55 protein-coding genes, 1 tRNA gene and 1 riboswitch (2 of these 57 running past the window's edge) are annotated in these 57,671 nt (G+C 42.6%); of the genes, 16 read left to right on the top strand and 40 right to left on the bottom strand.

Translation table 11 applies throughout. The annotated features are described in order from the left end of the window. Positions 1-677: the 3' portion of a molybdopterin molybdotransferase MoeA gene (moeA, locus tag K5L93_RS19175; RefSeq protein ID WP_220721269.1), read on the top strand. It extends 565 nt beyond the left edge of the window; only the last 677 of its 1,242 coding nucleotides appear in the window; its start codon lies off the left edge, out of view; its stop codon occupies positions 675-677. Here the strand turns inward: moeA and K5L93_RS19170 are convergent, their stop codons facing one another. The 15 genes from K5L93_RS19170 to moaA all read right to left on the bottom strand — a co-directional run bounded on the left by K5L93_RS19170 (position 678) and on the right by moaA (position 11,126). Then, on the bottom strand, positions 678-1,715 hold the full coding sequence (locus tag K5L93_RS19170; protein WP_220721268.1) for an ATP-binding cassette domain-containing protein: 1,038 nt from the start codon (positions 1,713-1,715) through the stop codon (positions 678-680). It abuts the gene before it with no gap. Then, complete coding sequence (gene modB, locus K5L93_RS19165; RefSeq protein WP_220721267.1) at positions 1,702-2,394, bottom strand: molybdate ABC transporter permease subunit; 693 nt, start codon at positions 2,392-2,394, stop codon at positions 1,702-1,704. The genes K5L93_RS19170 and modB overlap by 14 nt, the downstream gene beginning before the upstream one ends. Then, the gene (modA, locus tag K5L93_RS19160) at positions 2,391-3,116 is read right to left on the bottom strand and encodes a molybdate ABC transporter substrate-binding protein (protein ID WP_220721266.1); all 726 of its coding nucleotides are present in this window, start codon (positions 3,114-3,116) and stop codon (positions 2,391-2,393) included. The genes modB and modA overlap by 4 nt, the downstream gene beginning before the upstream one ends. Further along, on the bottom strand, positions 3,110-3,550 hold the full coding sequence (moaE, locus tag K5L93_RS19155) for a molybdopterin synthase catalytic subunit MoaE (RefSeq protein ID WP_220721265.1): 441 nt from the start codon (positions 3,548-3,550) through the stop codon (positions 3,110-3,112). The genes modA and moaE overlap by 7 nt, the downstream gene beginning before the upstream one ends. Next, complete coding sequence (gene moaD, locus K5L93_RS19150; RefSeq protein WP_246615097.1) at positions 3,551-3,799, bottom strand: molybdopterin converting factor subunit 1; 249 nt, start codon at positions 3,797-3,799, stop codon at positions 3,551-3,553. It lies immediately after the preceding gene. Between the two features lie 13 nt (positions 3,800-3,812). Then, positions 3,813-4,292, bottom strand: coding sequence for a cyclic pyranopterin monophosphate synthase MoaC (gene moaC, locus K5L93_RS19145; protein ID WP_220721560.1), 480 nt, complete (start codon positions 4,290-4,292; stop codon positions 3,813-3,815). Continuing rightward, the gene (moaB, locus tag K5L93_RS19140; protein WP_220721264.1) at positions 4,289-4,807 is read right to left on the bottom strand and encodes a molybdenum cofactor biosynthesis protein B; all 519 of its coding nucleotides are present in this window, start codon (positions 4,805-4,807) and stop codon (positions 4,289-4,291) included. The genes moaC and moaB overlap by 4 nt, the downstream gene beginning before the upstream one ends. Continuing rightward, positions 4,807-5,391 carry a molybdenum cofactor guanylyltransferase gene (mobA, locus tag K5L93_RS19135; RefSeq protein ID WP_220721263.1) on the bottom strand — a complete coding sequence of 195 codons (585 nt, stop codon included), beginning with the start codon at positions 5,389-5,391 and terminating at the stop codon, positions 4,807-4,809. Before mobA ends, moaB begins: the two co-directional genes overlap by 1 nt. Positions 5,392-5,468: 77 nt before the next feature. Then, positions 5,469-5,600: a TIGR02808 family protein gene (locus tag K5L93_RS19130; RefSeq protein ID WP_220721262.1), complete on the bottom strand. Its 132-nt coding sequence runs from the start codon at positions 5,598-5,600 to the stop codon at positions 5,469-5,471. A 14-nt stretch (positions 5,601-5,614) separates the two neighbouring features. Continuing rightward, complete coding sequence (locus tag K5L93_RS19125) at positions 5,615-6,190, bottom strand: NapC/NirT family cytochrome c (RefSeq protein ID WP_220721261.1); 576 nt, start codon at positions 6,188-6,190, stop codon at positions 5,615-5,617. A gap of 26 nt (positions 6,191-6,216) precedes the next feature. Further along, complete coding sequence (locus K5L93_RS19120) at positions 6,217-6,666, bottom strand: nitrate reductase cytochrome c-type subunit (RefSeq protein WP_040307189.1); 450 nt, start codon at positions 6,664-6,666, stop codon at positions 6,217-6,219. Between the two features lie 83 nt (positions 6,667-6,749). Beyond that, on the bottom strand, positions 6,750-9,239 hold the full coding sequence (napA, locus tag K5L93_RS19115) for a periplasmic nitrate reductase subunit alpha (protein WP_220721260.1): 2,490 nt from the start codon (positions 9,237-9,239) through the stop codon (positions 6,750-6,752). Next, complete coding sequence (locus K5L93_RS19110; RefSeq protein WP_220721259.1) at positions 9,236-9,496, bottom strand: chaperone NapD; 261 nt, start codon at positions 9,494-9,496, stop codon at positions 9,236-9,238. The genes napA and K5L93_RS19110 overlap by 4 nt, the downstream gene beginning before the upstream one ends. Next, positions 9,493-9,981: a ferredoxin-type protein NapF gene (gene napF, locus K5L93_RS19105; protein ID WP_220721258.1), complete on the bottom strand. Its 489-nt coding sequence runs from the start codon at positions 9,979-9,981 to the stop codon at positions 9,493-9,495. Before napF ends, K5L93_RS19110 begins: the two co-directional genes overlap by 4 nt. A gap of 170 nt (positions 9,982-10,151) precedes the next feature. Then, positions 10,152-11,126 carry a GTP 3',8-cyclase MoaA gene (gene moaA, locus K5L93_RS19100; protein WP_220721257.1) on the bottom strand — a complete coding sequence of 325 codons (975 nt, stop codon included), beginning with the start codon at positions 11,124-11,126 and terminating at the stop codon, positions 10,152-10,154. Beyond that, a riboswitch (molybdenum cofactor riboswitch) is annotated at positions 11,116-11,254 on the bottom strand. It overlaps the preceding gene by 11 nt. Positions 11,255-11,352: 98 nt before the next feature. Here moaA and K5L93_RS19095 point away from each other — a divergent pair. Together K5L93_RS19095 and narL are read left to right on the top strand one after the other, a co-directional pair. After that, the gene (locus tag K5L93_RS19095; protein ID WP_220721256.1) at positions 11,353-13,041 is read left to right on the top strand and encodes a type IV pili methyl-accepting chemotaxis transducer N-terminal domain-containing protein; all 1,689 of its coding nucleotides are present in this window, start codon (positions 11,353-11,355) and stop codon (positions 13,039-13,041) included. 14 nt (positions 13,042-13,055) lie between these two features. Next, entirely contained in the window at positions 13,056-13,691 is a 636-nt protein-coding gene (gene narL / locus K5L93_RS19090) for a two-component system response regulator NarL (protein WP_220721255.1), read from the top strand. A 263-nt stretch (positions 13,692-13,954) separates the two neighbouring features. Here narL and K5L93_RS19085 read toward each other — a convergent pair whose 3' ends face one another. Further along, positions 13,955-16,093: a YgiQ family radical SAM protein gene (locus K5L93_RS19085; protein ID WP_220721254.1), complete on the bottom strand. Its 2,139-nt coding sequence runs from the start codon at positions 16,091-16,093 to the stop codon at positions 13,955-13,957. Between the two features lie 171 nt (positions 16,094-16,264). Between K5L93_RS19085 and K5L93_RS19080 the strand changes: the two genes are divergently transcribed. After that, positions 16,265-17,818, top strand: a complete 1,554-nt coding sequence (locus K5L93_RS19080; protein ID WP_246615127.1) for a phospholipase D family protein — start codon at positions 16,265-16,267, stop codon at positions 17,816-17,818. 10 nt (positions 17,819-17,828) lie between these two features. Here the strand turns inward: K5L93_RS19080 and K5L93_RS19075 are convergent, their stop codons facing one another. Both K5L93_RS19075 and K5L93_RS19070 read right to left on the bottom strand, forming a co-directional pair. After that, complete coding sequence (locus K5L93_RS19075) at positions 17,829-18,311, bottom strand: FKBP-type peptidyl-prolyl cis-trans isomerase (protein ID WP_016401824.1); 483 nt, start codon at positions 18,309-18,311, stop codon at positions 17,829-17,831. Positions 18,312-18,651: 340 nt separating this feature from the next. Further along, positions 18,652-19,926, bottom strand: a complete 1,275-nt coding sequence (locus tag K5L93_RS19070) for an L-lactate MFS transporter (RefSeq protein WP_220721252.1) — start codon at positions 19,924-19,926, stop codon at positions 18,652-18,654. 526 nt (positions 19,927-20,452) lie between these two features. Here K5L93_RS19070 and K5L93_RS19065 point away from each other — a divergent pair. Continuing rightward, positions 20,453-21,073 (top strand): LysE family translocator, encoded by a 621-nt coding sequence (locus K5L93_RS19065; protein WP_220721559.1) that lies wholly within the window; start codon positions 20,453-20,455, stop codon positions 21,071-21,073. A gap of 285 nt (positions 21,074-21,358) precedes the next feature. On the opposite strand, the gene K5L93_RS19060 is transcribed toward K5L93_RS19065, so the two are convergent. The 4 genes from K5L93_RS19060 to K5L93_RS19045 form a co-directional block, all read right to left on the bottom strand. Further along, a complete protein-coding gene (locus K5L93_RS19060) occupies positions 21,359-22,366 on the bottom strand; it encodes an FUSC family protein (protein ID WP_220721251.1) in 1,008 nt (335 codons plus the stop codon). Next, a complete protein-coding gene (locus tag K5L93_RS19055) occupies positions 22,353-23,234 on the bottom strand; it encodes an HlyD family secretion protein (protein ID WP_220721250.1) in 882 nt (293 codons plus the stop codon). The genes K5L93_RS19060 and K5L93_RS19055 overlap by 14 nt, the downstream gene beginning before the upstream one ends. A gap of 17 nt (positions 23,235-23,251) precedes the next feature. After that, positions 23,252-23,470 (bottom strand): DUF1656 domain-containing protein, encoded by a 219-nt coding sequence (locus K5L93_RS19050; RefSeq protein ID WP_220721249.1) that lies wholly within the window; start codon positions 23,468-23,470, stop codon positions 23,252-23,254. 90 nt (positions 23,471-23,560) lie between these two features. Beyond that, positions 23,561-24,886: a serine hydrolase domain-containing protein gene (locus K5L93_RS19045; protein WP_220721248.1), complete on the bottom strand. Its 1,326-nt coding sequence runs from the start codon at positions 24,884-24,886 to the stop codon at positions 23,561-23,563. 96 nt (positions 24,887-24,982) lie between these two features. On the opposite strand from K5L93_RS19045, the gene K5L93_RS19040 reads away from it, so the two are divergent. Both K5L93_RS19040 and K5L93_RS19035 read left to right on the top strand, forming a co-directional pair. Continuing rightward, a complete protein-coding gene (locus K5L93_RS19040) occupies positions 24,983-25,894 on the top strand; it encodes a LysR family transcriptional regulator (protein ID WP_220721247.1) in 912 nt (303 codons plus the stop codon). Positions 25,895-26,154: 260 nt separating this feature from the next. After that, positions 26,155-27,255, top strand: a complete 1,101-nt coding sequence (locus K5L93_RS19035) for an ISAs1 family transposase (protein ID WP_220721412.1) — start codon at positions 26,155-26,157, stop codon at positions 27,253-27,255. Here K5L93_RS19035 and pdxY read toward each other — a convergent pair. The 3 genes from pdxY to K5L93_RS19020 form a co-directional block, all read right to left on the bottom strand. Then, entirely contained in the window at positions 27,158-28,063 is a 906-nt protein-coding gene (pdxY, locus tag K5L93_RS19030; protein ID WP_246615096.1) for a pyridoxal kinase PdxY, read from the bottom strand. The two genes, K5L93_RS19035 and pdxY, sit on opposite strands and share 98 nt — an antisense overlap. A gap of 722 nt (positions 28,064-28,785) precedes the next feature. Then, a tRNA-Ser gene (locus tag K5L93_RS19025) sits at positions 28,786-28,873 on the bottom strand. Positions 28,874-29,045: 172 nt separating this feature from the next. Next, positions 29,046-30,011 (bottom strand): glucokinase, encoded by a 966-nt coding sequence (locus K5L93_RS19020; RefSeq protein WP_220721246.1) that lies wholly within the window; start codon positions 30,009-30,011, stop codon positions 29,046-29,048. A 328-nt stretch (positions 30,012-30,339) separates the two neighbouring features. Between K5L93_RS19020 and K5L93_RS19015 the strand changes: the two genes are divergently transcribed. Continuing rightward, positions 30,340-31,188, top strand: a complete 849-nt coding sequence (locus K5L93_RS19015; RefSeq protein ID WP_016401844.1) for a MurR/RpiR family transcriptional regulator — start codon at positions 30,340-30,342, stop codon at positions 31,186-31,188. A 316-nt stretch (positions 31,189-31,504) separates the two neighbouring features. On the opposite strand, the gene K5L93_RS19010 is transcribed toward K5L93_RS19015, so the two are convergent. The 3 genes from K5L93_RS19010 to K5L93_RS19000 form a co-directional block, all read right to left on the bottom strand. Next, a complete protein-coding gene (locus K5L93_RS19010; protein ID WP_220721245.1) occupies positions 31,505-33,829 on the bottom strand; it encodes an acyl-CoA dehydrogenase in 2,325 nt (774 codons plus the stop codon). 40 nt (positions 33,830-33,869) lie between these two features. Continuing rightward, positions 33,870-34,496: a TetR family transcriptional repressor PsrA gene (gene psrA / locus K5L93_RS19005; RefSeq protein ID WP_220721244.1), complete on the bottom strand. Its 627-nt coding sequence runs from the start codon at positions 34,494-34,496 to the stop codon at positions 33,870-33,872. Positions 34,497-34,743: 247 nt separating this feature from the next. After that, the gene (locus K5L93_RS19000) at positions 34,744-35,346 is read right to left on the bottom strand and encodes a hypothetical protein (RefSeq protein ID WP_220721243.1); all 603 of its coding nucleotides are present in this window, start codon (positions 35,344-35,346) and stop codon (positions 34,744-34,746) included. Positions 35,347-35,829: 483 nt separating this feature from the next. On the opposite strand from K5L93_RS19000, the gene K5L93_RS18995 reads away from it, so the two are divergent. The 4 genes from K5L93_RS18995 to K5L93_RS18980 all read left to right on the top strand — a co-directional run bounded on the left by K5L93_RS18995 (position 35,830) and on the right by K5L93_RS18980 (position 38,208). Then, positions 35,830-36,084, top strand: coding sequence for a BufA1 family periplasmic bufferin-type metallophore (locus K5L93_RS18995; protein WP_016401848.1), 255 nt, complete (start codon positions 35,830-35,832; stop codon positions 36,082-36,084). A 70-nt stretch (positions 36,085-36,154) separates the two neighbouring features. Next, complete coding sequence (gene bufB / locus K5L93_RS18990; RefSeq protein WP_220721242.1) at positions 36,155-36,997, top strand: MNIO family bufferin maturase; 843 nt, start codon at positions 36,155-36,157, stop codon at positions 36,995-36,997. Beyond that, positions 36,990-37,769: an HvfC/BufC N-terminal domain-containing protein gene (locus K5L93_RS18985; RefSeq protein ID WP_220721241.1), complete on the top strand. Its 780-nt coding sequence runs from the start codon at positions 36,990-36,992 to the stop codon at positions 37,767-37,769. The genes bufB and K5L93_RS18985 overlap by 8 nt, the downstream gene beginning before the upstream one ends. Beyond that, positions 37,753-38,208: a DoxX family protein gene (locus tag K5L93_RS18980; RefSeq protein WP_246615095.1), complete on the top strand. Its 456-nt coding sequence runs from the start codon at positions 37,753-37,755 to the stop codon at positions 38,206-38,208. The genes K5L93_RS18985 and K5L93_RS18980 overlap by 17 nt, the downstream gene beginning before the upstream one ends. Before the next feature lie 34 nt (positions 38,209-38,242). Here the strand turns inward: K5L93_RS18980 and K5L93_RS18975 are convergent, their stop codons facing one another. Beyond that, complete coding sequence (locus K5L93_RS18975) at positions 38,243-39,769, bottom strand: fumarate hydratase (protein WP_220721240.1); 1,527 nt, start codon at positions 39,767-39,769, stop codon at positions 38,243-38,245. Between the two features lie 206 nt (positions 39,770-39,975). On the opposite strand from K5L93_RS18975, the gene pabB reads away from it, so the two are divergent. The 3 genes from pabB to K5L93_RS18960 all read left to right on the top strand — a co-directional run bounded on the left by pabB (position 39,976) and on the right by K5L93_RS18960 (position 43,364). Beyond that, positions 39,976-41,346 (top strand): aminodeoxychorismate synthase component I, encoded by a 1,371-nt coding sequence (gene pabB / locus K5L93_RS18970; protein WP_220721239.1) that lies wholly within the window; start codon positions 39,976-39,978, stop codon positions 41,344-41,346. Positions 41,347-41,366: 20 nt separating this feature from the next. Next, a complete protein-coding gene (locus tag K5L93_RS18965; RefSeq protein WP_220721238.1) occupies positions 41,367-41,939 on the top strand; it encodes a CoA pyrophosphatase in 573 nt (190 codons plus the stop codon). 66 nt (positions 41,940-42,005) lie between these two features. Then, entirely contained in the window at positions 42,006-43,364 is a 1,359-nt protein-coding gene (locus tag K5L93_RS18960) for an L-serine ammonia-lyase (RefSeq protein ID WP_220721237.1), read from the top strand. Positions 43,365-43,450: 86 nt separating this feature from the next. Here K5L93_RS18960 and K5L93_RS18955 read toward each other — a convergent pair whose 3' ends face one another. The 6 genes from K5L93_RS18955 to K5L93_RS18930 form a co-directional block, all read right to left on the bottom strand. Then, positions 43,451-43,756, bottom strand: coding sequence for a GGDEF domain-containing protein (locus tag K5L93_RS18955; RefSeq protein ID WP_246615094.1), 306 nt, complete (start codon positions 43,754-43,756; stop codon positions 43,451-43,453). Next, on the bottom strand, positions 43,753-44,634 hold the full coding sequence (locus K5L93_RS18950) for a sensor domain-containing diguanylate cyclase (RefSeq protein WP_220721236.1): 882 nt from the start codon (positions 44,632-44,634) through the stop codon (positions 43,753-43,755). Before K5L93_RS18950 ends, K5L93_RS18955 begins: the two co-directional genes overlap by 4 nt. Positions 44,635-44,654: 20 nt before the next feature. Further along, positions 44,655-45,158: a 7TM-DISM domain-containing protein gene (locus tag K5L93_RS18945; protein ID WP_373869986.1), complete on the bottom strand. Its 504-nt coding sequence runs from the start codon at positions 45,156-45,158 to the stop codon at positions 44,655-44,657. Positions 45,159-45,689: 531 nt separating this feature from the next. After that, positions 45,690-46,676 carry an HTH-type transcriptional regulator CysB gene (gene cysB / locus K5L93_RS18940; protein WP_016401866.1) on the bottom strand — a complete coding sequence of 329 codons (987 nt, stop codon included), beginning with the start codon at positions 46,674-46,676 and terminating at the stop codon, positions 45,690-45,692. Positions 46,677-46,814: 138 nt separating this feature from the next. After that, on the bottom strand, positions 46,815-49,313 hold the full coding sequence (locus K5L93_RS18935) for an ABC transporter permease (RefSeq protein WP_220721234.1): 2,499 nt from the start codon (positions 49,311-49,313) through the stop codon (positions 46,815-46,817). 10 nt (positions 49,314-49,323) lie between these two features. Further along, entirely contained in the window at positions 49,324-50,022 is a 699-nt protein-coding gene (locus tag K5L93_RS18930) for an ABC transporter ATP-binding protein (RefSeq protein ID WP_220721233.1), read from the bottom strand. Positions 50,023-50,039: 17 nt separating this feature from the next. Here K5L93_RS18930 and K5L93_RS18925 point away from each other — a divergent pair, with 17 nt between their 5' ends. Next, on the top strand, positions 50,040-50,684 hold the full coding sequence (locus tag K5L93_RS18925; protein ID WP_220721232.1) for an arylesterase: 645 nt from the start codon (positions 50,040-50,042) through the stop codon (positions 50,682-50,684). On the opposite strand, the gene K5L93_RS18920 is transcribed toward K5L93_RS18925, so the two are convergent. The 5 genes from K5L93_RS18920 to pepN form a co-directional block, all read right to left on the bottom strand. Next, a complete protein-coding gene (locus tag K5L93_RS18920; RefSeq protein ID WP_220721231.1) occupies positions 50,681-51,232 on the bottom strand; it encodes a cell division protein ZapC domain-containing protein in 552 nt (183 codons plus the stop codon). The genes K5L93_RS18925 and K5L93_RS18920 overlap by 4 nt on opposite strands. Positions 51,233-51,322: 90 nt before the next feature. Beyond that, complete coding sequence (gene pyrD, locus K5L93_RS18915) at positions 51,323-52,333, bottom strand: quinone-dependent dihydroorotate dehydrogenase (protein WP_220721230.1); 1,011 nt, start codon at positions 52,331-52,333, stop codon at positions 51,323-51,325. A 57-nt stretch (positions 52,334-52,390) separates the two neighbouring features. After that, complete coding sequence (locus K5L93_RS18910) at positions 52,391-57,223, bottom strand: NAD-glutamate dehydrogenase (protein WP_220721229.1); 4,833 nt, start codon at positions 57,221-57,223, stop codon at positions 52,391-52,393. A gap of 159 nt (positions 57,224-57,382) precedes the next feature. Then, the gene (locus tag K5L93_RS18905) at positions 57,383-57,601 is read right to left on the bottom strand and encodes a DUF2835 domain-containing protein (protein ID WP_016401874.1); all 219 of its coding nucleotides are present in this window, start codon (positions 57,599-57,601) and stop codon (positions 57,383-57,385) included. Between the two features lie 13 nt (positions 57,602-57,614). Continuing rightward, positions 57,615-57,671, bottom strand: partial view of an aminopeptidase N gene (gene pepN / locus K5L93_RS18900; RefSeq protein WP_220721228.1) — the final stretch only. Its footprint extends 2,568 nt past the window's final position; the window shows 57 of its 2,625 coding nt (coding positions 2,569-2,625); its start codon lies off the right edge, out of view; its stop codon occupies positions 57,615-57,617.

Raw genomic sequence — 57,671 nt, 5'->3', positions numbered from 1 at the left:
CTAGCGGTGACGAACTAATTCAACCTGGCAACCCACTAAAGCATGGTCAAATATACGATAGCAATCGTTTTGCCATTCGTGCCCTACTCGCAAAGTTACCTGTTGAAATAATAGATTTAGGCGTTATTGCCGATGATAAGCAGCTGGTTACTGAAGCCTTTATAAAAGCAGACCAAGTTGCTGACATAGTCATTTGCAGCGGCGGTGTATCGGTAGGCGAAGCCGATTACACTAAAATGGTTTTAGATGAAATTGGCGACATAAATTTTTGGAAACTAGCAATTAAGCCCGGTAAACCTTTTGCTTACGGCAATCTGCCAAATTCATACTTTATAGGCCTGCCTGGCAACCCGGTTTCAGCTTATGTAACGTTCTACAAACTGGCAATGCTAGTAATAGCAAAAGCGTGTGGGTGGGACTACAAAGAGCCACTCGCAATACCGGCGAAGTCTTTACAAGACTTCAAAAAATCACCGGGTAGAACAGACTATCAGCGTGGTTTTGCAAGTATCAGTGCCAATGGCCAACTAGAAGTAAAATCGACCGGTGCTCAAGGTAGTGCCATTTTCACCAGCTTAACTGAAGCTAACTGTTTCGTAGTACTTGAACAAGATAGAGGGCGTGTAAGCGCCGGTGAAATGGTGACTATAGAAATGTTTGCCGAGCCAATTCTTTAGTTAGAATTGATTATGTAACTTAACTGCTTTGTGCATTAAAAATATCTGCTCTCCCATTTTTAATGCCAAAGCCTGTTGCGCTTGCGGAGAGATAGGCACTTTAAAAGCCACACCTTCTAAACTCACTTCTACATAATAGGTACCTTCCAAAGAATTAACCGATAATACTTCGGCTTGCCACTGATTTTGAGCGCTGCAACCTTCTACAAATTGTTTCGACAACACTATGTTACTTGGTGAAATACTCACTAAATGAACACCTTCGTCCAGTACCTCTGGGCTCTCGGCTAAGATGTATTGCTGGCCCAACTTAAACCAACGCCATCCCTCATCTGCCAAACGCTCACAACGCTCTACACTTAACACTATGGCTTGTTTAGCCTTACCGTTGTATTGATTAATCAACTCAAGACTATTTCCAAGCGTAAGCGTTTGGCTGTCTTCCATTAACAGCACCTTACCGCTAAAAAACACTAAATCTTCTGGATTATGAGAAATAAGCAGGCTAGAGATGCGATGTTGCTTTAGCCACTTCTTTAATATTTTCAGTAAATTGGTAGCAGCTTTTCGATCTAAAGCTGAGAACGCTTCATCTAACAGTAATACTTTGGGTTTAGTTGCTAGCGCCCTTACCAGCGCGACTCGCTGGGCTTGTCCACCAGAAAGCTGTAGGGCATTTTTATTAAGAAGGTCTTTAACACCAAAGCTCTCAACTAAATATGCTAAATCACTGGCACTCACCCTTTGAGACAGTCTGATGTTTTTTGCCACCGTTAAGTGAGGAAATAGAAAACTTCCTTGGGTGACAAAGGCTAAGGGGCGTTGATATGAGGCTAAACAGCTATTGCTATCAAACCATACTTGCTCTAGGTATTTAATCTCTCCAATTTGAGGGTGCTCTAATCCAGCGAGTAAGCGCATTAAGCTGGTTTTACCAATTCCGGACGGCCCAAACACACCGGTAAGCAAAGGTAAAGAGAGGGCTTTTACACTTAACTCAAAATCTTCTCTTTGATAATGTAGATTAAAACTTAACACCCACACTCCCTACCCGCTTCTTAGCTCCGGTCACACCATAAGTGAGCAATAAAGCGAAAAATGAAATACCCAATAACACTAAGGCTAAACGGTGGGCAGCGGCAAAATTAAGACTCTCTACGTGATCGAATAACGCAATCGCAATCACTTGGGTTTCTCCAGGGATATTGCCCCCGATCATTAATACCACCCCAAACTCTCCTAAGGTGTGCGCAAACCCCAATACCATCGCAACAATAAAGCCACTTTTTGCCAGTGGTAACTCCACAGACAACAACTGTTTCCACCTAGGCATTCTGAGCACTTTTGCAGCATCTAATACACCAGGTTCAATTTGCTTAAAAGCACTTTGGATGGGTTGAACGACAAAAGGTAAGGAATACAAACATGAGGCAAATACCAGCCCCGAAAAGCTAAAGGCCAGTTGGCTACCGGTTATAGCCTGCCACCATTGCCCCAAAAAACTATTAGGCGCAAAACCAATCAGCAAATAGAAGCCTAAAACGGTGGGTGGAAGCACTATAGGTAAAGCAACAACCGCTTCTACAATATGTTTAAGTTTTGACTGACTGCGCGCTAACCACCAAGCTAAAGGAGTGCCTAGTAGCAATAAGATTAAGCAACTAATCGTTGCAAGTTTTACAGAAAGGATAATGGCTTGGTATTCAGCATCGCTCATATTTTGGGTAACAAATATCCATTTTCAGTGATAATAGTTTGTGCGTTCTCGCTTAACAAGTAGTTATAAAATTCAATAGCTTGAGATTCATCACTAAGCAACGCAACATGCTGAGCAACACCCTTATGTAAATCTTGCGGAACCAACCAATAAGACCCATTAAAATCAGTTTGAATTGAGCGAGCTACAAAGCCTGCAGCGACATTACCCGTAGAGATAAACTGAAATACTTGAGATACATTATTCGCTAACACTATTTTGGCATCATTGTTTTTCTGTTTAGCTAACTGCTCGGCTGCCAAACCGTATGGTGCTAGTTTTGGGTTAGCGTAGGCGTACATCTGTTCCCAGTTATCCCATAAACTGCTATCTGTTACCTTATCGCCATTTTTGTCTAAAAAGTTTGGAGCCCAAAATACCAGCTGGCCATACGCATAGGCCATTTGCTGGCGTGCTTTTCCTTCTTCTACCAGCTGTTTTGGCCGAATGTCATCAGCCGAGAAGAATAAATCGAAGGGGGCACCATGACTTATTTGGTTATACAAAATCCCGGTAGAAGCGCTAGATATTCTGTAGTTGAATTCAGTATGTTGGGATTTAAAGTCTTCCGCCAATAGTTCTAAGGTTTGTTTAAAATTGGCAGCCACGGCAATGGTAACGGGCTTGGCGAGAGCAATTGAGCTAACAAAAACAGCAACTATACAAGCTAAACGGGCTACCATTTATCTTTCGCTTTAAGATCTGACTCACGAGCATCAAGCCATACATCACCGCCTAAAGTGCGCTCTTTTTTCCAAAAGGTAGCCTTAGTTTTAAGGTAATCCATTATGAAATGGCAGGCTTCAAAGGATGCTTCCCTATGAGCACTATTTACCCCAACAAAAACGATTTGATCACTGACATCTAAATCCCCAACCCTATGAACAATACTTGCGTCTTGGATTGGCCAGCGCGTTTTTGCTTCAACGACAATTTTCTCCAGCTGCACCTCGGTCATACCCGGGTAATGCTCCAGTTGAAGCCCCTTAACCTGTTGATCTAAGTTCATATCTCTAACTAGACCAACAAAAAATACGATAGCGCCAGCACTGGTTCGTTCTCTTAAACGTTGGTATTCCTCTCCAACATCAAAATCTTCTAGCTGTACTTTAATCATCTAACCACCTGTAACAGGCGGGAAAAATGCAACTTCGTCACCGTTGTTTAGGGTTACAACTTGGCTTAGATGGTTTTGGTTAACGGCCATCAAAATCGCCTCATCATTTAAGGCCAACCATTGCTCGCCTCTAGCAAGCAGCGTCTCCTTCAAGGCATTAGTATCACTACCATCTACTAGCTCGACACTTATCGAGCTTTCACCTAACTGCTCTTTTAAACGAGCGAAAAATAGTACTTTAATTATCATCTAAACATCCTGATTATTCGGCACTAAACGAACCCGATTTTCCGCCATGCTTTTCTAGTAGCTTTACATCTTTAATAATGATGTCTTTTTGAATCGCTTTACACATATCATAAATGGTTAGCGCAGCTACGCTAGCCGCCGTTAGCGCTTCCATCTCTACGCCGGTTTGGCCTTTTAGTTTAGCGGTGCTTACTACCGTAATAATGCCTGTTTTTTCATCTAAGCTTAAATCAACAGTGACCTTACTTAACATCAAGGGATGGCATAGAGGAATCAACTCGGATGTTTTTTTAGCCGCTTGAATTCCAGCTATACGAGCACATGCAAACACATCGCCCTTATGCTGTTCTCCATTCAACAAGCTATCTACGGTTTGCTGATTGACTTGTACCAAAGCCTGCGCTTTAGCAATACGACTTGTCTCGGTCTTTTCTGAGACGTCCACCATAATTGCTTCACCAGAAGCATTAATATGAGTAAATTCACTCATTATTTTTGACCTATATGAGGCACAAAATTACAGGGTTTGTGGGTGCTATTTAATTGCTCCAACAAGATTTTCTGCCATGCAGTTTTACAAGCGTTGGTTGACCCAGGAACACAAAAGATCACTGTTTTATTGGCGAACCCACCTAATGCGCGACTTTGTACCGTAGACGTTCCAATCTCGGTATAAGAAATGTGGCGGAACAATTCTCCAAAACCTTCAATGTCTTTATCAAATAATACCCTTACTGCTTCTGGAGTATTATCTCGTGCGGTAAAACCGGTGCCTCCGGTAGAAATAACACAGTCTATTGACGGGTCAGCAATCCAGTTACTTAATATGGCTCTAATTTGATAAACATCGTCAATAACAATTTGTTTATCAGCCAGTTTGTGGCCGGCTTCTGTAAGTGCTTCGGCCAAATAACGCCCTGAAGTATCAGTATCTTCATTGCGTGTGTCGGAAACGGTTAATACCGCGATGTTTAAGAAGGTTTGCGTATCGTTGGCCAGATGGCTCATTATGATTCTCCAACTTTATCTTGTATATGTTGCCACTGCTCAGGAGTATTGGTATTTACCATTGCAGATGCTAATTCTTTTGGTATTTCAATTTCAGTGGCTTGAATAAGGTTTAAAAAAGCTTTTATTGACCTTTGCTTTGCCACTGGCAAAGACAAAACATCAGTTAAACAGGACAAGTTCTTGGCATTAGCTTCAACAATTATAGGGAAAACACTATTTGAGAAATAGTAATTGCCAGGTTCAGTTTGGTGTTGATTTATAATCACATCAAGAACTTGCTTGTTGAGTAAGGGCATATCAACAGGGATGAACAGGCAAAACCGTTGGTTAAGGGTTTGAAGGCATGAAAGTATGCCGGACAATGGTCCTTTCGATTCACTAGTATCTTCAATATGACGAAATTCTGGGTAATTGCCACTCACATAACATTCGTTATTTAATGTCTCTTCAAGCAAGCTAAGCCTAGATTTAAGTAAACTGCTCCCCTGCCACTGAAGCGCAGCTTTATCGCTTCCCATTCTCTGAGACTTGCCGCCAGCGAGAACAACTCCTGTTAACTTTACGGGGGAATTTGATTGCATTTGATTAAAAGCTTGAACGACTTAGTAGGCTAATAATGCCTACTAAGCGTTTAGATGAAAAGATTTATCGTGCTAACTTATTGGTCTTTATCCCATTTGGACAAAACCGCTAAAGAAACCACTGCTACACCAATGAAACCCATTACAAAAATGGTTGGCATAGCTGCATAACCTAAAATATGCCAAAAAACCGATTCCAAAGTACTCATGTGTTTTCCTTATTTTACTGCCAACCTTCAACACCACTCATGTCCGGTAAACGGTGAGCAATGCCTTTGTGACAATCAACACAGGTTTTCTCCCCATTAGCTAACGCTTCTGAGTGTTGGGCAACACTACGAGGACGCTGCTCGGAAAAATCCATAAATTCAAACTCGTGACAATTTCTACATTCTTGAGAATCATTTTGACTCATACGATGCCATTCGCGCTCTGCTAAGTGCTTACGTCGCGCCTCAAACTTCTCTTGGGTACTAATGGTTCCCATGGCAAAGGCAACCAACTCTTTACTTGCCTGAACCTTACGTACAATCTTGTCAGTCCAATTATGTGGAACGTGGCAATCTGAACAAATAGCACGCACACCTGAACGGTTTGAATAGTGAATAGTTTCTTGTATCTCAGCTACGATCGGCGCGTGACAACCAGAACAGAACGCTTCGGTATTAGTTGCTTCCATACCAGTGTTAAACGCACCCCAGAATAAAATACCGCCTGTAAAACCAAGCGCTAGCACAACACCCACAGCCGCCTTGCTGGGAGTACTGAGTTTGCGCCAAAATGCCTTCAATAACTTCATAATTTAGCCTCTGGTTAAACTAATGCTTAGCGTAAAGACTCTACGCGTTCGTATTCGTTTTCAATCAACGGGGCCGCTTCATTTTGAGGCACGTGGCATTGCAAACAGAAGTAACGGCGAGGAGACACATCCGCCAATACTTGCCCGTCGCGCGCTTCATAGTGAGTTACACTAATTTTAGTTGCACCACTTTCTCGGGCATTTTTCCAGCTATGACAAGATAAACACTTATTAGCGTTAAGGCTCATCTCGTAATGACGGATCTGGTGTGGGATCAACGGTGGTTGAAACACATAATCGGCATCATAGGGTTTGTCTTGTTCAACCACTGACTTTAAGCCAGCTGCTGAGTTTTGGGTATTTAGCTCGGTGTCGCCCCGCAGTGAAGCTACACCACCATTACTTACGTAGTCATTTGCGACTACGACTCCGCAAAGCAGTAAACTGCTTAATAGACCAGATAATAAAACTCGCATTTTCATAATACTCTCTCCGCCACCTTGGCAAATATTTTTAGCGAAGCATTGAAAGCGAGGGGCTTTCAATGCTTTTAATAGCGTTAAACCTTAGCTAACTTAACAGCACACTTTTTAAAGTCGGTTTCTTTAGAAAGCGGGTCTGTTGCATCTAGGGTCAATTTGTTGGTGAGCTGCTTGGCATCAAACCAAGGCATGTACACTAAACCCTTAGGTGGACGGTTACGGCCACGAGTTTCAATTCGTGATTTAACTTCACCGCGGCGTGATTGAATCATCACTTCATCACCACGTTTAAAACCACGTTGTTTTGCATCTTCTGGGTGGATAAACAATACCGCATCAGGGAAAGCGCGATATAACTCTGGTACGCGACGCGTCATGGAACCTGAGTGCCAATGTTCTAATACGCGACCAGTGCTTAACCACAGATCGTATTCTTCATCTGGAGACTCAGCCGCAGGCTCGTAAGGCGTAGCAATAATTAGTGCCTTGCCATCGGGTTTACCGTAAAAGTTAACCTCTTCACCTGCTTTTACATAAGGGTCAGAGCCTTCGCGGAAACGCCAACGTGTTTCTTCACCATTAACCACAGGCCAGCGTAATCCACGTACTTCATGGTAAGTATCAAAAGGCGCTAGATCGTGGCCGTGATCACGACCAAACTGCGCATATTCTTCAAACAAACCTTTTTGAACGTAGAAACCAAAATCTTTTGCTTCGTCATTAAGCTCTGCGTCTACTTGTTCAACAGGGAATTTATCAACTACGCCGTTGCGGAACAAAATGTCATATAAGGTTTTATCTTTATATTCAGGTTTTTTAGCTAGCAACTCTGCTGGCCATACTTCTTCAACCTTAAAGCGCTTAGAAAATTCCACCAATTGCCATAAGTCTGATCTCGCTTCGCCCGGTGCAGACACTTGCTGATGCCAGAACTGAGTGCGGCGTTCCGCATTACCGTACGCACCCTCTTTTTCTACCCACATTGCTGTTGGCAAAATTAGATCGGCTGCTTGGGCAGTAACTGTTGGGTAAGGGTCAGATACAACGATAAAGTTTTCAGGATTGCGGTAACCAGGCAAACCCTCTTCATTGATATTTGGCGCGGCTTGCATGTTGTTATTACACATAACCCAGTAAGCGTTCAGCTTGCCGTCTTTAAGCATACGGTTCTGCAACACCGCGTGGTAACCAGGCTTAGGCGGAATGGTTCCTTCTGGTAGCTTCCAAATATCTTCAGCAATTTTACGGTGTTTAGGATTGGCTACAACCATATCTGCTGGCAAGCGATGTGAGAAAGTTCCCACTTCACGGGCTGTACCACACGCTGATGGCTGACCCGTTAGCGAGAATGGGCTGTTGCCAGGCTCTGAGATTTTGCCGGTTAACAAGTGAATGTTGTACACCGAGTTATTTGCCCATACCCCACGAGTATGTTGGTTAAAGCCCATAGTCCAGTACGAAGTGACTTTAACATTTGGGTCGGCATAATCTTTCGCTAGCGCTTCCAATTTATCAGCAGGTACGCCAGAAAGCTTCGCCACCGCTTCTACATTGTAGTCTTTCAAAAATTCGCGATATTCGTCGAAACTCATATCGGTCATTTTGCCTGAATCAGGGTTAGCCGCTGCTTTTTGTAATGGATGCTCTGGACGCAGTCCGTAGCCAATATCTGTTTCACCGCGCTTAAAGTGAGTATGTTTGTTTACAAAGTCCCAATTAACTTTGTCATTCTCGATTATGTAATGCGCAATGTAGTTAAGAATTGCCAAATCGGTTTGTGGCGTAAACACCATGCCGTTATCGGCTAATTCAAAACTGCGATGTTCAAAGGTAGACAGTACGTGAACTTTAACGTGTGGTGCAGACAAGCGGCGATCGGTTAAGCGAGACCACAAAATTGGGTGCATTTCTGCCATGTTTGAGCCCCAAAGCACAAACGAATCAGCAGCTTCAAGGTCATCGTAACAGCCCATAGGCTCATCAATACCGAAGGTGCGCATAAAACCACCAACAGCCGAAGCCATACAGTGACGCGCATTAGGGTCGATGTTGTTGGTTAAAAAGCCGGCTTTATGTAGTTTAGCAGCAGCGTAACCTTCCCAAACGGTCCATTGGCCAGAGCCAAACATGCCCACTGAGGTTGGGCCCTTGTCGGCAAGTGCTTTTTTCCACTTCTCAGCCATAATGTCGAAGGCTTGATCCCAAGAAACCGGAGCAAACTCGCCATTTTTATCAAACTTGCCATCTTTCATACGCAATAAAGGCGTGGTTAAACGATCTTTACCGTACATAATTTTTGAAAGGAAGTAGCCTTTAATACAGTTAAGGCCTTTGTTTACTGGAGACTCGGGGTCACCTTGAGTGGCAACAACTTTGCCGTTCTGAGAGCCAACTAAAACACTACAGCCAGTACCACAAAAACGACAAGGAGCTTTATCCCATTTCACTTTTGTTTCTTCTGACGAAGTAATTAAGTTGGTGGCACTTGCGGGTAAACTAATACCAGCAACGGTGGCTGCGGCACTTACCGCATTCGCTTTAACAAACTGTCGGCGAGTCCATTTCATGATACTTCCTCATTAGCTGATTCAAATTGGTGAAATACTAGATTGCTGCTTAGTACTGCTTCCAACTTTCCGATGTCTTCTAGGGTGCTTACTATGTTATTGCGCGTCTGGCTTTCTATAGAAACAACGATTTTCCCCTCAGGGTTAAAACCGTGTACTTCTAGTCCTTCCAGATCGCTAATTTGATCAATGACTTCTTTAATACGGTCTGGTTGGCACAACACCACCGCACTACTAATATGGTACTCTTCGTTCATCCAACTTCCTTTATTTCAATGGCTTTGCTTGGACATACTGAAATACAAGCGCCGCAACTGTTGCAGTGCTCAGAATTAATGTGTACCTCTGCTTTTCCCGCTAGTAATGGCTTAATGCTAATGGCCCTTTGCTCGCAGGTGTCGCTACACGTTCGGCAATAAACACCGTTTTGTGCCAGACACTTAGAAGCATTAACGTCAACAGAATTAGACCAAGCAGGTTGCTGCTTCGGGTGAAACAAAGACTCGGGGCAAGACGTTGCACAGTCGTAACAAAATGTGCACTCACCTTTGGTGAAATCAACTGCTGGAAAACCGCCATTACCTTTAACAATAATCTGTTCAGGGCATGCTTTGACGCATTCTCCACATTGAGTACAGCCAGCTTCAATAGACTGTTGTAACCAAGGTAGAGAGTGATGTTGTTTACTGCGAAGCGCTTTGTTAGTACTAAACATACGACGTTTAGACAGGTCTACAGACATCAATTTTCCTTACGAAATCAGTCTTTAACATTACTGGTAAAACCACCCTAAATTTCTTGGGGTTAAGCGTAAATTTTATTAACAATCAAAAACATACCCCTTAAGAGGTGTTTTCTCAAATGATTGATTTAGATCAAGTATAGTGCGTGATTTCTATCACGCACTAAAACTTATCCGCCTATTGATGCGAGATGTGGAGTAGCGCCGGTATTACCGTCGTGGAGGAAATGACTAACTTTTTTGGTTTGTAACGCGTCTTCAATTCGCTTGCTTAATACGTCTATTTGAGCAGGGTTTTGCAGCAAATCGCGCAGCTCTACCCCCTCTTCACCAAACAAGCATAAATGTAGTTTGCCTTGTGAAGAAACGCGTAAGCGATTACAGCTAGCACAAAAATCTTTGGAATACGGCATGATAAGGCCAATTTTGCCGGCGTAATCAGGGTGCTGAAAGACTTGAGCAGGCCCAGCGTTATGAGCTCGAATTTGCTGCTCCCAACCTTCGTTGAGTAGCAGTTGTTTAAACCCCGAGCCAGCAACGTGATGTTTGTGGAAATAATCGGGCTGATCACCCATTTGCATTAACTCAATGAAACGGACTTCAACCGAGCGGTCTTTAATCCACTCTAGATATTTACGAAAATTTTGCTGGGCCACCTGCTTTATCAGCACAGCATTGAGTTTTACTGCAGTAAAGTCTTGCTCTAGTGCCGCATCAATTCCGGCCATCACTTTAGTGAAAGTTTTGGTACCGGTGATTAACTCAAACTGACGTGGATCTAAACTATCAACACTTACATTTACATGAGTAAGCCCTGCATCACGCCAGCGCTTAGCGTTATTAGCCAGCTTAAAACCGTTGGTGGTCATCGCAAGTTGCTGAATGCCTTTGGTATTTGCACACACTTCCATAATTTCGACTAAATCTTTTCTTAGGCTCGGCTCCCCACCGGTAAGTCGGATTTTATTCGTGCCTAATTTGGCAAAACATTTAGCAAGCTGGGCTATCTCAGACAAGTTGAGATTACTATGGGGCGTTTCGCAATGATAACCATCAGGTAAGCAATAGTTACATTTGAAGTTACATTCGTCGGTAAGCGACAAACGCAAATAGAAAAATTTTCGGGAAAATGAATCCGATAACATAAATCAACCTTTCCAAATGCGGGAGGCAAAGCCATTTCTGCACTCTACCCTGCTTAGTCGATGCTAAGGGTCTAAACGCCGTATCATTGTGACTTAGGTCGATTTAGACTTCGGTGATAGTTTAATGCTATGCAATAAATCTTAATTTGTTAAGTGCTTTCTTAAACGGTTACACTGACTTTGTGATATTTGTTGGATAAGCTTGTTGAATTGAAAGGACTTATTTTTGAAACGTTTTTTTGGTAAACGCTCCATAGGCACAGCGGTAATTCGCTTGTTAAGTGTGATGATGTTCCTTTTTGCCCTAGTGGCAATTGGCTCATTAACCACCTTAGTAAACAGCCTCAATGATGCAGAAGCAATCAATATAGCCGGCTCTTTGCGTATGCAAAGTTACCGAATGGCGCATGCTTTAAATGTATACGACAAAGAAGTAGAACGAAAAATTCAACAGTTTGAAACATCGTTAAACAGTAATGCGCTAACTAAAGCCGCCTTGCAAGATGATGCGATCAACCAGCGCTACCAACAAGTTAAACAACGCTGGACGCAGCTTAAACCCTTTGTTATCGAAAAGAACATTGATGCATTTGACCGTGAGATCGTTGGATTTGTCGATCTAATCGACCAATTTGTGGCAGAAACCCAATACAACTCTGAATCCAAAGTCTTCTCCCTCACCCTGCTTCAATTAATTGCCTTTGCCATCATCACATTTATCGCTGTTTATACGCTTTGGTATATTCAACGAAATATTTCCAAACCTATTTATCAATTGGTAGAAGCTGCCAAACAAGTGCAACAGGGTGATTTTAAGATATCTGTACCAACTAGCTATGCCAGTATTGAAATGGAAACCTTGGCCAAGGGAATTATGTCTATGTCGCAAGACTTAGAGCATTCTTACCAAACCCTTGAAAACCAAGTTAAAGCAAAAACCAAAGAACTACGCCGTGCCAACCGTGATTTAAATTTCTTATATAACCTAGAGCAAACTCTGTTTAACAGTACCCTAAATGAGGAGCATCTAGAACAGTCGCTAAAACTACTTTGTGAAACCTTAGGAATAGAGGCCGCTAAACTATACATCGACAAATTAGACATAGAAGTAGAGTTAGAGCACCAAAAGATGCAATTTGAAGAACCAATATCTTTGCAACTTAACCAAGAGCAATACGGCTCTTTACAGTTGCCAGCTGTTCCTAAAGATAGAGCAGCGATTGTTACCAGTTACTGCCGTACCGTGACAAAAGTTCTCCGTTTTGAACAAAGTTTGTTGCAAAAACAAAAGCTGTTATTAATGGAAGAACGCGCCACTATAGCCCGCGAGTTACACGACTCTCTAGCACAGTCTTTATCTTATTTAAAAATTCAAACTAGCCTGCTTCAGCGGCAACTTAAACAAAGCCCTTGCGATTGCCAACAAAGCTTTGAAATTAGTGAAGAAATACAATCAGTATTAAGCGCCGCCTACATCCAGTTACGAGAATTGCTATCCACCTTCAGATTAACCATTAAAAACGCCCTACTGGTTGAATCACTACAAGTGTTGGTAGACGAATTAAATACCCAGCACTCTCAAGTCATAGAGCTTGAGACCAATATATCTAACGATATGGTGGAAGCTGATAAACAAATTCATATAATACAAATTGTTCGAGAAGCGATCATAAACGCTTTAAAACATGCTGACTGTGATAAAATTTGGGTTAAGTGTGTTGGCGACTCTGAGCGAATTTCTGTTGAAGTAGCAGACAATGGCTTACAGGGCGGTAAACTAAAACAAGTTAACGACCATTACGGACTACAAATAATGCAAGAACGCGCTCAGCGGCTAGATGGAGATATTCGCTTTGAGCAATCGTTATCCGGTGGTGTTTCGGTAAAACTAACCTTTCCTAGAAAGAGTAATTAAGGATCCTGCAAGCTATGAGCGACCCAATCAACATTCTTGTTGTAGACGACCACCCGTTAATGCGCAAAGGCATTGTTCAGTTTTTAAGCATTGAACCTGAGTTTAACGTTGTTGCTGAAGCTGGCAGTGGTGCGCAAGCTGTAGAGCTTTGCAGTGAATTAGAACCCGATGTAGTGCTATTGGATTTAAACATGAAGGGGCTGTCTGGACTAGATACTCTAAAGCTGCTCCGTGAAAATAAAGTTAGCTCTACCATCATCATCCTCACCGTGTCAGATTCAAAGCAAGACGTTATTAATCTGATTAATGCAGGGGCTGATGGCTATCTGCTTAAAGATATGGAACCAGAACAACTACACGAGCAACTTAAACAAGCGGCCGCAGGCAAACAAGTTTTGAGTGAAGAGCTAGCCCCTTTTCTTAACTGTTTACACGAAACCGACGAGTTTGCTGAAAAACTGGAAACGCTCACTAAACGTGAATTACAAACTCTGAACGAAATAGCCAAAGGAGCCAGTAACCGAGAAGTAGCCTCTACGCTTAGAATTACCGAAGGTACAGTAAAGGTTCACGTGAAGAGCTTATTGCGAAAACTTAACGCCAAATCACGGGTAGAACTAACCGTGATGTATCTTGAGCATATCGCTTAATTACTATGACTAATGCTCTGCTTATAAGCGAAGCTGTTTGCCTGGTTGTGGCACTAGGCTTCGCATTAAGAGCAATGTACTTACATGCTAAGCGCCATCAAGACTGGTTAAATCCTTTAAGAATTTTTTTTAAACCCGTCAATAACCTAAACACCGACGAGTACACTCTGATTAGGCGATCAGTCTACGCGCTAGTGTTTTGCGTAGCCTTCGATGTATTCAGACACATGATATAAAAAAGCGGCTTTACGCCGCTTTTTTGATTAACGCTTTTGCTTAAATTGCTTGTTAGTGAAACGAGTGGCTGCGAAATTACTGTTTTTTGCCCCTTTATAAGCTCGGTTCCCTGCTCCACGACTTCCCCGCTTACTGTCTGCCGGCACCAAATGGTGTAAGCCACTACCAATTAACTTGGTTAGTCCCATATTGGTTAAACCTTCTCGAATAATTGGCCAATTCTTCTCATCATGGTAACGAAGCAAGGCCTTATGTAAGCGGCGTTGACGGCCTTTCTTGGCTACCGATACACGTTCACTAGTATGGCTAACCTTATGCAGCGGATTTCGCTCGGTGTGATACATAGTCGTTGCGTTAGCTAAAGGCGATGGATAGAAGTTCTGCACTTGGTCTAGTCGGAACTTGTTCTTCTTCAGCCACAATGCCAGTGTCACCATGTCTTCATCTTTAGTACCTGGATGCGCCGAGATAAAATAAGGGATCAAATACTGCTTTTTACCAGCCTCTTTCGAGTATTTATCAAACAGCTCTTTAAACTTATGGTAAGTGCCCATACCCGGCTTCATCATCTTAGATAATGGGCCTTCCTCAGTATGCTCTGGCGCAATTTTTAGATAGCCACCAACGTGGTGTAACGCCAGTTCCTTAACGTAACGAGGGTCTTCAATAGCAAGGTCGTAACGCACACCAGAAGCAATAAGAATCTTTTTGATCCCCTCCACCTTACGTGCTCTGCGATACAGGTCAATGGTTGGAGTATGGTCAGTATCCATGTGATGACAGATAGTCGGATAAACACAAGACAGGCGGCGACAAGTTTCTTCGGCCTTTGGGCTCTTACAATTTAGTCGATACATGTTGGCCGTTGGGCCACCTAAATCAGAAATAACGCCTGTAAATCCAGGCACTTGATCTCTGATCTGCTCGATCTCGTTGATGATGGAATCTTCTGAGCGGCTTTGAATAATTCGCCCTTCGTGCTCGGTAATTGAACAGAAAGTACAACCACCATAACAACCACGCATGATGTTTATTGAAAACTTAATCATGTCGTAGGCAGGTATTTTAGCCTTACCATAACTAGGGTGCGGCACACGCTGATAAGGCAAACCAAACACGCCATCCATATCTTCAGTGCTTAAGGGCAAGGCAGGAGGGTTAAGCCAAACAATTCTATCACCATGGCGCTGAGCTAATGCTCGGGCACAGCCGGGGTTAGTTTCTAAGTGAAAAATCCGAGAAGCATGAGCGTAAAGCACTTGGTTAACTTTTACTTGCTCATAAGCGGGCAAATTAATATATACATTTTCCCAAGGGCGTTTCTTTTCTAATTGCACAACAATCGGTTTAGCTTGCTCGGCTTCTTTCGGGTCAACTGTCTCAGCTTCTTTACTCGAACAGCTTTCTTCTATTTCGGCATAAGGGCTAGGAATAGGGTCAATTTTTCCAGGCTTATCTAGATGGCTTGAATCTAAGCCGCTCCAGCCTGGTAATGCTTCTTTACGAATAATCGCCGTTCCACGAACATCATTGAGCTCGCTAATTGCCTCACCTTGGCTAAGGCGATGTGCTACTTCTACCAAAGGACGCTCAGCATTCCCGTAGATAAGCAGCTCAGCTTTTGCATCAAACAGTACCGAGCGACGCACTTTATCAGACCAGTAATCATAGTGGGCAATGCGGCGTAAGCTTGCTTCTATTCCGCCAAGTACCACTGGTACATCCTTGTAGGCTTCTTTACAGCGTTGCGAGTACACAATCACCGCTCGATCGGGCCGTTTCCCCCCTTCATTATTTGGCGTATAAGCATCGTCATGGCGTAGCTTTCTGTCTGCCGTGTAACGGTTGATCATCGAATCCATGTTGCCAGCAGTTACCCCAAAAAATAAATTAGGCTTGCCAAGCTTCATAAAGGCGTCTTTGCTGGTCCACTCTGGCTGAGCAATAATCCCAACTCTAAAGCCCTTGGCTTCCAACATACGGCCAATAACTGCCATACCAAAGCTAGGATGATCAACGTAAGCGTCACCGGTCACCAAAATAATGTCACAGCTATCCCAACCTAAGGTTTTCATTTCCTTACGTGACATAGGCAAGAAAGGCGCAGCAGCACGCTGGCGATTCACGCAAGTTTCTGGTTTAAATAAAGTTGGTGCAGTTTGCATATAAATTGGTCTCGTACAATCAAGCGCGACATTATATACGTTATTTAAGTTGCTAGGAAACGGATTAACAGCGAGTTAACAATTACATGCTCTAGCTCTGTAAACTCGCTAGCTAAATGACCACAAATAACCTAAAATTTCTTTTATAATTTAGCGAGTTACTCATTGAAGATGCATACGGAATTGCAGCGGCCTAGCGCTCACCTACTTTTAATATTTTTTGTCAGCCAACTGCTTTTTGCCTGTGCCCAGCGCCCATCTGACGCTCTAATTCAACAATATAAGCAGCCAAGTTACACCATTAAGCCCAGTGTCGAGTCCGAAAACCAATTCAAAGTAAACCAAATTACCCAGCATCAACCAGGTAAAAATGGTATTGCAGTTCTGTCTGATGGGATAAGTGCTTTTGCCGCTAGAATCGCGTTAATTGAAGAAGCGCAACTAAGCATTGATGCTCAGTATTACATGATTAAAGAAGACATGACCGGGGCTATTTTTCTCGGCAACTTAATAGGGGCTGCAGATCGCGGTGTGCGTGTTCGCCTATTAATTGACGACATCAATACTTCCAATTATGACGACGTTCTAAAAGCCATGGCCTTACATGACAATATCGAGGTAAGGGTCTTCAACCCATTTTACGACCGCACCTTTAGATCAACCCATATGATAGGCGATTTTAATCGCTTAAACAGTCGCATGCACAACAAGTCACTAACTATTGATGGTTTAATTACTGTAGTGGGTGGTCGTAATATCGGAGATGAGTATTTTAGCGCTAAAGATGATCTAGAGTTCTCTGACTTGGATGCAGTCGCTTTAGGACCAATAGTAGAGGAAGTTAATCAAGCCTTTGATCTTTATTGGAATAACCTTCGAAGTTACCCCATTGAATCCTTAAATACCAAGCAAATAGACATACAAGCTCAATATCGTCGCTTGGAACAACAAATTTTTAAAAACAGTGTTAAGTCCTATGTTATCGCACACCAGCGTTACGCTAAATTAGTAAAAGATAAAACAATTCGTGACTATTTATATTGGTGCGACGGCAGCTTACTGGTTGACCACCCCAATAAAGACAGCGACTTTGCTAGTGACGTATCTACAAATTTAGCCAGTGTACTTGAGCAGTCAGAGCAAAGCATTTTACTTAGCTCACCATATTTTGTGCCCGGAGAAGAGGGAACGCAGGGCTTATTAGATTTAGCCCATAAAGGTATCGACGTGAGTGTTATAACTAACTCACTTGCAGCAACTGATGTGGCAGCCGTTCACTCTGGCTACAAAAAGTATCGCAAACGCTTGGTAGAAGGGAACGTATTTCTTTACGAAGTAAAACCAGATGCAAAACAAAAACAACGCTTAGCGTTTTTTGGTAAAGGTGCATCTAGGGCAAGTTTACATAGCAAAGTCTTTGTAATTGATGAAGAAAAACTCTTTATTGGTTCTTTTAATTGGGATCCACGCTCTATCAATCTAAATACCGAGATGGGCTTACTGCTCACTTGCCCTAACCTAGCCAAACTGGTTTTTAGCAGCGTACACGCCAACTTACCTTATAAAAGCTATTTACTTACGCTAAATGAAAACCAACAATTAGAATGGATAGAAACATTTAGGGAGCGAGCTGAAATACGCTACGATAGTGAGCCTAAAGCCAGCGCATGGCGAAAGTTTCAAGCTTGGATAGTTGGTCTTCTGCCTGTAGAAGACCAACTCTAATAGGCTTAGCTTAGTGGTGGTGACCACAGCCACCAGCAGCGTGAACATGGCCGTGAGCTAACTCTTCTTCAGTTGCTTTACGAACTTCGGTCACTTCAATTGAGAAAGCCAAATCAATTCCGGCTAATGGGTGGTTGCCATCAACAATCACTTCGTCTTCTTCCATGCCGATAATAATTACTGATTGCTCTCCTTCGTCGGTGGTTGCGCGAAACTGCATGCCTACTTCCACCTCAACATCACCAAACATACTCTTTGGCACAGCTTGAACAAGGTTATCGTTACGCTCGCCATAAGCATCTTCGGCAGCAATATCTGCATCAAACTTGTCGCCAACCTGCTTGCCAACTAGCGCTTGCTCTAAGCCAGGTACTAACTGACCGTGACCAACAATAATTGCCAAAGGCTCTTTGCCTTCGGAAGTATCAAGTTGTTCGCCATTAGCGGTTACAGTGTATTCAAAAACGGCAACGTCGTCTTTTGCAATGATCATTCAAGATTCCTTGGTTAAAAATAATGCAGAACTCTGCTAACAGGCCAATTCTAAAGCTTCAGAAACAAAATTACTATCTAGGATTCATTTAACAAAATAGTGCTAGCTGGCAATTTGTGGCTCTTTGAAACCTTGTAAATGTGTTCAATTTACTAAGAAACAAGCTATGAGAAATCCCCACTAAAGAGATGAATGTAGACGGCTTACCAAATACAGCCATGAAGTTATAGACTCAAGATCACCCAATCAGAATACGCTCTTTTGTCTAATGGCGACCACACTCTTTAGTGACTAAAAAAGGGGCTCACAGCCCCCTTTTTATAGTTACCGCAACATTTGCTTATGCGTGAGCCGTGTGCGCTGCCACATCCATTTCAGCACGAGCGCGCGTCATGTAAGACTTCATCATCAAAGACGCGATTAAGGCGATAACAAATACACCAGCAAAAATGTAGAGCGTCATCTCGTAGCTGCCAGTTGTTGTTTTAACGTAAGCTGCGATCTGTGGACCAGCCAAACCCGCCAGCGCCCAAGCGGTAAGCACGTAGCCGTGAATCGCACTCAGCTCCTTAGTACCGAATAGATCTCCAATAAAGGCAGGCAGGGTTGCAAAGCCACCACCGTAGCAGGTTAAAATGGTATATAGAACAACCTGGAACAAAATGATGCTGGTAATGTTTGGCAGCAAACAAAAAGCAACAATTTGAATTAAGAAGAAAATCATGTAGGTATTTGGGCGACCAAGTACATCGGATAATGAAGCCCAAGCAATTCGGCCCAGTCCGTTAAACAACGACATTAGACCAACCACACCAGCAGCTTCCGCCGGGCTTAATCCAATGCTCTCTTGAGCCAGAGGAGAGGCTGCGTAAATAACCGCAATGCCGCAGGAAATGTTAATAAACATCATCACCCACAAGCCATAAAAGGGACCAGTTTTAACCGCTTCGTTAGCAGTTAGTTGGGTTAAATCCTCTACAACTTTCTTTTCACCTGACTCAACCGCAGCCTTCATTGCATCTGGCATCCAACCCTGTGGTGGCCGCTCTAAATAAGACGCAGAAGCAAACATTATAACTAGATATACAACTCCGGTGATCCACCAAGTGTAAGCAATACCATTGCCCTCAACAGTAAAGGTTTCAATAATAAAGTTAAACACCGGGCCTGCTACCATAGCGCCAAAGCCAAAGCCCATAATCGCTAAGCCAGTGGCAAGACCACGACGATCTGGGAACCACTTAACGAGGGTAGATACGGGAGTAATATATCCAATCCCTAAACCTATACCACCTAGCACACCATAGCCGAGCCAGATCAAATAAAGGTTTTGAATATAGGCGCCAAAACCCGCAATTAATAAGCCACCGCCGAAAAATGTAGCTGCGAGCATACCGGCTTTGCGCGGACCATTCTTCTCAACGAAGTGACCCATAATCGCTGCAGATAAGCCGAGAAAGAAAATCGCAAAACTGAAGGTCCAAGCAATTTCATTGTTGGTCGCTGACTCCAACAGCTGACCTAGGGGTTTCTTAAATACGCTGAATGCGTATACCGAACCGATAGAGGCATGTAGCCCAACGGCAGATGCTGCGATAAGCCAACGGTTTTTCATTACCTACTCCTTGTAAGAACATTAAATCCATTTATTGTCCTTATACTGTAGAACGCTAGATCTGAAGCATTTTTGACCTAAATCAGTTCAATTTACAGTCAAGTGCTTATTCAAGTCAGCTTAGTGACACAGTTCAAAAAACAGCCCTCTACAAATGATAATACTACCAGTAAGATAAACCAAACCTCACATTAAGAATAAAAACCTTTGTTTATCCAAAACCACGAAATTAACACGCTCCTCACTTAGTGATTAATCATGCGCGTAAATGGCGTAGTTTTCTCTCCTTAATCTTGGCTACTATTTGTTCTTCTTAACTCTAACTAGGCTGCCACTGGAGAGAGAAAGCAAAATTGCAACTATTTTTATGGTCTAACCAAAGCAAACTGCATTTAACTGGCATTTATCAGCACCGCCAAATTTTGTAGCCATACAACTAACCAAAGACAACGAATAGTTCTGGTAACTTTTATCTAAAAATAAAAAGAGTACACTGTAGCCTTTGAAAAATGCTGTTGGTTACTCCATGGATCTGTCTACCCTACTCATCTTTATCCCTACCTTCTTCTTCGTTTCTATTACACCTGGCATGTGTATGACGCTAGCGATGACCTTAGGCATGACCATCGGGCTACGCCGCACCTTTTGGATGATGCTCGGTGAAATGATAGGAGTAGGCATAGTTGCAGTGCTTGCAGTACTTGGTGTGGCTGCAATTATGCTGCGTTACCCAGAGGTGTTTACCTTGTTAAAATGGCTTGGCGGCAGCTACCTTGGTTACTTAGGGATCCAAATGTGGCGCTCTCGCGGAAAGATGGCCATACCCGAAAAAATTGAACAGCAAGCACAAGTTAGCCCTTGGCAATTAGCCACACAGGGGCTGGTAACAGCAATAGCAAATCCTAAAGGTTGGGCCTTTATGATTTCACTGTTACCGCCTTTCATCCAAGCAGACAAAGCCCTTCCCCTACAATTAAGCGTGTTGGTGGGCATAATTCTAATTTCTGAGTTTGTCTGTATGACACTTTACGCAACCGGTGGCAAAACCTTAAGGTTATTCTTGAACAAAAGCGGCAACGTACGCTTATTAAACCGGATTTCGGGAACACTAATGATCGGAGTCGGTATTTGGCTAATCTGTACCTAATTAGCCCACTAATGCTCAGGAGTTCTAGCTAATGCATCTATGCAATAGCCGAAATGCTTACGGGCGATGAAAGCTTGGCTAGCGACCGAAATAAAAAGACAGATGAGCAGTGATTGTAAAGTCTATCTCTCGCTCCTTTGTAATGGGCGCCCCTTGATTCAAACCTGATTTCAGATTAACACCAACAAGACCGTACCCACCGCTATTATTTAGCATCGAATGGTTAAGTTTCGCTCCGTATTTAATAGCACAAAGACAGCTATTCATGCAGATAAGACAAGCTAATCACTCTATCTTAACCTCTCCACTGACGACAAAAAAAGTATCAACAAAATAAACGACAAAGCGAATAATAATTAAAACAACACTCAAGAACAGCAACATCTGCAAAGAGGAATGAATATCAAACACCGGCCTTAAGTGTTGAGCGTTCATCGTTAGCAATACCAAAAATTGGCCGCCAAGTATTCGCATTGGCAGTTGATTGTCTTTTGGGAACAGTCGCCAAACGGCAAATGTATTCACAAAATAAAATGTCCCAAGCTGCCACCCATTATCTAAAAGCGGTAACACAAACACATACTGAGTAAGAACAATGCAAGCCCAAATATAGACTAACCCCAGTACTTTATTGAGGTAGTGATGAGGGAACTCGATAATGCTTAGACCCAAAGTCGCAGCAATAAGGGGAAACATGAATCCACCAGGCATAGGTAGATAGATCCATATCATCCAACTTACCAACGTAACCACAATAAACTTAAGTACGCGCAGACCGGCCTCAGCTTGGCTAAGAATTACTTGCCGAGGTACAACATTAGGGTCTTTTTTCTCAGGCCAAAAAAGACTAAATACCAGTGAATAACAAATCACACCCAACAGTGTTTCTTGCACCCTAAGCACAGCTAGATGAAAACTAAAGGTCTCGCTTAACCCACTAGCCAACGCAATGATTAGTGCCACAATGAAAGCCATTCTGTAGGCATAAGCATGACGAGATCGAGCAGACATATACGCAGCAAAACCACCAAGTATAAGCTCACTCAATAAAAAAAGTTCTCGTTGTTGTCCGAATAGGGCTAATAAAACAAAACCTAGCACTACCCCACTTGCAGTTCCTATAATTCGCTGCCTTGCTTTATGTAAAGCATGACTATAGTTTTCGGTAGTTGCCATTACTATCACAGCAATAGCAGCCCAATAAGGTTTCTCCCAGCCAAAACTTAGTGCAAGTAAAATAGCTAAACTTAAACTAGCGGATACTTTAATAGCTTTAATGCTAGCCGTGGTCATTTTCGGATGCTTGCTTATTAATAATGACTGAAGCAGTCGTCCCAACTCTTAATTGAACATTAGCGGGTAGTTTGGTCACAGTAATTTTAACTGGGAGTCGCTGTGCTAAGCGTATCCATTCAAAATTAGGGTTTACACTAGGCAACATGTGTGTGCTTGTGCTGCCATCAGCCTGTGCTATGCCATAACCAATACTGCTTACCTGCCCTGTTAGCGGCGTATCGGGGTAACTCATGAGAGTGATTTTTGCCAAATTACCCTGCTGCATCGCTTCAATATCTGTTTCTTTAAAAAAACCTTCAATCCAAAAACTAGACTCGTCGATTAAGGCTACCACTGGTTGGTTTGCAACAACATGTGCACCTTCTGCCAAATTAAAATTAGTAATGTAACCATCTTTACTGGCATAAACTTTAGTAAAACTTAAATTTAGCTCGGCCCCTTCTAGCGCTGCTGAGGCAGATTTAACATTCGCTTGAGCGGATAAAACATCATTTTGCAGATTGTTTAGGGTTAATACAGGTACGGAGCCTGGAGTACGTTTTTCCAAGGCACTCATTCGGTATTGTTCATTTTTCGCTCGAGCTAACGCAGCCTCTGACTGCGCCAACTTAGCTCGCGCTTGTTGACTGGCGGCCTGATAAACACTGTCGTCAATTTCAAACAACAGATCTCCACTTTTTACTCGTTGGTTATCCGATATATAAATTGCAACCACCGGTCCAGTAACACGAGGAGTGATTTCTACAATATTGGCCCTTACCAATGCATCACGAGTCCAAGGATTAGCTAAATAATGTTTATATTTTAATCCAGCCAAGGTAATAGCAATAGCAACTAGTAATACCGTTAATATTTTGGTTTTCATTTAAAATCTCTAGTTTATTACCCTGGAAAAACGTAACGACTTAAGCCTATTGCATAAATTACCAGCAGCGACAATTCAACCAGCACGGGCGCATATAAATGTTTTAATACGCCCATACGGCCGATTAATACCATGGTTAAGTTTGCAGCCATATAAGCTACACCAAACGCGATAAGTAACGGCGGGAAGTAAATCTCTCCCACGACAATTTCTTTAGGTAAAAACTCTTGAAACATTGATAAACCTTGCAGTTAATAGATAAGCACAAAGCTTAAAAGCTTGTAACCAAAAGAGTTAATCGTAAATGAAGGATCACATCCTCAGTACTAATAGAACTGTTGCGCAACCTCACGCAAATATCCCATCATGCAGGAAGGACCATTTAGAGATTCATAGGCCTGAGACGAAAAATATACCGCGACATAATCACGCTTACTGTCGATATACATACCTTGACCGAAATTACCCTGAATACTGCATGCCCCATCGCTATATACCTTGTCGAATTTAAATGCGTGTGCAGCACTGTTGCGTGTTGTATCGGATAATTTGTTGTTCATCTCACGTATTGTCTTAGTATTTAACACAGGGGTATCCGTAATTGTTTGCCAACTTGGACAAAACAACATTCCCAACCGCGCAGCGTCTTCTATAGTAGACAAAATAAAATCGTGACTTAGAGCTGTTCCGTCTGGCGCCAACGTCACCATCATCGGTGCTTTCGTTTTAAGCTCTCCCCATACTCTTTGTTCAAAAATTTGTGCCCAAGGAAGCTGCTCTATTTGTTCTGCTAGGTAAGCTAAAACAGCACGGGTTATTGGGCTTACCCCTACTTCACTATCCGCAGTATTACCTGGCGCTCTTTTAATTTGCTTTACAATATCTAACCAGTTTTCTTGGTAGCCGTTAGCACGACCAAATTGAGCGGCCAAAAAACGAGAAATGTTAGACTTTGGATCAAACAGCGCTTGTTGAGTAGAAGTTATATCTAATCCACTTGTGCCATTAATAGCCTGACGAATACTCACTCTATCCCACTCTGTAGAACGAAGCTCTGGCAGATACACGCTTACTGATCGGTCAACATCAATTTTTCCTTCGTCAATCAACTGGGCAAACACTAAGCTTATCGCCAAACTCGAAAGTCCCAGCCACACATGGTTTTGCTCAGCGCTCATGCCAGGATAACGCTCGAAGACAACCTTCCCATCTTGAACAATGATTACCCCTTGCACTCGGCTTTCATCCATAGAAACATATTCATCTAAACTACGAGTTTGATTATCACCAGCCAATACTTCTCCAATAGAGGGATTAATCGCTCTCTCAAGCTGGTGATTTGACTCAGCAGGATTGATTGGCGAAGAAGGTAAAAATTGATTTAAATATGAGTTATAAATTAGCGCGTCATTTCCCCCAATAAGAAATTGTTTTGGGCTAAACTTTTTATGCGCGTGACGGATCTGCGTTAGAGAAAAACCCTTCAAAGCCTCAGATACCGGTAACAAAGCTTCTGCTTCTTGGTTAAATATTTGTGCATACTTCTCTTCGATGTTTTGAACATCTTCTTGTTTAGCTATACGGATCGACGTAGCAACCGCGCCAATATTTGCCATTAGCGCGCCGCGGGCAAAGTTATATTTACAGGTCATAAGCTAACTCTCATAGTAGTAATACTGTTTATATTGCTGCTTAGAATAGTGTTATCCTTTGAACAGTGATAATCGGAATTGAAGGATCAAATCCACATGCATTTTAGTTTGGAACAACTTGCAGCGTTTGTAGCCGTATACGAACACGGTTCATTTAGTGAAGCAGCAATTAAACTAAACAAACATAGAACCACCATTGGACAAGTGATAACCAATCTAGAAGACCAGCTGGCCGTAGATTTGTTTGAACGGATCGGCAGAAGCGCAAAACCAACCAGTGAAGGTCAACTGTTATATAGCTATGCTAAGGTAACAATTGAGCAAGCAAAATCTTTTAATAAAATGGCACTTAGCCTATCTTACGGACACCTCGAGTGCCTCAATATTGCCTATACCAATCTAATTCCTAGTGAGGTTTTAGTTAGCATTCGCCAACTCTTGTTAGAGAAATATCCATTCATGAAAGTTAACTTCCTCATTAAAACCAAAGAAGAAGTTAGAGCGGGGATCGAAGATGATTCCATTCAATTGGGCTTTGTAAATATAGATCAACGCAACGCCATCACGAGTTTCGATACAACTTTTCTTTGCTACCTAACTTTTGGCCTGTACTCGGCCAAAAACAGCCCTTTGGCAGAATTACCTAGCAATCAGGTTTTTAGTGCTTTAAAAACAAGTAAGCAGTTGATATTAAAAGCTTATCTAGATGATGACATTTCAAAGAAAGTTTTGTTATCTTCCAATTACGAAGTTATTGAAGATTTCTCACTATTACTTAGCTTAGTTCAGCAAGGTGTAGGCTGGTCAATTCTGCCTAAGGTGACAATACAAGACCTCGGCGAGTTATTGCAATTACAAAAACTAGAGTTAAACGAAGTTAGAGATGATTTCCAGTTCCCCATTGCACTCTGGGCTCCGCGCTCTAAAGCGATAATGGAGATAAAGAAAGACATCGAATCACTAGTTGTTGCTTATATTAACGAACGAAGAATTCAATCGCAGAAATAAGCGAGAAAATAGTAAAAGCGAAGCATGTATATTGATGCTTCGCCTTATACTGTTCGAATTAACCTTATTAAGGATCTAGATATTCAAATCTACTATTGTAGCTAGCTCATGCGACTTTATAAGCAGGAAAGCTGTGGTGTGGTTCGCTTAGTTGGTCTTGTGCAAATACAGTTTGCAGCTCCCACTCACCGCCAGGGCGGGATCGCACTTTGTTAACTAATATGATCTAATTGTGCCAAACCCTCAGCAGCACAGTCATTTTGAACCTTATTGAACACTTATCTGTTGTAGAAGATACTCGATCGGACATCAACCAGAAACACAACCTTATTGATGTTATGTTCCTTGTGATCAGCGCTATCGCATCGGGATGCGAAGGTTGGCAAGACATTGAATTTTTTGGAGAAGAAAAACTCGACTGGTTAAGAAAATATCGACCATTCGAGCATGGCATCCCTCGAAGACACACGATAGCTCGCATCTTGCGTTCCGTTGTTGCGGAATCTTTGCTTGAAGCTTTGGCTCTTTGGATTAACGAACAACGAACTACTCAGAACAAACCCATTATCGCTTTTGACGGAAAGGTTCTACGGGGCTCCTATCGTAACGACAGGAAAACAGCATTGCAGTTGGTCACGGCTTACGACACCGAGCGTGGCCTCGTTCTAAGCCAAAAGCCGACTGAGACTAAAAATGGTGAAATAAGCATTGTTCGTCAAATGCTTGATGTCATTAATGTAAAGGGTAGTGTTGTCACGGTTGATGCACTGCATTGCCAGCGTGAAACACTAGAAAAAATCAAAGAAAAACAAGCGCATGTTGTTGTCCAGGTTAAGAATAATCAGCCCAAGCTTAGAGCGGCTGTTGTGGAGCAGTTCCAAGCGATTTTTGATGCAGGTAAAGAGAAAATAGTCACCGAGGTCAAAGAGAAAAAACATGGTCGCAGCGAAGAGCGATACGTATTTCAGATAAAGGCCAAATTGCCCGACGAATTGGCGAAGAAATGGCCGACGATAAGAAGCATCATAGCAGTGGAACGCCATCGTGTGATCAATGGTAAAGGTACTGTAGATACCTCTTACTACATTAGTTCTTTGTCGCCAAACCACAAACTACTGGGCCATTATATTCGCCAGCATTGGCGGATTGAGAACAGCCAACATTATGTTTTAGATGTTGTTTTTAAAGAAGATAGCTCTCGTATTACTTTAGATGGTGCCGTTGAAAACATTGCGTTATCTAGACGTTTTGTGATGAATATGCTCAAGCAATGCGAATGTGGTGCGCCGAGCCAAAAAGTGAAGCTGAAGAAAGCGGGTTGGAACGATGATTATAGGGCAAGAGTCTTCTTTGGGTTATAAATCCATCAAAGTATGCTCCCGCCCTGCACTCACCGCACTGCTGAGTGGCCTCTATCACTCCAAAGCTAGCGTTATTTGCATGCTCTAAAGCCATTATCGGCGGCCAACCTTTCAATAAGCCCCCAGTAAATAGAGCTGAAATAAGATCTCCTACGCCCACCGGTGCTTTATCGAATTCTAAATTAGGGCGCTTAACCAAATAGCATCCACTTGAGTCAGCCATCATCATGCAAAATTGCTGCTTAGATAAACTGTGTAGATGTTTAACTAATACTACTTTAGGTCCTTTTTCTAAAGCCACTTTGCATGCTCCAACGGCGTCATCTAAGTTAGCGATTTCCATCCCTACAAAACGGCTCAATTCAAATTGATTAGGCACTATCACATCTGCTTTAGGCATAACGTGTTCAACCAAATATTCGCTAATACCTTCTGCCAAAATACAGCCTTTATCAGGGTCACCCATAACAGGGTCGCAAACGTATATCGCCTTTGGATTAACCTGTTTAACCATGTCTACGGCGGCAATTAATGACTTTGCCTGTTCGGCATCGCCCAAATAACCAGATACTACAGCTTGGCATTGCTGTAACTGCCCTATTGCATCAATCCCCTTGACCAAATCAGAGATGGCATCTGCCGGAAAGGATTGGCCAGTCCAACCTTGAGCATATTGTGTATGATTAGAAAACTGTACTGTATGAACTGGCCAAACTTCAAAGCCCATGCGTTGAAGCGGAAACACTGCAGAGCTGTTTCCAGCATGGCCATAAACAACATGTGATTGAACTGAAATAATACCTTTCATGAATCGAATACTCTGACTAATTAGAAATTTGAGCGCAGCTTTGCGCTCTGTTAGTGAGGCTTATCGCATTATGAATTAAGCGCACGCTTTTCAAGATCTGACAGCTTACGCAGTAATTCAATACCCACCGATAATGATTTAGGGTTACCAATAACAACAACCTCCCATTACCATTGCCTTGCTATGCTGTATGGTAATTAGGCGCACTTAATGACGTTAATCAGTATTGAAGGACCAAACCCTACATCTCACTCAAATGTCTTAACCATGCAAAAATTAATACCACTTAGCCAAGGCTTAGCCCATTAAGGACTTAGCAAGTAATTAGAAACTTAAAGCAGAAGGATTCGCGAGTCTTATAGAGATATTTGTTAGAAAAGACGTTTTCAAACTTAAAGATGGAGCTATTCGCCCCCAAAAGTAATACTTTCAGTTCACTACGTTTTGCGAAAATAACAGGTATTACTTTTGCACCAAAAAATCACTTTAATTCAAAAGCTTATATTCATCAATATAGCGTTAAATAACACGTCAAAGTAATACGCTTTTCACGTACAAAAGTAATACTAGCATCAATTGATGTAGACAAGTATTACTTCCGGTATTACTTAAAGCAGTGGATTTCAGTGGACGTTACTGGACAGTAATGGACGCTAAGACATTGAATTTATTGAAAACAAGAAAAGAAAAAAGACGCCCTTGGACGTCTTTAAACTTGAAGATGGCGGTGACGGAGAGATTCGAACTCTCGAAGGGTTGCCCCTTACACACTTTCCAGGCGTGCTCCTTCAGCCACTCGGACACGTCACCTTATTTGATTTATTGCGCTTAGCAATAATGAGGCGCTAGATTACGGATCACTTATGTTTGGGTCAATAACTTTTTAGCCAAATACTGGCAACTGACGAGTTCTTAAACAATTTTTGCTGACTCAAACAAAAAAAGAAGCCGAAGCTTCTTTTTCATTAAACAGCTGTTAGACCTAGATACGGTAGCCGTTACTTTGACGTAAGTAAGCAGCTGCTCCCTGCAAGCCAGGTTGTTCTTCGGTAATGATATAAACAGGCACTTTTGCCACAAAATCTACAAAACGCCCTTTATCTTCAAAACGCTTGCGGAACTCACTGTTATTAAAGAAATCCATAAAGCGTGTAATGATACCACCAGCAATGTATACGCCGCCAAAGGTAGACATGTTAAGCGCTAAGTTACCGCCAAACGAGCCTAAAGCACGACAGAACACTTCCATTGCTTCTACACACACTGGGCAGCTGCCATCTAAACCGCGAGTAGTGACGTCAGAAGGCTGGAAATCTTCTGCGGTTTTACCGTGCATGTCCATTAGACCTTGATAAATGTTTACTAGACCGGGGCCAGAAAGTAGACGCTCTGCCGAAACATGGCCCAGACGTTTTTGCAAAAAGGCTAAAACGTGTGCTTCTTTTTCATCATTTGCGGCAAACTCTACGTGGCCACCCTCACCCGGAATACATACATATTCGCTGTCGTGGTGAATTAAGTGAGCTACTCCTAAACCAGTACCAGGACCATATACTGCGATCGGCGCGCCTGTTTTAGCTTCGCCACCACCCACTTGGATTTTTTGCTCATCAGTCAATGTTGGGATCGACATAGCAATGCCAGTGTAATCATTAATTACGTGGAAACCTTCAAAGCCTAATTGTTCTTGTACTTCTTTCTTCGAGAAGGCCCAGCTGTGATTAGTCATCGCGATCCAATCTTTGTCGGTAGGACAAGCAATGGCAACACAAGCTTGAGTTACTGTTTCTTGCTGCTCTTTAAGGTACAGGGAAATCACATCAGCGATGCTTGGGTAGTCAGCACATAAATACTTTTTTAAACGCCCTATTTCACCTGTTTTAAGTTCAACAAGAGCTAAACGAATATTTGTACCACCTACGTCGGCAATTAAACCAAAACCGGCCATTTTGTTTTCCTTCATACCAAGTTCAAAAAATAGAAAAATATTATTACCTATCCTAACAAACTGTCATTAAGATGGCTGTAGTATATTTATGTCGTCAAATTTTACCGCTTTTGTTCTAGAATTTCGTTAGTAAATTACTAATTGCATACTCATTTTCAAAGATATTAGACCTAGCTCAAACTATAAAACCCGCCTCTAGTCTATGATTGCTCATAATTAAGCTTGTTTTACTAAAGTGTCTGTGTAATTGTATGACATATAACTTTGTTGAAAAATTATTACATTTGACAACGTCGACATAACAAATGCGCTAAAAATAACGGATATTATGAATACGCTTGAAAAAATCACTAAAAATTTAGAAAACTTCAGCAAATCAGAACGTAAGGTTGCTGAGGTAATTATCGCCTCCCCTCAAACGGCGATTCATTCAAGTATTGCTGCATTAGCAAAACTGGCTGACGTAAGTGAACCGACAGTAAACCGCTTTTGCCGGCGCTTAGACACTAAAGGCTTCCCCGACTTTAAATTGCACTTAGCTCAAAGCTTAGCGAACGGCACACCTTACGTTAACCGCCATGTTGACGAAGAAGATGGCCCAGAAGCTTATACCTCTAAGATTTTCGAATCGTCTATGGCGAGCCTCGAAGCAGCAAAAAACAGTTTAGACCCTAATGCGGTAAATCGCGCTGTAGATTTATTGACCCAAGCCAAGAAAATCTCTTTCTTTGGCCTGGGTGCTTCTGCATCGGTTGCTCAAGACGCATTAAATAAGTTCTTCCGTTTTAATGTGCCTGTTAGCTACTTTGATGATGTAGTAATGATGCGCATGAGCTGCATTGTGGCTACCGAAGAAGATGTGATTATTTTGATTTCGCATACTGGCCGCACTAAAGCGATGATTGATATCGCGGTACTGGCTCAACAGAACGACTCAACGGTTATTGGCATTACCAGTAAGGACTCTCCATTGGCCAAAGAATGTAACCTTGTATTGTCTATGGATGTACCAGAAGACACTGACGTTTACATGCCTATGGCATCGCGCATTGCGCAAATGGCATTGATAGACGTATTAGCTACCGGCTTTACCCTACGCCGAGGCGAGAAATTCCGTGAAAATTTGCGTAAAGTAAAACAAAGTCTTAAAGACTCGCGCACTGATAAATCGTTGTAGACTGTCTAGTTAGAGCCAGCGAAAGCTGGCTCTTTTGTGCCTGTTTATCAGCGTTTTAACTTAACGCTCTCCAGCACCATTAGCTTTAAACAGCTCCGCACTAAGTATTCCATTTCCCGCGCGATATGCTAACTGCAGCATCGCTTATTAGTTGTGTTCAAACCCCTAAACCTAGCGTGTAAAAAACACAAGATAACTCTGATAACCACCTAAGTCTTACATCTAGGCTATTGGGCTTCTTTGAAGATTAACTGTTAGATATCAGGCAATAAAAAAGGATGCTCAAAGCATCCTTTTTCTACAAACTGCTGTAACGCTAAGCTACGTTCACTTCAGATTCTATTGGAGCATTTTTTGCTTCTAATACCCCAGGTTCAAAGTGGTCAACTTGAATAGCTTGGTAACGCAACTTATCTGCTTCTAGCAAGTTACTTGCTTCTTCTTTAGAAAGAATGTCTTGCGCTAGAGCTTTTTCAACAATCTCAGCTAGGGCAACTTTACGCGGTAACTGGCCAGCTTTTTGAGCCTTAGCAATCTTGCGCTCTAAAGGGCGAACCTTATACATAGCTAAGAATGCTTGCTCAATAATCGCTACTGCGTCACCTTCACCGCCAGTGGTTACACACAAGTGACTTAAGCGTTCGCGTGCTGCTCCTGGCGTCATCATGGTTTCACAAATTTGATGACTTATTTGATCATCGGCCAACTTAAAGCGATTGCCATAAGGGAAGACAACAGTTTTAAGCACACGAGCCACAATACGGTTTGAGAAGTTTTGGAAGAAACCTTCAAAAGCAACGCCAATCTCATGCAAGTTACGCTCAACTGCCCACTTAACAAAAGGTAGATCTTCTGCTGGACGGCCTTGATCTTCATAATGCTTTAAGGTGGCAGAAGCTAGATAAAGATTACTTAACACATCGCCTAAACGGGCAGAGATACGCTCTTTACGTTTAAGATCGCCACCTAAAATTAGCATAGACATATCAGCACATAGCGCTAATCCGCGGCTCATTCTGGTTAACTGGCGATAATAAACCGCAGTGTCGCCCGATACTGGGCTTGAGTTAAACGCAGCACCTGTTAAACCTTGGAATAAACTACCCGCAAAGTTACCAACGCCAAAACCAATGTGTTTTAGAAGCAAACTATCAAACTCTGCCAAACCTGCTTCTTCATCAGGATTTGCCGCAGCCTGTAGCTCCTTAAGTACATAAGGATGACAACGGGTTGCACCCTGACCAAAGATCATAAGGTTACGAGTTAGAATATTTGCGCCTTCAACGGTAATTGCCACTGGTACACCGTTATAAGCGTGGCCAAGATAGTTCATGGCGCCTAGCTGAATCGCGCGGCCAGAGTGAATATCCATGGCGTCGTTTAATACTGTACGCGCCATTTCGGTCATGTGATATTTAGCAATAGCAGTAACAATGGCTGGGCTTTGATCTAAATCTAAAGCGCCAGCAGTTAAACGACGAGCCGCCTCTAGCTGGTAGGTCATGCCCCCTATACGTGCAAGCGCTTCTTCTACCCCTTCAAAACGACCAATTGATAAGCCAAATTGCTTACGTACGTAAGCGTATGCACTGGTTGTACGCGAGCTCATGTGGCCTACAGCTGTGCCAAGGGCTGGCAAAGAAATACCGCGACCAGCCGATAAACATTCCACCAACATACGCCAGCCTTTACCCGCATAATCAGCACCGCCGATAATCCAATCTAGTGGGATAAATACATCTTCACCAAAAGTTGGACCGTTCATAAATGCTAAACCCAGAGGAAAGTGGCGATCACCAGTGCGAACACCAGGGTGGTCGGCAGGAATAAGCGCACAAGTAATACCTAATTCTTCTTGCTCGCCCAGCAAACCTTCTGGATCGTAAAGCTTAAACGCCAAACCCACTACTGTAGCCACCGGGGCTAAGGTAATGTAACGCTTGTTCCAGTTTAAACGAATACCAACCACTTCTTCGCCGTTAAACTCACCTTTACAAATTATGCCTTTATCGGGAATTGCGCCTGCGTCAGAGCCAGCTTCAGGACCGGTTAACGCAAAGCATGGAACATGAGTACCATCTGCTAATCCTGGTAACCAGTGATCTTTTTGCTCTTGCGTACCATAGTGAAGCAACAACTCACCAGGGCCCAAGGAGTTAGGAACCATTACAGTTACTGCTGCAGACAAACTGCGAGTAGCGATGGTGCTTACGATGGTTGAGTTGGCAATGGCCGAGAACTCTCTACCACCGTAAGATTTAGGAATAATAAGTGCAAAGAAACCTTCCGCTTTTAAGTAGTCCCATACTTGCTGTGGTAGATCACGTTGATTTTGCACAATATCAAAGTCATCCAGCATGTCTAAAAGCGTTGCAACTTGAACATCCATAAAGGCTTGTTCGTCTTCACTTAAAGTAGCTTTTGGGTAATTGTGCAGTTTGTTCCAATCTGGCTTACCGCCAAACAATTCGCCATCCCACCATACAGAACCAGCTTCCATCGCTTCTTTCTCGGTTTGAGATAAGGGAGGAAGGATTTTCTTAAACACTTTAAAAGCAGGTCGAGTTACCAGCTTTTTACGCGTATCGGGTATGCACAACAGCACCACCGCTGCGGTTATTAACATTAACAAAATAGTCATGGTCAAATCCTTATTTCACGTACTTTATAGTTTTTATTGTTTAGGTTGGCGCACCCACACCGGCTGCCAAATAGGGGATTACTTTTCTGATCAATCCTTCGGTATTTAAATCTTCATTAAAGTCGGCGCTGGCAATATCTTTTAAGGCTGTGCTCGATGCCATGGTGAACACCACTGTTCCTAAAGTGAAATGCAAACGCCAAAATATGTCGCTGTCAGATAACTCTGGATAAGCCAATCTCACCGCTTCCTGAAAACGACTGAGCACTTCTCCAAAGTGATGAGTAATAAATTTACGTAGGTGCCCTTGGCTGTCGGTATAGCCTCGTCCCAATAATAGTAGGAACATTGCAGTTCCGTGTTTCTTCACTTGGTTCATTTCAAGCAAGGGGTCAATAAACGAAGAGAACACTTGGTCCAGATTAGGCGGTGTATCACCTTCTATATGTTCTAACATCGCTTTGTCTACCAAGGGCATAAATTGCTCTAGGTAGCGCATAAGAACGGCTTGGATAAGTTCTTTTTTTGAACCAAAATGGTAATTTACCGAGGCAAGATTAACCTCAGCATGAGAAGTAATTAACCTCAACGAGGTATCGGCAAATCCTCGTTCAGCGAATAAACGTTCAGCTGCATCGAGGATCTTACTTTTAGTTCCTTGTCTCACTATGACACCTTAAAAATAAAACACCTGTTTAAAATCTACGTTTAAGGCCTTCAGATGTCAATCATTCGCTAGGCATAATTTGCGGGTGAAACTAAAAACGAGAACTGAGCTCGGATTTTTTTAAGAAAAAAATGAAGATTTTTGAAACTTTCTCGAAAACGCTGGGTCTTAATCTATGCCACTGCAATTAAATACTTAAATTGAACGCCCAGCGCCCCCTGTAGCTGGGCTTTTTTTTGCCTGTTATTTACAGCGCGTCCTTAACACTTAAATAAGCAAATACACGATTTACCGCGTAATCCACACCTTCTGGTTTAATCGCTATTTGGCGACGTCCCATATCGTCGGTCTCGACTTGAGCGAAGGCTTGCAGACTTACTTGCCACATTTTGTAATTAGACTGGGCGGTATACAAACTCATCATTAAGGTAGCACGTTGAAAGTCTTGGTTGCCGTCATCCGCCAATCCTGGCGATACCCCAAACAAAGTCATCAATTGTTCATCGCTCAATTTTTGACTAGTAGGCAATGCAAAAGCCATCCAGTAATCACAGCTATCATCAGCTTGAGATAAATAGTGAATACCTAAGTCTTCAAATTTTTGAGCAAAGGCTTCATGAAAAGCATCATAAGCATGCACATCAGAGCGTTGGGGGTTTCGCAAGGCTTCTTCTAGCAATGGATGACCGCATACTGTTTGTTGCTTAAACACAGTAAAACCGGGCTCTGCACTCACAATAATGGTATCGCGATATTGTTGTTCTTTACGCTGAGTTTGATCTTCTTCAACTACCGTTGTGCAGGCGCTAGCCAATAGTGTCAAGGCGCTAGCCAAGATAAGCTGTTTCATAAATTCAACCTGTTTAAACAATGTATTGATATAATTAACTAATTTGTAGGAAAAAGCACGTAACTGTTACAAGCGCTGTTGTAGACAAGCCACGTACCGAAGTTTCCTTAAGCTGATAACAATATGCTACCTAGAGTTCGTTTAAAACGTAGCAGCGTAATTTTCGACAATAACTTAAGGGCAAATCTTAGTGAGTTTTGGTAAGTGACTAGCGAGCTAATTTTACATAGCTGCAACCTAATCTTTCACTAAAAAAATCAAAAAAATAAATAACTTTTTTAAAGCTAACAAAATCAGGGCTTAAGCCGCGCCATACCTAGCACTAACAAAAAGCCGCTTAATACAAAATTGTAAAAGCCTTTACCCTATTGTTGATATTTTTTCACAACTCACGAAATTTTTTCTTTAGTCATGCGGTTTCCTTAGCTACAACTAAGTGAACAAGTTGTACTTAACACGACACAATTTGATAAAGGAAATATTATGAAAGGTTCAAACATTGCAATCGCTACAGCAGTAACTGGTTTAATCGCATTGGGTACTCTTACCGCCACTCCAGCTGTTGCTGCAGGTAAAGAGAAATGTTACGGCGTGGCTAAAGCAGGTAAAAACGACTGTGCTACCAAAAATAGCTCATGTGCCGGCACAGCGACAGCTGACAACCAATCAGACGCTTTTGTTGTATTGCCAAAAGGCTTATGTGACAAACTAGCTGGTGGTAGCAAACAATCTAGCTAATTTGTAACTGCCGAACCAGCTAAACTTGGTTCGGCAGCCTCTCTACTCCCTCGCTTAAACGAACACCACTATGACAAAAAAACAATACGGGCTTGGTTTGCGCTCAGCTTATGCAGAACAGTTGCTAAACAAACACCAGCAATTAGATTGGCTAGAGATACACGCTGAGAACTACTTCAACCCTCACTCATACGATTATCATCTACTTAAGCAAATCGCCGAGCACAGTCCTATTAGCGTGCACGGGGTTGGTTTGTCGCTAGGATCGTTTGATGCATTAAGCAAAACACATTTAGAGAAACTAAAGGCATTAATTGATGATGTTAATCCTTTTATCGTCTCTGAGCATTTAAGCTGGAGCAGCATTAACGGGCGCTTTTATAACGACCTATTGCCCTTACCATATACAGAAGAGTGCTTACAAATATTTATAGGCCACCTTAACCAAGCACAAGATTTTTTGGGGCGACAACTGCTTATCGAAAATCCTTCGGCGTATTTGGCATATCATGAAAGCCACATTCATGAGCCAGAGTTTTTGAACCGGTTAGTTGAGGCCACTGGCTGTGGCTTGTTGTTAGACATTAACAACGTTTATGTCAGTGGGCATAACCTAGGGTGGGATAACCAAGAGTATATAGAGACACTAAACCTAGCCGCGGTTAAAGAGATCCACTTAGCGGGGTATACCGAAAAACAACTCGACAACAAAACAGTACTTATTGACAGCCACAACCAAAAAGTTAGCGAGCCGGTATGGCAACTGTATCGCCAATTTCAGCAATACTATGCCAATAGCATCCCCACTCTTATTGAATGGGACAGCGATTTTCCATCCTTAGAGGTGCTCATTGAAGAAGTGGCGCAAGCTAAACATATTGATCTTGCAATAAGCGAGGTGAGCTGTGCTTAAGCAATTACAACAAGAGTTTTCTGGCTCACTAAATCAAACAGATACCAGCCTTGAATCTCGCTTGGCAAATATCGCATTAAGCGCTGAAGAGTCGATACAAATCTACCAAAATAACTATGTGCTAAGCCTTAGTGAAGCTTTGAGTGCCAGTTACCCAACAGTGCAAAAGCTAGTGGGTGAAGAATTCTTTAAGTTTGTCGCTAAAAACTTCATTTTGCAGCATGGTCATAATCAAGGTGACCTCAACCTCTTTGGCTTAGGTTTTAATGAGTTCTTAAAACAACAAGACGCACTATCTACGCTACCCTATTTAGCAGATATCGCACTGCTAGATTGGCAAATTGAACAGACGGCTGGACAACCATTAACAAACCAGTTTTTTACTGTAGAAGTTCTCCAATCGATACCAGCAGAGCAATTAGGTGATGCAGTGCTGCATTTAGCGCCGCATCAGTCTTTACTTGCTAGCCAATACCCTGTTTTTTCTATCTACCAAATGGTTCAAGCAAACCAAGTTGAAGCCATCGAGTTAGATGAACAAGATTTTGTACTATTTACTAAGCAAGCCGATTTTGAAGTTCAGCTAGAGCAAATATCCCCGCTTAGTTATGCGTTTCTTAGCCATTGCCAGCAACTACGTCCATTAGGTGAACTACCTCAACCCTGTTTGGCAGAATTAGAAACCCTCCTTGGCGAATCTATTCAATTACAACGTTTATCCCATTTTAGTTTTGCATCAGAGATAGGAGAGTCAAATGATGCCACTTTATAATATCTACCTAAAAGCCGTAGAGATGATGCAGTTTCTGCTTATCCCTCTATTACTCACGTTTACTCGAATATGGGTAGCCATTGTATTTTTCCGCTCAGGTTATTTAAAACTTACCAGCTGGGATTCAACGCTTTATCTATTTGAACTTGAGTACCAAGTTCCAATTTTACCTTGGGAGCTAGCAGCCTATCTAGGAACTGCAGCCGAGCTAATTTTGCCGGTATTTCTAATACTTGGCTTGTTTACCCGTATTTTTGCTTTGAAGCTATTCTTCTTTAATATCATCGCTGTAGTGTCTTACCCAGTGCTTTGGCCCGGTGGTTTTTACGACCACCAGCTTTGGGGTTTAATGATACTAATTAATGTTATTTGGGGAGCAGGTCCATTTTCTGCCGATTACCTGTTAAACAAAAAAATGGCACAAAAAAAAGCGGCGTAAGCCGCTTCTTATTCTCATTGCAAAACTAGGTCGATTACTTACTTAGTTTTGCATCTAGTTCTTCAATTTTAGCCTTCCAAATTGCCGGTCCCTGCTGGTGAACAGAGTTACCGTCAGCATCAACTGCTACAGTAACCGGCATATCTTCTACTTCAAACTCATAGATAGCTTCCATGCCTAAATCTTCGAAAGCCACTACCTTGGCATTCTTAATCGCTTTAGATACTAAGTAAGCAGCACCGCCTACCGCCATTAAATAAACCGACTGATGTTTAGCAATCGAATCCACCGTTGCTGGGCCACGTTCCGCCTTACCAATCATGCCCATTAAACCCGTTTCTTCGAGCATCATGTCTGTGAATTTGTCCATACGAGTAGACGTTGTAGGACCCGCTGGACCAACTGCTTCATCTCGTACTGCGTCTACCGGACCTACGTAGTAAATAAATCGGCCATTAAAATCTACGCCATTAGGGAATGGTTTACCCTGCTCTAGATACTCTTTAATACGCTTATGGGCTGCATCGCGACCAGTAAGAATTTTGCCGTTAAGCAATACCGTTTCACCCATTTTCCAGGTGGCTACTTCTTCTTTAGTTACTTTGTTTACATCTACCCGGCGAACGTTATCACCAACATCCCAAGTGATCTCTGGCCAGTCTTCAAGCTTAGGTGGCGTTAATACCGCTGGGCCGCTGCCGTCTAAATGAAAATGTGCGTGACGTGTTGCTGCACAATTGGGGATCATTACAACCGGTTTAGAAGCCGCGTGCGTTGGGCAAGATTTAACTTTTACATCAAGCACCGTGGTTAAGCCGCCAAGGCCCTGAGCACCTATGCCCAGTTTGTTAATGCCGTCCATCAACTCTAAGCGTAGTTCTTCGTCGGCATTTTCTGCGCCTTTAGCGATGAGGTCCTGAATATCAACCGGATCCATTAGCGATTCTTTAGCCATTACTGCAGCTTTTTCTGCAGTGCCGCCAATACCAATGCCTATCATACCCGGTGGACACCAACCAGCGCCCATTGTGGGTAAGGTTTTTAGAACCCACTCAGCAACAGAATCAGATGGATTTAGCATTACCATCTTAGATTTGTTTTCACTACCGCCACCTTTGGCTGCAACCATAATCTCGACTTTGTCGCCTGCAACTAAGTCTATGTGAACTACCGCTGGAGTATTGTCTTTGGTGTTTTTACGTGCGCCGTTAGGGTCAGCAACAATAGAAGCACGTAAAGGGTTATCTGGGTTGGTATAAGCTCGACGAACCCCTTCATCAACCATTTCTTGAACAGTGAGATCACTGTCCCATTGAACATTCATCCCTACTTTTACAAACGCAGTGATAATGCCGGTATCCTGACAGATAGGACGCAAACCTTGAGCACACATACGTGAGTTAATTAAGATTTGGGCGATGGCATCTTTGGCAGCAATACTCTGTTCTTTTTCGTAGGCTTCCGCCATTGCGGTGACAAAATCAAGGGGATGGTAGTAAGAAATGAATTGCAGCGATTCTGCGACACTGTCAATAAAGTCCTGTTTACGGATGATGGTCATAAAGTCTCCACGTTTCCTTATTATGGCCTTTTGTTATCAACAGCTTTTATCGGGGCTGTTGCTACGGCTGTTAGGGTTGTTGTCGTTATCCTTCAGCGCCTATGATACCCTTGCGTCACAAAGCCTGCTATAACCTAAAGCTAAGTTTTTACAATTTATCTACATCTTCAATTCTGAATAGTGAATGGTCACGCAAAACTACCTATATGATTGTTAGTAAAACTTTTTCTATTTCTCCAGTACAACTCTTCGCGCAACTAGCCCAGCAAGACTGGTGTTGTTTTTTACAATCGGCTGCCGACTCCCACGAGAATAACCAGTTTGATATTTTGGTTGCCGATCCTATCGCCACTATCTCCTATAGCGATGGCACATCCAAAGTTAGGGTTGGCGAGCAACACTATCAAAGCCAACAAGCCCCCTTTGAGTTACTTGAGTCTTTGCGCAAGCAACTGTTCCCCGAAGAGCACGCTAGTACTTCAGTATTTCCCTTTGAAGGCGGTGCCTTAGGCTTGTGGTCTTACGATTTAGGAAGAAGTTTAGAAGTTTTACCGGAGCGCTTAGCCAAAGATTTAAGCACTCCAGATATGGCAGTAGGCTTTTATGATTGGGCATTGATTTTTGATCATCACATAAACAGCACAACACTAATTCAATGGCATGAGATTGGCGACGAAAAAGCGGCTCTTGAACGTTTAAAGCAGCGTGAACTTTGGCTAAACATTCAAACAAGCCAAGAGTTACCTAAGTTTGAACTAACCAGCGCCTGGCAAAGTAACATGAACCAAGCGGCCTACCATGAAAAGTTTGAACAAGTACAAGAGTATTTGTTAAGTGGTGATTGCTACCAAATCAACCTGGCGCAGCGTTTTAGTGCAAGCTACCAAGGAACAGAAGCCGAAGCTTACCAGCGCCTTATTGCAGCCAACCAAGCGCCTTTCTCCGCATTTATGCGTTTACCCAGCAGTTGTATTCTTAGCGTTTCTCCAGAGCGCTTTATTAGCTTAAAGAAAGGTGAAATAGAAACGAAACCAATAAAAGGTACTCGCCCAAGAAGTACGAATAAGCAGCGTGATCAACAGCTGGCCGACGAGTTACTCAGTGCCGAGAAAGACCAAGCCGAAAACCTCATGATTGTTGATTTGCTGCGTAACGATATTGGCCGGGTCGCGAGCCCTGGCTCAGTAAAAGTCCCCAAACTCTTTGCCATTGAATCTTTCCCCGCGGTGCACCACTTGGTAAGCACAATCCGCGCAACACTTGCCCCAGATTACTCTGCAGAACAGTTACTAGCGGCTTGTTTTCCGGGAGGTTCGATCACCGGAGCCCCAAAAATTCGGGCGATGCAAATTATTGAGGAGCTTGAAGAGAGCCGCCGCAGCGCTTATTGTGGTGCTATTGGTTATATTTCTAGTAGTGGTGATATGGATACTAATATCACCATTAGAACCTTAGTATGCGAAAATCAAAAAATATACAGTTGGGCCGGTGGCGGTGTTGTCACTGATTCCAAAGTTGACGCCGAATATCAAGAAACCTTCGATAAATTAAGTCGAATTCTTCCGGTACTCGAATAACCCTAAATTGGAGAAAGTCGTTGTCCCAAAAAGAAACCACACATTTTTTACAACGCTTTCTCCTGCAACTGGCTAAACAAGATTCGCCTCGTAGCGCTAAACATGCTGCTGCGGTATTGTTACCGATTATTGCCCAACCAGGGCAAGCAGAACAAATAGTGCTCACTCAACGTAGCGCCCATCTGCGCCACCACCCATCACAAATTAGTTTACCCGGCGGCAAACACGATCCCGAAGACATTGACCTTAGCCACACAGCGCTTAGGGAAACCTATGAAGAAATCGGCGTTCATCCCACCGCTTTTACTATTCATGGTCAATTACCAAAACAAACCACAGTGAGTGATTTTTCGGTACGCCCTTTTATAGCCACCACCAACCAGGCGTTGTCGTTTAAACTTAACTACGATGAAGTGGCTCAGGTAATGGTATTGCCACTACAGCCCTTTTTGCGACTAGATAATTACCACGGCTATTCCTTCAAACGCAGAGGAAAGCTCGAGAAAGTGTACTTTATAGAAGTAGAAAAACATGTGATATGGGGAGCTACCGCTAAAATATTGCGTGATTTTGCTTCTCATTGTTGCAGATAACTAAATATACTTATAATCTCAGAATTAACAACTTAGTGGCTTAAGCAGCTTTTGCTAGGATTAAACATGGTAAGTATATTTGACCTATTCTCAATAGGTATTGGGCCTTCCAGCTCTCACACCGTCGGACCAATGAAAGCAGCTAAGCTGTTTGCAGAGCGTTTAGACAGCAACGCTGAGCTAAATCGAGTTGATCATATTAAAGTAGAACTGTTTGGTTCATTAGGTGCGACAGGCAAAGGCCATGGCACAGGCAAGGCCGTTATCTTGGGCTTGTTGGGAGAGTCGCCCGAGTTAGTGGATGTTGATACCGTTGATCAGATGCTGCTAAAGGTTGAGCAAACCGAAGAGTTGTCGCTGTTAGCTAAGAAGACCATTAACTTCGCTAAAACCGGTGCCATTGTATTTCATCGTCGTAAGCAACTGCCGACCCACAGTAATGCCTTAAGTTTTCATGCCTACCTAGACAATGGCAAAAGCATCTCGGCCACCTATTACTCTATAGGCGGCGGTTACATTGTCGAAGAAGGTCAAGAAAACGATACATCGAGTCACAATTACCCCTACCCCTTCGAAAACGCCGAGAGCTTATTACAACGTTGCAAGGAGAGTGGAAAAAGCATTGCAGCCGTGGTCTCGGCCAACGAGCAGGTTCACTGTTCTACCCGAACGATTAGCCAATATACCCAACAAATTTGGCTTACAATGCAAGCATGTGTAAAACGCGGCATTAGTGAAGAAGGCATATTACCGGGCGGCTTAAAACTGGCTAGACGGGCACCAACTTTAAATCGACAGTTGGCTTCGCAGCGAAACTTAAGCTCAGATCCTTTAAATGTGATGGATTGGGTAAACCTGTATGCATTAGCGGTTAGTGAAGAAAATGCTGACGGCGGCCGAGTAGTTACTGCACCAACCAACGGCGCCGCAGGTATTATCCCTGCGGTATTGCACTACTACCACAATCACGTTCAAGAGCTTGATCAAGATTCAATCAATCAATTTTTTCTAACCGCTACAGCCATTGGTTCTTTATACAAAACCAACGCATCTATATCAGGTGCTGAGGTTGGCTGCCAAGGCGAAGTCGGCGTAGCCTGCTCGATGGCTGCAGCAGGCTTGGTGGCGATATTTGGTGGTAACCCAGAACAAATCGAAAACGCCGCCGAAATTGGCATAGAGCACAACCTTGGCTTGACCTGCGATCCCATCGGCGGTTTGGTGCAAGTTCCTTGCATTGAACGTAATGCCATGGGCGCGCTTAAAGCCATAAATGCCGCACGATTGGCATTAAGAGGCAGTGGTGAGCACAAAGTTTCTTTAGATAAAGCCATCAAAACCATGTGGGAAACTGGCTGTGATATGAAGAGCAAATATAAAGAAACTGCTCGTGGTGGCTTAGCGGTAAACATTATCGAATGTTAATTCACAGCTAAGTGTAAATATGCTCTTACTAAAGCTATTAGGTACCGGGATATCGACAAACTAAAACAGTATCCCGGCTTTCCGGATTAAGCTACATTAGCCACAACAGCTTTATTACGTCCACTGTCTTTGGCTTGGTATAATGCTTGATCGGCTAAACTCATCAACTGCTCTATATTTTCTTCTGTCTGCATTAAGGCAATACCAATGCTGGTGGTAAAACGTATTTGTATTACGCCAGTATTTACGAATATCCGTTCTACTGCCGAACGTAAACGCTCTGCAGTATCTAAATCGGAATATAAGGCTAAGCCGAATTCTTCGCCGCCCAAACGCCCTAATACATCACCATCACGAATTTCACTTTCTAAGGTACTGGCAAACGTCTTCAAAGCCTTATCACCAGCAGCATGGCCATGGTTATCGTTAATTTTCTTAAAGTGTCAATATCGAACATCAACATGGTCATGGGGTGAGAACGGTTACGGCAACTAACAAACATCGCCTCGGCCTTGGCCATAAAGCTACGTCGATTGTTTATGCCTGTTAGTGGATCGGTGCGAGCTTCAGGCTCTGCTTCAGACTTAGCAACTTCAAGTGCATGAGTACGCTCAGACACCAATATTTCTAACTCTTGTTTAGCGCGTTCAAGTTGGCTGCGATAGCGCAGTTCAGCCAGCTCTTTTAGACGGCGCAATCTTAACAGGTGAATCCCCATAGCAACCATGATCACCATCATTTCACTGTATGAAGCTACAACCGGCCAGTAGTAAGTTACAAAGGTATGTTCAACAAGGCCTAAATCACGTAAGGCTTGGCTAAATAGCCCCACTATTAATACTGTCCAACCTAAGGTGTAAACAGCGGATTCTTTTGAGCCTTGGAACCAACGAATTAAACTGGCTATCGCTAACATCGGGTATAGCAATAAAGCAATGGTGATAAGCACCACCGAGAATACGGTTTCTCTGGTTAGTGCCGCTACGGCAAGTAAAGCCGCATTTAAGATCATAAAGCGTAAAACATAATCTAAACGAGGCGTATTCACTTTTGTTTGCAGAAATATGCGGGCAAAGATTACCCCGGTCATTATCGACATTAAGGCCAGACCGCCCACCCAAAAGGCAATACTGCCTAGCCCTATACTCTGCACATTGCGCATTTTGTCTGGCTGCCAAATCCTTAAATCTGGGAATACAAAACCCTTTTCGTCAGAACCAAAGCGAAAGTAAAACTGATGGGTTTCACCTGCTGCTAACTCTACTGGCACTACAAATCGTTGGTGACTGACTAAGCGCTCTGAAAAAGAATTATTAAAGCAAGATCGGCAATTTCTAAAAAACTAGGATCGTTGGTATTGCGTTGATAGGCATTTAAATAGATGAGTTGGTGGTCAACGTATTCTAAATTTAGAGTAATCGGTTTATCGCTATCATTGTGCAGATAGAAAACACTCCAAAAAGCTCCTGGCTGTAAACCCGTGGAACCTTTACTCGGTAATCTGGAGAACTTATCTAAACGATAAGCAGCGATGGCATCAGCCAGATCAGCCTTGCCTTCTAAATCGTGCCATACCTGAAAATGCTCACCCAGCCCTACACCATCTTCTAAACCATTTACGTGCAACGCACTTAAGCTCTCAGCTTGAGCAACAGAAAGAGTACAAACAGAAAACAAAACCAAGGCCAAAGCGAGTTGAGTTTTACCTAAACAGCACAATAAATAATTAGGGTCTGTTGACCTTTGGTGTTGAAATTTTGTTCGAGATAAGCGGGCTTTAATCGCGGCGAGCACTTTGAAGCCTAGTGGGCTAAGCAAGAAGTGCTTAACAAAGAGTAAAGTTCGCTTATCCGAACCCTTCGGGCAGCATTTCTTAGCCATTTATTCAGCGTTAGCGAGTGATTATTAAGCCCACTTAACTGCACACTCACTGCCTTGCCTAAATGGCTAATAAATTGCTGCCAAAACCATCAGCAAAGATCAACAGACCTTAGTCATGATGGTTTTACGTAGGCCGCCTTTCCTTGCGATATCGGAGTAGTTGTTAAATCTAATGTTCGTACAGCCCTGTAACAAAACATTAACCACTTATTAGAAGCTTAAAGATAAACACTAAGGAAGTCTACGAATCTACCTCTAATTAGTGAATTATCATCAAGTTGGGTACCAATTGTTACAATTTATCTGGCATTGCTAACCAAGAGCACTACTAACTGCACTCGTGCCATAAGGGCCTATAAATCACAATTATAGTTAATTTTATTAACAATGGCTGGGGATACGGCAAACAAAAAAGCAGCCATCTGGCTGCTTTAGGTGGAACAACTACATAACGGGTAAATCAATATTTTTGAACAGCTCTTCCACTTCATCGAGAGACTTGGCTTGCACAGCTCTATCGACAATGTCTCGGGTTAAGTGTGGCGCAAATCGTTCAATAAAATCGTACATGTAAGTACGTAAGAAAGTGCCTTTTCTAAAGCAAATTTTAGTGGTGCTTGCTCTAAATAAATGGCTAGCATCAATCGCTACCAAATCCTGATCTTGTTGCTTGTCGATAGCCATACTCGCCAATACACCTACGCCAATTCCCATTCGCACATAGGTTTTAATCACATCGGCATCGGTTGCAGTGAAGACAATCTTTGGCACTTTGCCAGCACGACCAAAGGCATCATCTAAATCGGAGCGACCAGTAAAACCAAAAATGTAAGTAACAATGGAGTGCTTAGCTAAATCGTTAATGGTAACAACTTCACCGTTTAAGTGTTTTTTCGCCAACTCATGTTCTTTGGGCACCAATATGCTGCGATTCCAATGATAACAAGGCAACATCACTAAATCGGAGAAAATATGCAGTGCCTCCGTGGCAATAGCAAAGTCTGCACTGCCCTTAGCCACTGCTTCATTTATCTGGTTAGGTGTACCCTGATGCATGTTTAGAGAAACATTTGGGTAACGATGGATAAAACCTTGAATAACTTCGGGCAACGCATAACGCGCTTGAGTATGAGTAGTTGAGATATTAAGCGAGCCTTGGTCTGGGTGAGTATGCTGATTAGCGACCGCTTTAATACTTTCAACCTTGGCCATAATCTCATTGCTGATGCGAATGATTTCTTTGCCAGCAGGAGTTACTTGGCTAAGGTGCTTGCCGCTACGCTTGAATATCTGAACCCCTAGCTCATCCTCCAATAAACGAATTTGTTTACTAATACCGGGCTGCGAAGTATATAAACTCTCCGCAGTAGCCGACACATTGAGGTTGTTGTTTACTACTTCGACGATATAACGTAACTGCTGCAATTTCATGTAGTTGAATTCTCTGGCGCGAAAAAACTATAGCGCTAACTATCCGGTTAGCGAGTTCTTATTACATTTTTTCATAAGTATATAATCAATTACAGAGATATTGAAACGTCTTTATAACAGATATTTACTAAGCGCTAATCAGTTCAAATTTCTCACCAATTGTGCAGAGTTTTGTTTCAACAAACGCAAGGTTGCTCCAGCGCCCATTAAGGCAACTAACAAGGTGCCTAACAACGGCCCAAGTACCCACAACCCTAGGTTAATGGAAGCGCCGATATCAAACACAAACACTTGCAATAGCACCAAAATAGTTTGGGCAGCACTGGCTGCAATAAATCCGGCTAAAAAGCCGAGTATGACAAATTCATAGATTACCGCATTACGCAGTAGCTTTGCGCTCGCGCCTAAGGTTCTCAGTATCACCGTTTGCCGTCTACGTTCTTCCAAAGAGCTTTGCACTTGAGCATACAACACTAAGCTGCTGGCAAGTAGCACGACTACTAACACAAGTCTGAGTGCTAACGCGACCTGATCAACCACCTGAGACAGTTGTTCAATCAAGGCTTTAACATTAATTAATACCAAGGTAGGAAATCGCGCCATGGTTTGGGCCATCCAAGCTGCTTTATCTTCGGGTAAATTAAACGACGTTAAATAACCCGTTGGAAAATCTTGCAAAATGTCGGGACTCAGTAGCACATAAAAATTGGGCTGCATGGTATTCCAATCGATACTGCGCAAACTTGTTACAGTAACGGTGAAACGACTGGCACCAATCATAAATTCAAGGGTGTCGTTAAGCTTAATATCTAAGCGCTCGGCAAACTCCTCATCTACCGAAGCCTCACCCTTGCTATTTGCATTAAGCCACTCTCCCGCCACTAACTCATTACGATAAGGCAGCTCCAATACACTGCTTAAATTTAGCTCGCGGCCAGCTCCTCGGCGTCGTGAAGATGTTTTTTCGGAGTACTCCCCTTCTCGTTCTTGACTAACTGCTTCTTGGTTGATGGCAACCAGCCGACCTCGTAACATTGGGAACATGGTGGTGAGTTCAACGCTTTCATCGGCAAAACGAGAAGCTAGCTCGGGCTTCTGCTGCTCGGAAATGTTGTACATGAAGTGATTAGGCGCGCCTTCTGGAAGCTGTTGCTGCCACTCACTAATCAAATCTTGTTGGATAACCCACACTACCAGAGCTAACTTGATGGCCACAGTAAAGCCAATAAGCTGAACCCTATTTTGCTTAGCTCTTTTATAAAGAGACGAAATCGCAATCTTCAAACTAAGGCTTTTCAGTTTCTCTGCCTGCTTCTTACTGCCCCAGAGCAGTAATTGGCTCACAACCAACAACAGTGCCACCGCAATCAAGCCTACACCGAGCAAAATTGCACTCAAGGTAAATGAACCGCTATAAAGTAACAGTAAGGCAAATACACTCACTAGCATCCACAAGGCAATCCATATTGGTTTCACCACTGCATCATCACTGTTGCGGCGAATTACTCGCATAGGTGCAATGTTAAATAGCTGAGATAGCGTTGGCAGCGTAAACGCTACGCCACAAATCAAGCCACTGCCTGCAGCCATTAAGTAAGGCGCAGCGCCAGCACTCGGTAGATCAATATTAAGTAACTTTTCAACATAATGGGTCACCGGCCATTGCACCAACGTCGCCAAAGCAATACCTAATACGATAGACACCAATACAACGGTAAACAGGTGTCCCAAATAAATGGTTCTGATCTGTGGCTTACTGGCACCAAGCACTTTAAACATTGCTACAGTGTCGTAGTGACGCTGGCAATATAAGCGACTGGCTACCGCAATGGCTGCACTGGCAAGCAAAATTCCGATAAGACCAGCTAATAGCAAAAATTGCTGCGCCCTTTGCAAGGCTCCCGCTAAAGGAGAGTTGCCACTACGTACCGTTACCATGCGTTGATTTTCGGCAAGCTGCGGTGTTACCCAATTTTCGAATGCATCTAGCTGGCTTTTATCTCCAGCAAACATATAGCGATAACCTAAACGACTGCCAGGCTGTACAACTTCTGTTTGTGCAACATCGTTAATATTAATGATCACTCGAGGTGCGGTCATAAATACACTGAAGGGGGCATCAGGTTCGGTAACGATACGGCCAGTCACTCGAAATTCTGCTTCGCCAATTTCGATTAAGTCGCCGATGTCTATATCAAGTTGATAAAACAAACGTTCTGCAATCCAAGCCTCACCTTGAGGAATGCCTTTGGCGGACTCATTTGTTAAGCCATTTTTTTCTCGGCTTATTCTTAAACGCCCTTTAAGGGGATAGTCTTGGGATACAGATTTAACACTAGCGAGTACTAAGTTTTCGTTGCCATAAACCATGGAGGGAAACAACAACTGTTCAGCATAATCAAGCTGTAAAGACTCTGCTTGAACAGCCAAAGGTAAGTCAACGGGATGAGCACTGCGAACCACTCGGTCAGCCGCAATAAAGTCACCACTTTTGTTAAAAATGGCCTGCTCCATTCGGTCTGTTATGCTGGTAAACAACCACACCGAACTTACTGCCAATACAATTGCGGCAGAAATAATGGTTAACTCACCGCGCTTTAGCTCAGCCTTAAATAAACGCCAAATTAAACTCTTCATCCTTGGCTCCTTAAGACTGAATAATACGACCAGCTTGTAATGTGATTTGTCTTAAGCAACGTGCCGCCAGTTTTTGCTCGTGAGTTACCAATACTAAAGTGGTGCCTGCCTGTTGGTTTAGCTCAAACAGCAGATCTTCAATGATTTGGCCGTTGTTATTGTCTAAGTTTGCCGAAGGCTCATCGGCAAACAACACTTTAGGCTGACAAATAAACGCCCTTGCAATAGCTACTCTTTGCTGTTCGCCACCGGATAGCTGATTTGGATAATGATCGTGACGTTCAGCCAAACCCACTTTAGCCAGCCACTGTTCTGCGAGTTCTTTAGCATTAGGTAAACCCTTAAGCTCCGCAGGTAACATCACGTTTTCTAGCGCAGTTAGTGCCGGCACCAACAAAAACTGCTGAAAAATAAAGCCTACATTGTCGCGACGTAAACTGGCGCGTTGTTCTTCATCAAGCGCAGCTAAGTTCTTTGAACAAAGCTCTACACTGCCCTCACTGGCACTGTCTAAGCCGGCTAGAATACTCAACAAAGTGGTTTTACCTGAGCCAGAGGCTCCAACAATTGCTAGGGATTCGCCCTGTTGCACAGTTAACTCAATATCATTCAGCAGATTTAAATTTCCACCCGGAGTTGCAACATGATGATTGAGTCCGCTGGCGTTTATGATTATGTTAGACGCTGAATCTGAATTAGCTGTTGGCATATAGTAGGTGCTCAAAAATGATGGTTAGACACAAAAATAAAGTTTTAACGCTAGTTACACTATCTGTTTTACTCTTTTTTACATTGAGTTCAAAGGCTTTTGCCAATACCAAGTCAATTCTTATTCTAGGTGACAGTTTAAGTGCTGGATATGGCATGCCAATAGAACAGGCTTGGGTTTCATTAACCCAGCAATACTACAACGAAACAGACCAAGCTATCGATCTCATTAATGCCAGTATAAGTGGCGAAACTACAGCAGGTGGTTTAAGACGATTACCTTCGTTGATTCAACAGCATAAGATCGACTGGTTATTGATTGAACTAGGCGGTAACGATGGTTTACAAGGCCACCCTACTTCCAACATTGAAAACAATCTAAACGCGATTATTACTTTGGCTAAACAAAACGATATCAAGATTGCGTTGATGCAAATTCGTATCCCGCCTAATTACGGCAAACGCTATCGCCGAGCTTTTGAGGGTTTGTACCCCAAAATTGCAGAGCAACAACAGATTAACTATCTACCGTTTTTTATTGAAGAAATAGCCACTAACTCGTCACTGATGCAAAACGATGGAATACATCCTAACCAACAAGCTCAACCGCTTATCAGTCAGAAAATGAGGGAACAACTAAAGGAGTTAGTGAACGCCGGCTAGCCGGTTTGGGCAAAGCCGTTAGCGTTTTGTAATAGCTGAGAAAGTGGAACAACCCGATCTTGCATCACTTTAATGGCTTCGAATTGGCTTAGCGATTTTCGCTCATCCAATACTAAGCCACCTTCAATCGTCATCAAGGTGTAAGTTTGCTCACTCACCTCTACCACCACGCAACGCGCTTGAGCGTTTTCGGTTTGCAATACTGCTAGTTCGCCGACTTGTAAGAGGTTTTGATGAGTACTTGCAGTACTATTAAAAAACCAACTTTGCGGCATTAACGGTTTTAAGAACTGAGCTGAAGCAACAGCATTTAGACAAATCTGCACTTTAATAGGATCAGACCAATTAAAGGGTTCTAACTGCTCGAGAAATTGATAATAGAGCTGAGTGTGCTCGGTAGTAAACGGACCATCTTCTTGAGCATGTTGAACACAACGCTTTTTACACAACTTAGACACAAACAGCATATTTTCACCTAACTCAAGAGTCATTACTCCCTTGTTAGTATCAAATACCCAGTGCCATTGTTTATTAGGTTGAATTAACATTGCTAAAAAGAAAAACTGTCCATGTTGAGTTCACTTAATAAACAAATGTACTACGAGAACTCAACAAAGACAAATTAAATTAATTAAAATTTATACAGCCTTGGCTATTTGTTTAATTAATTCTGGGCCTTTATAAATAAAGCCACTATATATTTGAACTAATTTTGCGCCGGCATTCATTTTTTCTTTAGCTGCCATCGCCGAATCAATTCCACCAACCCCGATAATTGGGATCTCAGATTTTAAGTAATGATCTAATTTTCTAATAACTTCAGTGGACTTTAATTGCAAAGGACGTCCACTTAAGCCACCAGCTTCACTGGCGTGGTTCATCCCTTCTACCATTGAGCGCTCTAGCGTTGTATTAGTAGCAATTACACCATCGAGCTTATATTTTAATAAAGAGTCACTAATTTGTTCTATTTCAGCTTCTGATAAATCTGGCGCTATTTTGATCAATAAAGGAACATGTTTATTATATTGCTGAGAAAGCTGATCTTTACGTTCAGTTAGATCCTTTAATAGATCTTCTAATGCTTCACCATATTGAAGTGTACGTAAACCAGGAGTATTTGGACTAGAAATATTAACAGCAATATAAGAAGCATGTGGAAACGCTTTATTCATGCCTATTAAATAATCATCTTTACCCTTCTCTACCGGAGTATCAAAGTTTTTACCAATGTTGATCCCAAGGATCCCTTTAAATTGGCTTTGCTCAACATTATTAATTAAATTGTCGATCCCTAAGTTATTAAAACCCATTCGGTTAATAATACCTTCGGCATCTAATACTCGGAAAATTCTTGGTTTATCGTTACCAGATTGCGGACGCGGTGTAACTGTACCAACTTCTACAAAACCAAAACCCATGGCATCAAAGGCTTGAATACACTCACCATTTTTATCCAACCCTGCCGCTAAACCAACTGGATTAGGGAAAGTTAAGCCCATCAACTCTACCGGATTAGGCGCGATATTCTGGCGGTAAACACGATCTAATAAGGTTCCACCAGTGCGTTTGAACATCTCAATAGTAAGATCGTGTGCGCGTTCTGGATCAAGTTGAAAGATAAGTTTTCGAGCAAGTGGGTAATACATTTGAACTCCTAGTATAAGACCCCCGAAGATGCAGGGCTTCGGGGGCAGTATTTTATACTAATTTACGGAGCAGTTTAAATTTAATAGGTTCAATTCCCTCAATAAAACCGAAAATTTTGCAAACTCGTGGGTATTTCCGGTCTTAAAGTCAGCTAACATATGATTCCAGCGGTCTAACAGAGGCTCGTGGGCTGCTAACCAATCATCTAAGGGATCATTGCTTTCCATTTTACTGGCCCATTTCAAGGCACTTACCGTTAACTGACGCTGTTGCCAATCAAGATCCTCTCTAAAGGAAGATCGAGCTAGTGCTTGCCAATGATTATCAACACTTTGTAGGTTGATTTGATCCAAGAACCAATGCAAACCAATGTTAGTCCCCAAGTTAAAGTAAAGCTTAGCTACCGCTACAATGTCTTGCTCGGCTTGCTCTGCTACTTCAGTTAAGTCTAACACTGAGTAAAGCGAGTTCATTTTAGCCATTGCACAAGCAATTTCTGCAGGTACTTGCTGGTCTTGCAGCTGTTTAGACTCATCGTTAACCAGCTTAACTTCTTCAGCGGCTAATACATCCATAAGGTTCTTTTGCAGCTGTAAATAGCTAGGCTGATAGCGTTCTATTTGTTGAGCAATGCCCAGCGAGCGGTCACGCAAGGTTAAGAAGCGACGAGTTGCACGGCGAATAATTCGGCGCAAGTTATCCATCATTTTCAACTGTAGCTGAGCACTGATTTTGTTATCTAAGCCTTCAATTTTTTCGTACAGTTCCCACACACCAAACACTTCGCAGGCCGTGACATAGCAGTTACAAATCTCAGCAGGGGTCGCTCCTGTTTCTTCAACTAAACGGGTAACAAAATTAAAGCCTACATCGTCAACCACTTTGTTAGCTAAACGAGTTGCCACAATTTCTTGTTTTAATGGGTGTTGATGCATCTCGGCTACGTAACGTTGCTGCAACAGCAATGGGAAAGAGGTGATGAGTGTTTGACTCAAATAGGGATCTTCAGTCACCTCTTCAACATTAAACCACTCTTTAAGTACCATCTTACCGTAAGCTACTAGCACTGCTAACTCGGGGCGCGTTAAGCCCTGGCCATTTGATTGGCGTTCCATTAACTCTTCATCACTAGGCAAAAACTCTAGGTTTCTATCAAGCAAGTTGTCACGCTCTAAAGCGTGCATAAAGCGGATAACCTCTTTAACACTAGCATCGCCTAATTGTTCAGAAATACTAATAGACTGGCTTTGTCGATAAGCGTTGTCTAATACAATTTCGCTAACATTTTCAGTCATGTCTACAAGCAATTTGTTACGTTGCTTCTCGGTTAAATCACCATTACTGACTAAGCCATTTAGTAAGATTTTGATGTTCACTTCGTTATCTGAACAATCTACGCCACCTACATTATCCGTAAAATCGGTATTTATTCGACCACCATTAGACGCGATTTCAATCCGCCCTAATTGAGTGATGCCTAAGTTACCACCTTCACCAACAATTTTGGCTCCTAGTTGTTTGCCGTTAATTCTTACCGCATCGTTAGCTCTATCACCCACTTCTGAGTCAGACTCTGAGCTAGCTTTAACATAAGTACCGATCCCGCCATTCCAGAACAAATCAACAGAGGAGCACAAAATAAGTTTAATAAGCGCGTTAGGTGTAACACTCTTCTCATTAGTATTGAGCAGTTTTTGAATTTGCGGCGTAAGCGAAATTGACTTAGCACTACGAAGAAAAATACCACCACCTTCACTAATCAAGCTTTTATCGTAATCAGCCCACGAGGACCGAGGTAGCTCAAATAAACGTTTACGCTCTTTATAGGAAGACGCGGAATCTGGAGTAGGATCAATAATAATATGCATGTGGTTAAACGCTGCAACCAAGCAAGTATGCTCGGATAACAACATACCATTACCAAATACATCGCCGGCCATATCGCCAACGGCTACACAGGTAAAGTCTGTAGTTTGGCAATCGATACCAATTTCACGGAAATGACGTTTAACCGACTCCCAGGCTCCACGCGCAGTAATACCCATGCCTTTATGATCGTATCCATTGCTACCGCCAGATGCAAAAGCATCTCCCATCCAAAATTGATATTCTTCACTCAACTTATTGGCAATATCTGAGAAAGTAGCAGTACCTTTATCTGCAGCTACAACCAAATAGGGGTCATCTTCATCACGACGAACCACTTGCTTAGGCGGAACAATCTCACCTTTTACGTTGTTGTCAGTAATGTCGAGTAAGCCGCGAATAAAGGTGCGGTAACACTCTTTACCCTCTTCCAACCAGGCATCTCTATCACTTGGGCTTGGCAGACGTTTACACACAAAGCCGCCTTTTGCTCCAACTGGCACAATTACCGTGTTTTTAACTTGCTGAGCTTTTACTAAACCAAGTACTTCAGTTCTAAAATCTTCACGGCGGTCTGACCAACGCAAGCCACCACGCGCCACTTTACCGCCTCTTAAATGCACCCCTTCAATCCTTGGCGAATAGACAAATATTTCAAACATTGGCACTGGCTGTGGCATATCGGAAATAGCACTTGGGTTCATTTTGAAAGAGATATAATCTTTTACTTGCTTATCTTGATTTAGCTGGTAGAAGTTAGTTCTTAAGGTGGCCTTAATCATCTCTAAGTAGCGACGAATGATTCGATCATCATCAAGATTTTCTACCGAATCCAACAGCGAAATTAACTTAGCCTCTATTTTCTCTTCAGTTTTATCTGAACGTTTAAGACTAGGATTGAAACGACGACGGAATAGCTCTAACAGCAGAATCGATATATCAGGGTAGCTAGCAAAGGTTTCTTCAATATAACTTTGACTAAAGTTGCTACCAATTTGCCGCATGTATTTTGCGTAAGCGCGCAACAATGCAACATCTCGACCGGAAGCCTGGGCAGCTAGGACTAAACGGTTAAAGCCATCATCTTCCAAACTACCAGACCAAATTTGTGCTAAAGCTTGCTGGAAGTTATCGCGATTCTTTTCAATATCCAGCTCTTTGGAGGCGACAAAAGTCATAGCAAAATCGAGCAGCCAATATACTTTTCCATCGCTGGTGGTAAGTCGATAAGGTGTTTCACCTATTACTCGCAATCCCATATTTTCTAACATGGGTAAAATATCAGACAGGTGCAAGGGCTCATTTAAATGAAATAGTTTTAAACGTACATGGTTACTATCGATATTTTCTTCTTGAGGTCGATAAAACAACATACCTAATGTATTCTCATCATCGAGATCTTCGAACTGAATGATATCGGCGACAGCAGAACCCGGTAATACATTTTCTTTGTAAGAGCGCGGAAAAGCAGTTTGGTATTTATTGCTAAGCTGAATAGCCCGCTCTTCGCCAAAATTAGAAATCAGTGAATCAACTAAACGATCTTCCCAGGTTCTTGCGGCTTCAATAAGATTGGTTTGTAGTTCGCTCAAGTCAAACTCCTGATGGTTATTTTCTACACGCACCAAGTAATGGGTTCGCGCCATTGAACCTTCGGTGAAGTAAGTTGAGAACTCCACTTCTTCTTTAGACTTAAAATGCTCCTTAAGAATTTGCTGGCTATGGATCCGCAAAGCCGTGTTGTAACGTTCTTTCGTGGTATACACCAAACAAGAATAAAAACGTCCGTATATATCCTTACGTACAAACAACTTCACCAAATCACGTTCTTGGATTTGTTCTACGCCTAAGCCAATGTTGAGTAACTCTTCTTCGGTAGCTTGAATAAGCTCATCACGGGGATAAGTTTCCATGATGTTTAGTAAAGATTTATAAGCGTGAGAGCCGGCAGGAAGATCTGAATTAACCATTATCTTTGCTAGCTTTTGGTTAATCAGTGGAATTTCTAGAGCACTGCGGTTGTAGATAGAAGAGGCATACAAACCAATGAAACGGTGCTCACCAACCACTTTGCCATTTTTATCAAAAACTTTAACCCCAACATGGTCAATATAAGCTGGCCTATGAACCCGTGACTTATGGTTGCTCTTATTTAACACCAACGGTACTTGGTTGGTCGCTAAATCTCGCCCAGCGGTGGTGTAAGACGACAACGAGACAACTTGGCTAGTTACGTATTCTCGGTACAAGCCTAAACTACCAGTTTCATCGGGTATTAACTGTAAATCGCCTTTTACTTGCTTAAGTGAATAGTGCCGATAGCCCATTAAGGTAAAATTATTATCCGACATCCAAGACAAAAAAGCGGTGCTTTGGGCCAAAGATTGATCGTCTTTTGCGCCACTGCTATTAGCTAATTCATCCGTTACCGACTTTAACTTGTTTAGCATCGGTTGCCAGTCGTTCACTACTACATTAACTTCATCCAATACAGTATTAAGTTCTTTATTTAGGCGACCTAAGGCTCTTTCATCACTCTGGCGATCAATCTCAATCATGAATACTGTTTGATTGCCAAGCTGGGCGTGCTCTACATCATGAACGGCTGTTACCTTGTTATTATCATCTCGATCTAAGCGCATCGGTTGGTGCATTAACAAGTGAGTATTAATGCCACTACGCCCTAAAGCCATGCGAATGGAGTCAACCAGAAACGGCGAATCGGGCACCACTATCTCGATAATAGTATGGCTAGATTGCCAACCATGGCGGCTCAGTTCAGGGTTATAAACTTTAATGTGGCGTTCGCAGGTTGAAGTATGATTAAGGGCATTCCAAAGCCCTACTCCTACTCCATATAAATCACTGTCACTGCGATTGGCTAAATCGTCACTGCCCATGCCTGAAAACAGTCGAGAGAGAAATTCTTCGGCCAAGGGAGCAGCCGTTTTATCCAGTTTTTGATTGACGATTTGATAGACTTTTTTAAGCAGTACGGAGGCATGTTGCTGCGCTCTTGTCATAACGCATTCCTTATCCTAGTAGAGTAATATTATTATTGTGTAAAACAATGGCTTATTGTTTATTTCAGTGTAGTTGGCTTTAGAAAATAATCGACAAAACAACCACTTTCACCTTACAAACAATTAAACCACGTTTTTACATATTTACAACATAGATGACTAGACTTTTTGAAGTGACAGAAATTTATTGTTGCTGTCAGTAGACAGGACAAAACGACCATTTATTCCGCTTCGGTCTAAAAAAGGCAAAAAGCGCAAAGCAGGGATCTGAATGCGCATGCCATTACTGTCGGTAGCAATAATAGAGCGGGCTGTTCCTCGGTATACCCGCTCAAACTCCTGATAAGAAATGTGAATATTAAAAAAGTACTGCTTCATTGCTCGATTGCGCTTAGGCCTTAAGTTGTTGCAAGCCGTTTGTTACCTTTTCAAATAGATCTTTACTTAG

It is taken from the genome of Agarivorans litoreus (genome assembly GCF_019649015.1).
GTDB classification, from domain to species: Bacteria; Pseudomonadota; Gammaproteobacteria; order Enterobacterales; family Celerinatantimonadaceae; genus Agarivorans; species Agarivorans litoreus.
The sequence above is the reverse complement of the archived record's forward strand: the minus strand, read 5'-3'. Positions and strand labels throughout refer to the sequence as shown.

Excerpts from the sequence above, each read along its gene's own strand:
- modB (WP_220721267.1), bottom strand. The coding sequence starts at position 2,394 with ATGAGCGATGCTGAATACCAAGCCATTATCCTTTCTGTAAAACTTGCA.
- modA (WP_220721266.1), bottom strand. The coding sequence starts at position 3,116 with ATGGTAGCCCGTTTAGCTTGTATAGTTGCTGTTTTTGTTAGCTCAATT.
- moaE (WP_220721265.1), bottom strand. The coding sequence starts at position 3,550 with ATGATTAAAGTACAGCTAGAAGATTTTGATGTTGGAGAGGAATACCAA.
- moaD (WP_246615097.1), bottom strand. The coding sequence starts at position 3,799 with ATGATAATTAAAGTACTATTTTTCGCTCGTTTAAAAGAGCAGTTAGGT.
- moaB (WP_220721264.1), bottom strand. The coding sequence starts at position 4,807 with ATGAGCCATCTGGCCAACGATACGCAAACCTTCTTAAACATCGCGGTA.
- mobA (WP_220721263.1), bottom strand. The coding sequence starts at position 5,391 with ATGCAATCAAATTCCCCCGTAAAGTTAACAGGAGTTGTTCTCGCTGGC.
- K5L93_RS19130 (WP_220721262.1), bottom strand. The coding sequence starts at position 5,600 with ATGAGTACTTTGGAATCGGTTTTTTGGCATATTTTAGGTTATGCAGCT.
- K5L93_RS19125 (WP_220721261.1), bottom strand. The coding sequence starts at position 6,190 with ATGAAGTTATTGAAGGCATTTTGGCGCAAACTCAGTACTCCCAGCAAG.
- K5L93_RS19120 (WP_040307189.1), bottom strand. The coding sequence starts at position 6,666 with ATGCGAGTTTTATTATCTGGTCTATTAAGCAGTTTACTGCTTTGCGGA.
- napA (WP_220721260.1), bottom strand. The coding sequence starts at position 9,239 with ATGAAATGGACTCGCCGACAGTTTGTTAAAGCGAATGCGGTAAGTGCC.
- K5L93_RS19110 (WP_220721259.1), bottom strand. The coding sequence starts at position 9,496 with ATGAACGAAGAGTACCATATTAGTAGTGCGGTGGTGTTGTGCCAACCA.
- napF (WP_220721258.1), bottom strand. The coding sequence starts at position 9,981 with ATGTCTGTAGACCTGTCTAAACGTCGTATGTTTAGTACTAACAAAGCG.
- moaA (WP_220721257.1), bottom strand. The coding sequence starts at position 11,126 with ATGTTATCGGATTCATTTTCCCGAAAATTTTTCTATTTGCGTTTGTCG.
- narL (WP_220721255.1), top strand. The coding sequence starts at position 13,056 with ATGAGCGACCCAATCAACATTCTTGTTGTAGACGACCACCCGTTAATG.
- K5L93_RS19085 (WP_220721254.1), bottom strand. The coding sequence starts at position 16,093 with ATGCAAACTGCACCAACTTTATTTAAACCAGAAACTTGCGTGAATCGC.
- K5L93_RS19080 (WP_246615127.1), top strand. The coding sequence starts at position 16,265 with ATGCATACGGAATTGCAGCGGCCTAGCGCTCACCTACTTTTAATATTT.
- K5L93_RS19075 (WP_016401824.1), bottom strand. The coding sequence starts at position 18,311 with ATGATCATTGCAAAAGACGACGTTGCCGTTTTTGAATACACTGTAACC.
- K5L93_RS19070 (WP_220721252.1), bottom strand. The coding sequence starts at position 19,926 with ATGAAAAACCGTTGGCTTATCGCAGCATCTGCCGTTGGGCTACATGCC.
- K5L93_RS19065 (WP_220721559.1), top strand. The coding sequence starts at position 20,453 with ATGGATCTGTCTACCCTACTCATCTTTATCCCTACCTTCTTCTTCGTT.
- K5L93_RS19060 (WP_220721251.1), bottom strand. The coding sequence starts at position 22,366 with ATGACCACGGCTAGCATTAAAGCTATTAAAGTATCCGCTAGTTTAAGT.
- K5L93_RS19055 (WP_220721250.1), bottom strand. The coding sequence starts at position 23,234 with ATGAAAACCAAAATATTAACGGTATTACTAGTTGCTATTGCTATTACC.
- K5L93_RS19050 (WP_220721249.1), bottom strand. The coding sequence starts at position 23,470 with ATGTTTCAAGAGTTTTTACCTAAAGAAATTGTCGTGGGAGAGATTTAC.
- K5L93_RS19045 (WP_220721248.1), bottom strand. The coding sequence starts at position 24,886 with ATGACCTGTAAATATAACTTTGCCCGCGGCGCGCTAATGGCAAATATT.
- K5L93_RS19040 (WP_220721247.1), top strand. The coding sequence starts at position 24,983 with ATGCATTTTAGTTTGGAACAACTTGCAGCGTTTGTAGCCGTATACGAA.
- pdxY (WP_246615096.1), bottom strand. The coding sequence starts at position 28,063 with ATGAAAGGTATTATTTCAGTTCAATCACATGTTGTTTATGGCCATGCT.
- K5L93_RS19020 (WP_220721246.1), bottom strand. The coding sequence starts at position 30,011 with ATGGCCGGTTTTGGTTTAATTGCCGACGTAGGTGGTACAAATATTCGT.
- K5L93_RS19015 (WP_016401844.1), top strand. The coding sequence starts at position 30,340 with ATGAATACGCTTGAAAAAATCACTAAAAATTTAGAAAACTTCAGCAAA.
- K5L93_RS19010 (WP_220721245.1), bottom strand. The coding sequence starts at position 33,829 with ATGACTATTTTGTTAATGTTAATAACCGCAGCGGTGGTGCTGTTGTGC.
- K5L93_RS19000 (WP_220721243.1), bottom strand. The coding sequence starts at position 35,346 with ATGAAACAGCTTATCTTGGCTAGCGCCTTGACACTATTGGCTAGCGCC.
- K5L93_RS18995 (WP_016401848.1), top strand. The coding sequence starts at position 35,830 with ATGAAAGGTTCAAACATTGCAATCGCTACAGCAGTAACTGGTTTAATC.
- bufB (WP_220721242.1), top strand. The coding sequence starts at position 36,155 with ATGACAAAAAAACAATACGGGCTTGGTTTGCGCTCAGCTTATGCAGAA.
- K5L93_RS18980 (WP_246615095.1), top strand. The coding sequence starts at position 37,753 with ATGATGCCACTTTATAATATCTACCTAAAAGCCGTAGAGATGATGCAG.
- K5L93_RS18975 (WP_220721240.1), bottom strand. The coding sequence starts at position 39,769 with ATGACCATCATCCGTAAACAGGACTTTATTGACAGTGTCGCAGAATCG.
- pabB (WP_220721239.1), top strand. The coding sequence starts at position 39,976 with ATGATTGTTAGTAAAACTTTTTCTATTTCTCCAGTACAACTCTTCGCG.
- K5L93_RS18960 (WP_220721237.1), top strand. The coding sequence starts at position 42,006 with ATGGTAAGTATATTTGACCTATTCTCAATAGGTATTGGGCCTTCCAGC.
- cysB (WP_016401866.1), bottom strand. The coding sequence starts at position 46,676 with ATGAAATTGCAGCAGTTACGTTATATCGTCGAAGTAGTAAACAACAAC.
- K5L93_RS18935 (WP_220721234.1), bottom strand. The coding sequence starts at position 49,313 with ATGAAGAGTTTAATTTGGCGTTTATTTAAGGCTGAGCTAAAGCGCGGT.
- K5L93_RS18930 (WP_220721233.1), bottom strand. The coding sequence starts at position 50,022 with ATGCCAACAGCTAATTCAGATTCAGCGTCTAACATAATCATAAACGCC.
- K5L93_RS18925 (WP_220721232.1), top strand. The coding sequence starts at position 50,040 with ATGATGGTTAGACACAAAAATAAAGTTTTAACGCTAGTTACACTATCT.
- K5L93_RS18920 (WP_220721231.1), bottom strand. The coding sequence starts at position 51,232 with ATGTTAATTCAACCTAATAAACAATGGCACTGGGTATTTGATACTAAC.
- pyrD (WP_220721230.1), bottom strand. The coding sequence starts at position 52,333 with ATGTATTACCCACTTGCTCGAAAACTTATCTTTCAACTTGATCCAGAA.
- K5L93_RS18910 (WP_220721229.1), bottom strand. The coding sequence starts at position 57,223 with ATGACAAGAGCGCAGCAACATGCCTCCGTACTGCTTAAAAAAGTCTAT.
- K5L93_RS18905 (WP_016401874.1), bottom strand. The coding sequence starts at position 57,601 with ATGAAGCAGTACTTTTTTAATATTCACATTTCTTATCAGGAGTTTGAG.